Annotated in this window: 45 protein-coding genes (2 of these 45 cut by a window edge); 22 read left to right on the forward strand and 23 right to left on the reverse strand. The window is 35.2% G+C overall.

The features are described from left to right. A protein-coding gene (locus BWZ20_RS09995; RefSeq protein WP_076619586.1) for a YicC/YloC family endoribonuclease crosses the window boundary here: on the reverse strand, nucleotides 1–121 show its start. 737 nt of this gene lie to the left of the window's left edge; only the first 121 of its 858 coding nucleotides appear in the window; the start codon lies at nucleotides 119–121; its stop codon lies beyond the left edge, outside the window. 131 nt (nucleotides 122–252) lie between these two features. Here BWZ20_RS09995 and BWZ20_RS10000 point away from each other — a divergent pair, with 131 nt between their 5' ends. Next, complete coding sequence (locus BWZ20_RS10000) at nucleotides 253–732, forward strand: acyl-CoA thioesterase (RefSeq protein ID WP_076619587.1); 480 nt, start codon at nucleotides 253–255, stop codon at nucleotides 730–732. A 61-nt stretch (nucleotides 733–793) separates the two neighbouring features. Here the strand turns inward: BWZ20_RS10000 and BWZ20_RS10005 are convergent, their stop codons facing one another. From BWZ20_RS10005 to BWZ20_RS10020, 4 genes are all read right to left on the reverse strand, one after another. Continuing rightward, nucleotides 794–1,924, reverse strand: coding sequence for a hypothetical protein (locus BWZ20_RS10005; RefSeq protein ID WP_076619589.1), 1,131 nt, complete (start codon nucleotides 1,922–1,924; stop codon nucleotides 794–796). 1 nt (nucleotide 1,925) lies between these two features. Beyond that, nucleotides 1,926–2,819, reverse strand: coding sequence for a DMT family transporter (locus tag BWZ20_RS10010; RefSeq protein ID WP_076619591.1), 894 nt, complete (start codon nucleotides 2,817–2,819; stop codon nucleotides 1,926–1,928). Then, complete coding sequence (locus tag BWZ20_RS10015) at nucleotides 2,812–3,165, reverse strand: arsenate reductase family protein (RefSeq protein WP_076619592.1); 354 nt, start codon at nucleotides 3,163–3,165, stop codon at nucleotides 2,812–2,814. The genes BWZ20_RS10010 and BWZ20_RS10015 overlap by 8 nt, the downstream gene beginning before the upstream one ends. Nucleotides 3,166–3,232: 67 nt before the next feature. After that, on the reverse strand, nucleotides 3,233–3,961 hold the full coding sequence (locus BWZ20_RS10020) for a DUF3298 and DUF4163 domain-containing protein (RefSeq protein ID WP_076619594.1): 729 nt from the start codon (nucleotides 3,959–3,961) through the stop codon (nucleotides 3,233–3,235). Nucleotides 3,962–4,079: 118 nt separating this feature from the next. Between BWZ20_RS10020 and BWZ20_RS10025 the strand changes: the two genes are divergently transcribed. After that, entirely contained in the window at nucleotides 4,080–5,219 is a 1,140-nt protein-coding gene (locus BWZ20_RS10025; protein ID WP_076619596.1) for a cystathionine gamma-synthase, read from the forward strand. A gap of 10 nt (nucleotides 5,220–5,229) precedes the next feature. Here the strand turns inward: BWZ20_RS10025 and BWZ20_RS10030 are convergent, their stop codons facing one another. Next, a complete protein-coding gene (locus tag BWZ20_RS10030) occupies nucleotides 5,230–6,033 on the reverse strand; it encodes a THC0290_0291 family protein (protein WP_076619598.1) in 804 nt (267 codons plus the stop codon). 219 nt (nucleotides 6,034–6,252) lie between these two features. On the opposite strand from BWZ20_RS10030, the gene gdhA reads away from it, so the two are divergent. The 4 genes from gdhA (at nucleotide 6,253) to BWZ20_RS10050 (ending at nucleotide 13,274) form a co-directional block, all read left to right on the forward strand. Next, nucleotides 6,253–7,596: an NADP-specific glutamate dehydrogenase gene (gene gdhA, locus BWZ20_RS10035; protein WP_076619600.1), complete on the forward strand. Its 1,344-nt coding sequence runs from the start codon at nucleotides 6,253–6,255 to the stop codon at nucleotides 7,594–7,596. A gap of 118 nt (nucleotides 7,597–7,714) precedes the next feature. Next, nucleotides 7,715–10,093: a two-component regulator propeller domain-containing protein gene (locus BWZ20_RS10040; RefSeq protein WP_076619602.1), complete on the forward strand. Its 2,379-nt coding sequence runs from the start codon at nucleotides 7,715–7,717 to the stop codon at nucleotides 10,091–10,093. A 1-nt stretch (nucleotide 10,094) separates the two neighbouring features. Then, nucleotides 10,095–10,814, forward strand: coding sequence for a DNA repair protein RecO (gene recO, locus BWZ20_RS10045; RefSeq protein WP_076619604.1), 720 nt, complete (start codon nucleotides 10,095–10,097; stop codon nucleotides 10,812–10,814). Nucleotides 10,815–10,838: 24 nt separating this feature from the next. After that, nucleotides 10,839–13,274 carry a TonB-dependent receptor gene (locus BWZ20_RS10050; RefSeq protein WP_076619605.1) on the forward strand — a complete coding sequence of 812 codons (2,436 nt, stop codon included), beginning with the start codon at nucleotides 10,839–10,841 and terminating at the stop codon, nucleotides 13,272–13,274. 25 nt (nucleotides 13,275–13,299) lie between these two features. On the opposite strand, the gene BWZ20_RS10055 is transcribed toward BWZ20_RS10050, so the two are convergent. Next, the gene (locus tag BWZ20_RS10055; RefSeq protein ID WP_076619607.1) at nucleotides 13,300–18,093 is read right to left on the reverse strand and encodes a T9SS type A sorting domain-containing protein; all 4,794 of its coding nucleotides are present in this window, start codon (nucleotides 18,091–18,093) and stop codon (nucleotides 13,300–13,302) included. Nucleotides 18,094–18,198: 105 nt separating this feature from the next. Between BWZ20_RS10055 and BWZ20_RS10060 the strand changes: the two genes are divergently transcribed. After that, nucleotides 18,199–18,669 (forward strand): regulatory protein RecX, encoded by a 471-nt coding sequence (locus tag BWZ20_RS10060; protein ID WP_076619609.1) that lies wholly within the window; start codon nucleotides 18,199–18,201, stop codon nucleotides 18,667–18,669. A 194-nt stretch (nucleotides 18,670–18,863) separates the two neighbouring features. Here the strand turns inward: BWZ20_RS10060 and BWZ20_RS10065 are convergent, their stop codons facing one another. The 5 genes from BWZ20_RS10065 to BWZ20_RS10085 all read right to left on the reverse strand — a co-directional run bounded on the left by BWZ20_RS10065 (nucleotide 18,864) and on the right by BWZ20_RS10085 (nucleotide 24,643). Then, complete coding sequence (locus BWZ20_RS10065) at nucleotides 18,864–19,349, reverse strand: DUF6646 family protein (RefSeq protein ID WP_076619611.1); 486 nt, start codon at nucleotides 19,347–19,349, stop codon at nucleotides 18,864–18,866. A 56-nt stretch (nucleotides 19,350–19,405) separates the two neighbouring features. Further along, nucleotides 19,406–20,266, reverse strand: a complete 861-nt coding sequence (locus BWZ20_RS10070) for a cupin-like domain-containing protein (RefSeq protein WP_076619613.1) — start codon at nucleotides 20,264–20,266, stop codon at nucleotides 19,406–19,408. Nucleotides 20,267–20,400: 134 nt separating this feature from the next. Beyond that, nucleotides 20,401–21,825, reverse strand: a complete 1,425-nt coding sequence (locus BWZ20_RS10075; protein ID WP_076619615.1) for a flotillin family protein — start codon at nucleotides 21,823–21,825, stop codon at nucleotides 20,401–20,403. A 27-nt stretch (nucleotides 21,826–21,852) separates the two neighbouring features. Further along, nucleotides 21,853–22,491 (reverse strand): hypothetical protein, encoded by a 639-nt coding sequence (locus BWZ20_RS10080; protein WP_076619617.1) that lies wholly within the window; start codon nucleotides 22,489–22,491, stop codon nucleotides 21,853–21,855. 334 nt (nucleotides 22,492–22,825) lie between these two features. Then, nucleotides 22,826–24,643 (reverse strand): TonB-dependent receptor plug domain-containing protein, encoded by a 1,818-nt coding sequence (locus BWZ20_RS10085; RefSeq protein WP_076619619.1) that lies wholly within the window; start codon nucleotides 24,641–24,643, stop codon nucleotides 22,826–22,828. A 70-nt stretch (nucleotides 24,644–24,713) separates the two neighbouring features. Between BWZ20_RS10085 and BWZ20_RS10090 the strand changes: the two genes are divergently transcribed. Further along, on the forward strand, nucleotides 24,714–26,204 hold the full coding sequence (locus BWZ20_RS10090; protein WP_076619622.1) for a PLP-dependent aminotransferase family protein: 1,491 nt from the start codon (nucleotides 24,714–24,716) through the stop codon (nucleotides 26,202–26,204). A gap of 4 nt (nucleotides 26,205–26,208) precedes the next feature. Here the strand turns inward: BWZ20_RS10090 and BWZ20_RS10095 are convergent, their stop codons facing one another. Beyond that, a complete protein-coding gene (locus tag BWZ20_RS10095) occupies nucleotides 26,209–26,739 on the reverse strand; it encodes a hypothetical protein (protein WP_076619624.1) in 531 nt (176 codons plus the stop codon). 77 nt (nucleotides 26,740–26,816) lie between these two features. Then, entirely contained in the window at nucleotides 26,817–27,233 is a 417-nt protein-coding gene (locus BWZ20_RS10100) for a putative signal transducing protein (RefSeq protein ID WP_076619627.1), read from the reverse strand. Nucleotides 27,234–27,332: 99 nt separating this feature from the next. Here BWZ20_RS10100 and BWZ20_RS10105 point away from each other — a divergent pair, with 99 nt between their 5' ends. Further along, nucleotides 27,333–27,842, forward strand: coding sequence for a DUF2975 domain-containing protein (locus BWZ20_RS10105; RefSeq protein WP_076619630.1), 510 nt, complete (start codon nucleotides 27,333–27,335; stop codon nucleotides 27,840–27,842). A gap of 2 nt (nucleotides 27,843–27,844) precedes the next feature. Then, nucleotides 27,845–28,051 (forward strand): helix-turn-helix domain-containing protein, encoded by a 207-nt coding sequence (locus tag BWZ20_RS10110; RefSeq protein ID WP_076619633.1) that lies wholly within the window; start codon nucleotides 27,845–27,847, stop codon nucleotides 28,049–28,051. Here BWZ20_RS10110 and dinB read toward each other — a convergent pair whose 3' ends face one another. Both dinB and BWZ20_RS10120 read right to left on the reverse strand, forming a co-directional pair. Continuing rightward, entirely contained in the window at nucleotides 28,052–29,269 is a 1,218-nt protein-coding gene (gene dinB / locus BWZ20_RS10115) for a DNA polymerase IV (protein WP_076619635.1), read from the reverse strand. Nucleotides 29,270–29,395: 126 nt separating this feature from the next. Next, nucleotides 29,396–32,479, reverse strand: a complete 3,084-nt coding sequence (locus BWZ20_RS10120) for a DNA polymerase III subunit alpha (protein ID WP_076619638.1) — start codon at nucleotides 32,477–32,479, stop codon at nucleotides 29,396–29,398. 75 nt (nucleotides 32,480–32,554) lie between these two features. Between BWZ20_RS10120 and BWZ20_RS10125 the strand changes: the two genes are divergently transcribed. Together BWZ20_RS10125 and BWZ20_RS10130 are read left to right on the forward strand one after the other, a co-directional pair. Continuing rightward, on the forward strand, nucleotides 32,555–33,319 hold the full coding sequence (locus BWZ20_RS10125; protein WP_076619641.1) for an XRE family transcriptional regulator: 765 nt from the start codon (nucleotides 32,555–32,557) through the stop codon (nucleotides 33,317–33,319). 1 nt (nucleotide 33,320) lies between these two features. After that, nucleotides 33,321–34,295 carry a Gfo/Idh/MocA family protein gene (locus tag BWZ20_RS10130; protein ID WP_076619643.1) on the forward strand — a complete coding sequence of 325 codons (975 nt, stop codon included), beginning with the start codon at nucleotides 33,321–33,323 and terminating at the stop codon, nucleotides 34,293–34,295. Nucleotides 34,296–34,354: 59 nt separating this feature from the next. Here the strand turns inward: BWZ20_RS10130 and BWZ20_RS10135 are convergent, their stop codons facing one another. From BWZ20_RS10135 to BWZ20_RS10150, 4 genes are all read right to left on the reverse strand, one after another. After that, the gene (locus tag BWZ20_RS10135; RefSeq protein WP_076619645.1) at nucleotides 34,355–34,648 is read right to left on the reverse strand and encodes a F0F1 ATP synthase subunit epsilon; all 294 of its coding nucleotides are present in this window, start codon (nucleotides 34,646–34,648) and stop codon (nucleotides 34,355–34,357) included. Nucleotides 34,649–34,674: 26 nt separating this feature from the next. Then, a complete protein-coding gene (gene atpD / locus BWZ20_RS10140; RefSeq protein WP_076619647.1) occupies nucleotides 34,675–36,183 on the reverse strand; it encodes a F0F1 ATP synthase subunit beta in 1,509 nt (502 codons plus the stop codon). A 181-nt stretch (nucleotides 36,184–36,364) separates the two neighbouring features. Then, the gene (locus BWZ20_RS10145) at nucleotides 36,365–37,897 is read right to left on the reverse strand and encodes a G-D-S-L family lipolytic protein (protein ID WP_076621326.1); all 1,533 of its coding nucleotides are present in this window, start codon (nucleotides 37,895–37,897) and stop codon (nucleotides 36,365–36,367) included. A gap of 19 nt (nucleotides 37,898–37,916) precedes the next feature. Next, nucleotides 37,917–40,718, reverse strand: coding sequence for a TonB-dependent receptor (locus tag BWZ20_RS10150; RefSeq protein WP_076619650.1), 2,802 nt, complete (start codon nucleotides 40,716–40,718; stop codon nucleotides 37,917–37,919). A 330-nt stretch (nucleotides 40,719–41,048) separates the two neighbouring features. Here BWZ20_RS10150 and BWZ20_RS10155 point away from each other — a divergent pair, with 330 nt between their 5' ends. Together BWZ20_RS10155 and BWZ20_RS10160 are read left to right on the forward strand one after the other, a co-directional pair. Continuing rightward, nucleotides 41,049–42,353, forward strand: coding sequence for an arylsulfotransferase family protein (locus BWZ20_RS10155; RefSeq protein WP_083677206.1), 1,305 nt, complete (start codon nucleotides 41,049–41,051; stop codon nucleotides 42,351–42,353). Between the two features lie 154 nt (nucleotides 42,354–42,507). Next, entirely contained in the window at nucleotides 42,508–43,899 is a 1,392-nt protein-coding gene (locus BWZ20_RS10160) for a sulfotransferase domain-containing protein (RefSeq protein ID WP_232217097.1), read from the forward strand. A 35-nt stretch (nucleotides 43,900–43,934) separates the two neighbouring features. On the opposite strand, the gene glmS is transcribed toward BWZ20_RS10160, so the two are convergent. The 3 genes from glmS to BWZ20_RS10175 are packed head-to-tail and all read right to left on the reverse strand — an operon-like array spanning nucleotide 43,935 to nucleotide 48,357. After that, on the reverse strand, nucleotides 43,935–45,782 hold the full coding sequence (gene glmS / locus BWZ20_RS10165) for a glutamine--fructose-6-phosphate transaminase (isomerizing) (RefSeq protein ID WP_076619655.1): 1,848 nt from the start codon (nucleotides 45,780–45,782) through the stop codon (nucleotides 43,935–43,937). 11 nt (nucleotides 45,783–45,793) lie between these two features. Then, nucleotides 45,794–47,533: a DUF4270 domain-containing protein gene (locus BWZ20_RS10170; RefSeq protein ID WP_076619657.1), complete on the reverse strand. Its 1,740-nt coding sequence runs from the start codon at nucleotides 47,531–47,533 to the stop codon at nucleotides 45,794–45,796. An 8-nt stretch (nucleotides 47,534–47,541) separates the two neighbouring features. Continuing rightward, a complete protein-coding gene (locus BWZ20_RS10175; protein ID WP_076619659.1) occupies nucleotides 47,542–48,357 on the reverse strand; it encodes a glycogen/starch synthase in 816 nt (271 codons plus the stop codon). A 110-nt stretch (nucleotides 48,358–48,467) separates the two neighbouring features. Between BWZ20_RS10175 and panC the strand changes: the two genes are divergently transcribed. The 8 genes from panC to ileS form a co-directional block, all read left to right on the forward strand. After that, the gene (panC, locus tag BWZ20_RS10180) at nucleotides 48,468–49,319 is read left to right on the forward strand and encodes a pantoate--beta-alanine ligase (RefSeq protein WP_076619662.1); all 852 of its coding nucleotides are present in this window, start codon (nucleotides 48,468–48,470) and stop codon (nucleotides 49,317–49,319) included. Between the two features lie 13 nt (nucleotides 49,320–49,332). Further along, on the forward strand, nucleotides 49,333–49,683 hold the full coding sequence (gene panD, locus BWZ20_RS10185) for an aspartate 1-decarboxylase (protein ID WP_076619664.1): 351 nt from the start codon (nucleotides 49,333–49,335) through the stop codon (nucleotides 49,681–49,683). Nucleotides 49,684–49,689: 6 nt separating this feature from the next. After that, the gene (locus BWZ20_RS10190) at nucleotides 49,690–50,649 is read left to right on the forward strand and encodes a YbhN family protein (protein ID WP_076619667.1); all 960 of its coding nucleotides are present in this window, start codon (nucleotides 49,690–49,692) and stop codon (nucleotides 50,647–50,649) included. 43 nt (nucleotides 50,650–50,692) lie between these two features. Next, nucleotides 50,693–51,841: an alpha/beta hydrolase gene (locus tag BWZ20_RS10195; RefSeq protein WP_076619669.1), complete on the forward strand. Its 1,149-nt coding sequence runs from the start codon at nucleotides 50,693–50,695 to the stop codon at nucleotides 51,839–51,841. A 78-nt stretch (nucleotides 51,842–51,919) separates the two neighbouring features. Then, entirely contained in the window at nucleotides 51,920–53,098 is a 1,179-nt protein-coding gene (locus BWZ20_RS10200; protein WP_076619671.1) for an alpha/beta hydrolase, read from the forward strand. Beyond that, complete coding sequence (locus BWZ20_RS15300; RefSeq protein WP_157358383.1) at nucleotides 53,085–53,234, forward strand: hypothetical protein; 150 nt, start codon at nucleotides 53,085–53,087, stop codon at nucleotides 53,232–53,234. The genes BWZ20_RS10200 and BWZ20_RS15300 overlap by 14 nt, the downstream gene beginning before the upstream one ends. Before the next feature lie 60 nt (nucleotides 53,235–53,294). Beyond that, nucleotides 53,295–54,653 (forward strand): DNA repair protein RadA, encoded by a 1,359-nt coding sequence (gene radA, locus BWZ20_RS10205; RefSeq protein ID WP_076619673.1) that lies wholly within the window; start codon nucleotides 53,295–53,297, stop codon nucleotides 54,651–54,653. Between the two features lie 172 nt (nucleotides 54,654–54,825). Beyond that, on the forward strand, nucleotides 54,826–57,671 hold the 5' portion of the coding sequence (gene ileS, locus BWZ20_RS10210; protein ID WP_076619675.1) for an isoleucine--tRNA ligase. The gene runs 559 nt beyond the window's last position; 2,846 of the gene's 3,405 nt are visible here — the first part of the coding sequence; its start codon is at nucleotides 54,826–54,828; the stop codon falls past the right edge of the window.

Raw genomic sequence — 57,671 nt, forward strand, 5'->3', positions numbered from 1 at the left:
TGGATGGCATGCGTGCATTAACATCTAAATTCTTACTGTTTAGTGATTTTAGTTCTATAGATATTTTTTTGGTAGGGAGCTGTAACACTGATTTCCCATAACCCGTCATGGATTGTATCATTAAAAGATATGATTAAAGTTGGGCAAAGGTACAAAAATCAACCGTTTTGAAGTTATTTTAAATTTTTTAGAAACCCTTATGCGTGCATAATAAGGTTTGTTAACTTTGTTTAACGAAACCAAAGATTTACCATGTATAAAAAACAGTTTGAAATTCGTTGGAGCGATGTTGATGCTAATGGCCATTTGGCTAACTCTGCTTACACCAATTTTATGAGTCATGCTAGGATGTCTTTTTTTAGTGAACAAGGCTTTTCTATGCCAGAAATTATGAAGCACAATATTGGACCTGTAGTATTCTATGAGCATATGTACTATTTTAAAGAGTCTTTTATTGGTACGCCAATTACAGTTACTATTGAAGTGTCTGGTTTGAGTGAGGATGGTATGCTTTTTATGTTTGAACATAATTTTTATAACCATAAAGGAGAGCATTTGGCTTATTGTGAAATGCAAGGAGCTTGGATAGACCTAAAAGCTAGAAAACTGACTGCTTTGCCGGACGAATTATTAAAGTTGGCACATACATTCCCAAAGTCTGAAAACTATAAAGTGCTTACCAAAGAAGACACCAGGAAGCATGGTGTGAGACCGAAACCACTTGAGATTTAAAGTGAATAATAATTCTAAAGGGTTATAATTGATATTAAGAGATTTCTACTTTCGCAGATGTTTATTTAAAAGGTTGATGCTGTTTGAATGTTTTTATCTTAACATTCTTTACAAAAGGCTTAAGAATTATATTTGGCAATGCGTACTTATGCCTGCAATAACAGGTTAAAGTCTTTGGTTGTGCGCCAAGTGTGCTCTTAATTTCAGAAGCTGTTCTGCCAAGATTTATTTGAGAAGATTTAGTTTCTATTCCTAAGCGAACATAATCATTTAAAATTCTAGGATAGATAGCATATTTTTTATTGATTGAATAGTCTATGCCAATAAAATGTGCATCAAGATGGTCACCATTTTGCATTGCAGATAAAAAGCCTACAAGCTTTCCTTCTAGAAAATAACCCTTAACAATAAATGATTCTTTGTAAGTGTTTTTTAGTTGAGTATAGGTGTTTAGGTTTAGTACTTGAGCATTAAAATCTGCATTATCTATTGTGTTTTGATATAAAGTTTGTAGCTCATCTAAGTACATTTTGATGTCCTCTTCACTAAAGAGCTTAGATTCTAAAACGTCACTTTTTGCATCAGCTCTATTAGCTTTTACTCTATATTTAGACTTTAAAGCAGCCGTGTAATCTTCAAAAGATATCCACGCAGCATCGAGATAAATAATCATGTTTGGCTCCACGTGCATCGAAGCATAACCAAAAGTCTTTAAATGATCTGTAATGTAGAGTGATTCATCTTCAAAATCTTTAAGAAAAATTGTGCTGAGACGTTTGCCGCGATAGAGTTTTTTTACAGCTCTTGCAATGGCTTTAAACGTTTCTACCTTTGGTTCCCCTTCCTTTAAAAATGTACCGTATTCGCCACTTAAAAACACATTACCACAAAATAATACTTTGATGTGGTTATTGCAAAATAGGTTGTTGACTATATTTCTTAATTTAAGAGACATAGCAATGTTTTTGGTAATGGTTTCTATACCTATCGTTACAATTTGAGTGTTAGCAAAGGCTACAGCTTCTCCATCTTTTAAAATAAAAATATAATTAAACTCAATATCCGTGTTGGCAAGTTCAAATGCCTTTAAAAACTTTGGTGAATAATAAAGATTGTTAGTGCAGTTTAAGCCTTCCCAGTACGATTTAGGAATGGAATCAACGGTTTTAAATATTTCAGAATTAAGAGACAAACTACTTTTTTTGCTTTCGTTTTACAGATACCAGATAAACACCAGTAAAAATAAGAACCATAGCGCCAATTTTTATAGCATCTATAAAATCCGCACCTACGGCTAGGGCAAAAAGTGCTGCTATAACAGGCTGAAGGTAAATAAAAGTCCCTACAGTTGAAGCTTTTAACTGACTAAGTGCGTATGGGTTTAATAGATAAGTACCAAAGGTTGCCCCAACAACAACAAAGATTACAGAGAATGTAATATATGGTGTAAATGAATGCCATTGTACTTCTACTAATTCACTGTAACCGAAAGGAATTAGCATAATTAAACCAATTGAAAAAGACCATTTTATAAATGTGACAGGATGATATTTTTCGGTTAGTTTTTTTATTAGAATTACGTATATACTGTAAGAAATGGCATTAATTAGGATAAGAAAATTTCCCAAAGGCACATTATCGCCTACTCTACCAGATTTTCCATAAATGGTTAAAACAAGTGCACCACATAGCGCAATGACGATACCTATAATTTTTTTTGAGGTTATTTTTTCTTTTAGAAAGTAGGAAGAAAGTATAAGGATAATCACCGGAATAATAGTCATTATGGAAGAGGCATGTATAGGTGATGTGTATTCTAAACCTTTAAAAAAGAATAAGAGATTTACTACCATACCAAACATGGCAGCCACTACAAATTTGATATAATCTTTCTTCTCAATTTTTTCTTTAGGAAAAAAGAAACTTATTAACCAAAATAGAACAGTTGCACCTATTACTCTTAACAGTACAAACCCAAATGGTTTAATAAAGCTTTCATTCATTACGGTTTTAGCAATAGTGTAGTTAAGACCGTATAAAAGCTGTACTGTAAACAATGCAACTAACGCATACTTTCTACTATCCATGTATTGCTTTTTTTGCCGCTTCAACTACTTTTTTAGAGTTGCCTATGTAAATGGTATTGTTATAAATAATAACAGGTCGTTTTAGGAAGGTGTAATGTTCTAAAATATATTTTTTATAATCCTCTTCTGTAAGAGATTTGTTCTTTAAATCTAATTCTTTATAAAGTCTCGCACGCTTACTAAAAAGACTTTCGTAACTGTCAGTTAAGCTACGCATTTCCTCAATCTGTTTTTCTGTAATAGCTTCGGTCTTTATATCTTGAAATTGAAAATCTTCAGGTAGATTAAGTTCGTTAATTATTCTTTTGCAAGTATCACAAGTGCTTAGATGATAGATTTTTTTCATTGCGTTTTGAGCTTGTATTTATAGCGTTGCAAAGAACGGACTTTTAAAACGATTATTTATAGAATGCTTACTCAACTTTTAGATAAGATTCAACCGTATCAAACGGAATAACAAACTCCGTGTAACCTTGGTGGTAAGAAGCAACTTCATACACATTATATAAGAATACTAACCCATCGTCACTAAAGCCAATATTTTCAGGTAACTGAAATGGTTTTCCAAAAAAGTAATCTTCTATTTGATTATTTTTTTTATCGTCATCAATAGATTTTAAAAAATGATCCTTCGCCAGTGCCTTAAAATCGTCTGAAATATTTACAATGTCACTAAGTTTGTAAACCTCACCTGTATTAGCATTAAGATTTAAAAATCTAATTTTATCATTTCCGTGAGCACCACCTTTAAACTCATAGGTGTTAATGGATAAAGTTATGATTTCTTCTGACTGATAAACCTTTTCGGTTTCTATGTGTAGTTCCCAAGCAGGATGAGATGCTTCTGGAAATTGCTTTTTAAAAGTTATAAATTCGGCATCAAAATCTTCTAATACAGATTCTAGGCTTGTTTTTTTTGTAACATCACTTAGTGTAGAAATTATAGTTTCTTTTATTTTGAAGTTTATAATCTTACTTACTTCACTTTTACCAATAGCCTCATCAATAGAAACAGAAATATCGGCTTCGTAGTGATTTTCATATGAATTGTTTTCAAAACTTATAGGCTTAGTTTCATTATTACATGAAAAAAATAAAGTTAAGCATAGAAATAAAAGCGAAATGTGGTTTTTGTTAATCATTCATTAAAGGTGTTGTAGTGCTTAATTAAAAACGAATTATAGATTAAATTTGTTATGCCTTAAAGAATCTTGTTTCAGTAAAGTTACCACGATTAAGATAAACCATTTAGAAATCATAATGAAATTTAACACAAAAACAATACATGGCGGTCAAAAGCACGATGCAGCTTATGGATCTGTAATGCCACCAATCTACCAGACCACTACATATGCTCAAACATCACCAGGTAATCATAAAGGCTATGAGTATTCTCGAACGCACAACCCAACAAGACATGCTTTAGAAAAATCTTTTGCTAGTTTAGAAAATGGAAACTACGGTTTGGCTTTTGGCTCTGGTTTAGCGGCTATCGACGCCATTTTAAAATTGTTAAAACCAGGTGACGAAGTAATTTCTACAAATGATTTATATGGTGGAACATACAGGCTTTTTACTAAAGTGTACGAAAATTTTGGAATTAAATTTCACTTCGTTGGAATGCTAAATGTAAATAATCTCGAAGATTACATAACTTCAAAAACCAAGCTTGTATGGGTAGAGACTCCAACAAACCCAATGATGAATATCATTGACATAAAAGCTGTTTCAGAAATTTCTAAAAAGTACAATCTGCTGTTGGCTGTAGATAATACTTTTGCAACACCGTATTTACAACAACCATTGGAGTTGGGCGCAGATATTGTAATGCACTCAGCTACAAAATATTTGGGAGGTCATAGCGATGTAGTAATGGGAGCGCTGGTAGTTAAGGACAAAGATTTAGCTAATCAACTTTACTTTATCCAAAATGCGAGTGGTGCAATTTGTGGGCCACAAGATGCTTTTTTGGTTTTAAGAGGTATAAAAACGTTACACGTTAGAATGCAGCGTCATTGTGAAAACGCTAGTGCTATTGCTGCGTTTTTAAAGAGCCATCCTAAAATTGAAAACGTCTACTGGCCAGGTTTTAAAAACCATCCAAATCATAATATAGCAAAATCTCAAATGAAAGATTTTGGAGGCATGGTGTCTTTTACTACCATTGGGAATAATTACAAGGAAGCTGTTAAAATAGTTGAAAACCTCAAAATATTCACCCTTGCAGAATCTCTAGGTGGAGTGGAGTCTTTAGCAGGTCATCCAGCAAGTATGACACATGCTAGTATACCTAAGAGCGAGCGCGAAAAAACAGGAATTGTAGATTCATTAATTAGGCTTAGTGTTGGTATAGAAAATAAAGCAGATCTTTTAGCAGATATAGACCAAGCAATAGGTTAACTATGTTATCTTAATCGAGATAGTAAATATAGCCAAAATTTAGCCAGAGATTCCAATCGTTTGCTTTGTTAGACGGTAATTTATGGTTTAAGCCATCAATAAAATCATTAAAATAGTACTGCCACCTTAACTCTACAAACAGATCGGATAATATGGTTAATTTGTAACGCGTGCCTAAACTAGCAACTACAGACCAAGTAGATCCAGACTCGGCACTAATAAAAGGATCACCGCCAGAAGCAGCATCCCAAAAACTGTAGAAATTATCGTTATTTAAAATGTTTCCATCGCCATAAGTAGTTTCAACATCTGGGTTAAAAGAAACAAAATGAGCACCAAGCGCAACAAAAGGGGCAAAAGAATAAGCTCCTGCAGAGAAGGCTCTTATACTTCTAGGAAAGTATTCTAATTGCATCCCAATATCCCAGTTTTGAGCCTCACCAGTATGCGCTCTTAGCTGATCTGCTTCTGTACTGGTTCTGGCATCATCGACCCACTTCCCAAAATGATCTAATGACGTTTTATTCCAAGAAATTTCGCTTCTTAATTTAAAATGATCGTTAAAATAGGTGTCAGTACTATAGCAATTACAATCTGCTCTATATGCAAAATTGATGTAGTGCACAATACCCAAGGCAATACCCGTATTACCAGCGTTGGTTTCAAAGTCTCTTCTCACACCAAAGTCAGATTGAAACGCAACCGCTCCAACAAATGCACCTATTTCATGAGAAAAACCCAATTGGGCAGAAGAAGTTTGAACTGTACATATCAATCCAAACAACACTATTAATTTTTTAATATGTTTTGCCATATAACACTTATGATTAAGCGGTCGCCGAACAAATATATAAAAACTCGACAAACTACAAAATAAAACGGATAAAATGCAAATTTCTTTTAGGGAGAAGAATTTTATTACAAAGTTTAAATATTTAAAAAATAATTGAGAATATAAAAAAAATAACCCCTTATTTTTAGAGATAACGTATCTTTGCACCTTGTAAATCACAATTTCTTAACAATTTTTTATATGAAAGATAAAATTGAAGCTTTTTTAGATCTTGTAAAAGAACGAAATGGGCACGAACCTGAGTTCCTGCAAGCGGTTCAAGAAGTAGCTGAAACGGTTATTCCTTACATTGCCAAGCACGAAATTTATAATGGTAAAAACATTCTCTTAAGGATGGTAGAGCCAGAAAGATTAATTTCATTTAGAGTGAGTTGGGTAGATGATTCTGGCGAAATCCAAGTGAATAGAGGTTATAGAGTACAAATGAACTCCGCAATTGGACCGTACAAAGGAGGCTTACGTTTTCACCCAACTGTAAATGCCAGTATTCTTAAGTTTTTAGCATTTGAGCAAGTATTTAAAAATAGTTTAACCACACTGCCAATGGGTGGTGGTAAAGGTGGATCTGATTTTGACCCAAAAGGAAAATCAGACAACGAAATTATGCGTTTTTGCCACGCTTTTATGACTGAGCTATATAGACATATTGGTCATAACACTGATGTTCCAGCAGGCGATATAGGTGTAGGAGCTAGAGAGATTGGTTTTATGTTTGGTATGTATAAGAAATTAAACAATACATTTACAGGTGTTTTAACAGGTAAAGGACAATCTTGGGGCGGATCTCTAATTAGACCAGAAGCAACAGGCTATGGTAATGTTTACTTTGCCGAAAATATGCTTAAAACAAAAGGTGATTCTTTTAAAGGAAAAAAAGTAGTTATTTCAGGTTCTGGTAACGTGGCTCAGTTTGCAGCAGAAAAAGCTATTGAGTTAGGCGCTACGGTACTTACACTTTCTGACTCTGGCGGATATATTTACGATGAAGAAGGAATCAATACAGAGAAGTTAAAATTTGTAATGGACCTTAAGAACAACAAACGCGGAAGAATTAGTGAGTATGTTGAGAAGTATCCAAATGCAAAGTATTTTGCAGGGGAAAGACCATGGGCTGTTAAATGTGATATTGCTCTGCCTTGTGCAACTCAGAACGAGCTTAACGGAGAAGAGGCTAAAGCATTGATTGACAATGGTTGTATTTGTGTTTCTGAAGGTGCTAATATGCCATCAACACCAGAAGCTATTCATGAGTTTAACAATGCAAAAATTTTATTCGCACCAGGTAAAGCATCTAATGCAGGTGGTGTAGCTACTTCTGGTTTAGAAATGAGTCAGAACTCACTACGCTTGAGCTGGACAAGAGAAGAAGTTGATGCCAGATTAAAAGATATTATGGAAGACATACACGACTCTTGTGTTGAGTATGGTAAGAATGACGATGGTACTGTAGACTATGTAAGAGGAGCCAATATAGCTGGTTTTGTTAAGGTTGCAGATGCAATGTTGGCACAAGGAGTTATTTAATTTTAAAATTATAAACGTAAAAAGCTTCCATTACAATGGAAGCTTTTTTTTGTTACATATTATATGATTAGTGACATATTATCGTTACTATTAAATATATTTGAGCAAACAATTGGTAATGCATAAAACTGTTTTTAGATTTTTATTCTTTTTTGGTTTATCACTAAATATAAGCGCACAAGATTTTTCAACATTATGGCAAGCACACTTTTCTTACAACAATATCGTAGATGTTGTTAGTGGTAATAATAAGATATATGCAGCAGCTCAAAATGCTGTTTTTGAGCACAATACCTTAACAGAGGAAATAAATACAATTACTACTGTAGAGGGCTTGTCTGGCGAGCAGATCACAACAATTCTTTATAGTGCACAGTTTCAATCTTTAGTCATAGGATACGAAACAGGTCTTATAGAAATTTATTCTGAAACTGATGACTCTGTGCTAACTGTGGTGGATATTTTAGAAAAGGAGAATATTACACCAGCCAATAAATCTATTAATCATTTTTATGAGCACGAAGGTTTAGTTTATATATCTACAGACTTTGGTATATCTGTTTATGATTTAGCAAGACTAGAGTTTGGCGATACTTACTTTTTAGGAAATGGAGGTTCTCAGATTAGAGTAAATCAAGTGACCGTACTAAACGATGAAATCTTTGCAGCATGCTCTAATGCAAATGGTCTTAAAAAGGCAGTTTTAAGTAACCCAAATCTCATAGATTTTGCGCAATGGCAAACAATCATTGGAGGTGATTTTGTAAATATTAATACGGTTGGTAATAAGGCTTATGCTGTTAGGGCAAATCGAGCTTTTTTTGAAATAACAAATACAAATTTCACACAATTATTTGTGTTGCCTTTAACGCCTACAGATACAGAAGTTAGTGAAGGTAATTTAGTCGTTTCAAATATCAATACCATTCAAGTTTATGATGAAAATGCGCAGCTCATTGAAAGTTATATATCTAGTGAAGATTATGATACACGTTTTACTTCTTCGGTATTACTAGACAATGAGGTTTATATTGGCACGGAAGATTTTGGGGTATTACAAACATCCTTTTCTGATGGATTTACCTATACAGAAGTAAAACCTAATGGCCCCTTATTTAACGAAATTTTTAGACTTAATGCAGAGTCAGGTGTTGTTTGGGCTAGTTTTGGTGATTATTCGGAGTCTTTTGATCCATCACCAATTAAATCTAGAGGCTTAAGTTACTATAGAGACGACGTCTGGGAAAATATACCTGTAGACAGTGTTTTGGGAGCCAGAAACCTATCAGAAATATCTGTAAACTCCTTTAATCCAAACCAAGTTTTTGTCAGTTCCTTTCAAGATGGAATTTTAGAGATAAATGATTTTCGGCCTACCATATTGTACAATCAAGATAATAGTGGGCTAGAGTCTTTGGTAGTGCCAAACGCACCTCAAGTGGTAAGTATAAGAGTCTCAGCCTCTACGTTTGATAGAAATGGTGTTCTTTGGAGTATGACTGCCAGAGCTCCTAATCCCTTAAAGGCGTATGATCCGATCTCTGGGAGTTGGCAGGGCTATGATTTTTCATCAATAATAGAAAACAGCTTGTTAGATGAATTTGGTTTTTTTGATATTGTAATTGATAATAATGGCACAAAATGGATTGGTGGTTACTCTAATGGTCTGTACGCATACAACGAAAACTTAGGTAACCCTCTAAAAAACATAACTTCCGAAGATCAAAACCTTCCGTTTCCAAGAGTAACAGCCTTGGCAATTGATAACCGTAACCAGCTTTGGGTTGGCACATTTTCTGGCCTACGGGTGTTATTTAATACATCTGGTTTTTTTGATGAGCCAAATCCTACACTGAGTTCAATTATTATTTTAGAAGATGGCATTGCACAAGAGCTACTTGAATCCCAGACAATTTCAGATATAGAGGTAGATGGTTCTAATAATAAATGGATAGGTACTGTAGACTCAGGTATATTCTATTTTTCACCAGATGGACAAAATACCATTTACCATTTTACAAAAGATAACTCGCCTTTACCATCTAACCGAATTACAGATATTTCTATAGATTCTAATAATGGCATAGTATATATTGCCACAGCCAAAGGAACGCTCTCCTTTAGAGCAGGTGGTTCTAAGCCAGAAGATACACTAGAAAATGCCTTTGTGTATCCTAACCCAGTAAGGCCAGAATATGATGTACTAGGGTTTAATGATCTAAATGATATTAACAAGGGTGTTAAAATTAGCGGACTTACAGAAAATGTTAATATAAAGATTACCGATGTAGAAGGTAATCTTGTTGCAGAAGCACAGTCTAATATAAACTTAAGGTCTTCTAATGCTAATTATAATTTTGCCATAGATGGTGGTACAGCAATATGGAATGGTAAAAATCTAGCAAATTCAATTGTTAGAACAGGAGTTTACCTTATTATGATATCTGATTTAGACTCATTTGAAACTAAAGTTTTAAAAGTCCTTATAGTAAGATAATATGCTTACAAAAAACCAAGGTATTGTTCTTTCAAAATTAAAGTATAGAGATAATGATCTTATCGTTAAATGCTACACCAAAGAGCGTGGAGTTGTGAGCTATATTTTAAGGGGAGCTCTAAAAGCTAAAAAAGGAAGTAATAAGACTATTTATTACCAAGCATTGTCTCAATTACAGTTTGAAGAAAACTTTAAAACCAATAGGGTACTTCAGGGTATTAACGAAGTTAAGTTCAGCTATATATACCATAGTGTCCACTCTAATATTTATAAGAGTTCTATAGCGCTATTTCTTTCAGAAATTCTAACAAATGCACTTAAGGAAGAAGAACGAAACGAATCACTTTTTAATTTTCTTGAAATTGCATTACAATATTTAGATACTACAGAACAATTCTCAAATTTTCACTTATTATTTTTATTGAAATTGACACGTTACCTGGGCTTTCAACCTGAAAATAAAAATATAGAGTTTCCGTATTTTAATTTAGAATCTGGAATATTCGAATCTTTTAACCACAATATTTATTCTATTTCAGGTGAAAATTTAACACTCCTAAAATTGTTATTGGGCATAAATTTTGATGCGCTAGATAGTATTAAAATTAATGCAAAACAAAGGAGAGAGTTTTTAAACATGTTATTGCATTATTTTGAATTACATTTGGACGGGTTTAAGAAACCAAAATCATTACAAGTGCTAAATGAAGTATTTCATTAAGCCAATTTTGTCGAAAAGAATTTAATGAAGATGCATATAAAACTAAAATGTAATAACATTTTTTGTATCCTTTTGTGCCTATTTTTTAACAGCACTTTTGCCCAAACAATAACAGTTTTAGACGAGGGAACAAACCAACCAATTTCTGGGGTTTCACTTTATAACTTAAAGAAAACAAAATACGAAGTTACCGACTTTGACGGAAATGCCGTGTTAGATAAGTTTAATGATAGAGAAATCATCTATTTTCAGAATCTCTTGTATAATAAATTACAAATAAGAAAGGTTGAAATCTCAAAAAACAACTATATCGTTTATTTAAAACCAAAAGTAGAAGGACTTAAGCAAATTGTAATTTCGGTTTCAAAATTTGAGCAAAGCAAAAGAGACATTCCGCAATCTATTGTTGCTATTAATGCTAAAGAAATAGCGCTTGCTAATCCACAAACTAGTGCAGATTTGTTAGATAATACAGGAAACGTTTTTATCCAAAAAAGCCAAATGGGTGGAGGTAGCCCAATGATTCGTGGTTTTTCTACAAATAGATTACTCATATCTGTAGATGGTGTTCGTATGAATAACGCTATTTTTAGAGGCGGTAATTTGCAAAACGTTATTTCAATAGATCCTTTATCGGTGCAGAATACCGAAGTAACTCTTGGGGCAGGGTCTGTTGTTTATGGTAGTGATGCCGTTGGTGGTGTAATGAGTTTCTACACAAAAAATCCACAATTGTCCTACAGAGAAGAATCTATAATTAGTGGTAGTGCATTGATGCGTTACGCTAGCGCTAATAATGAAAATACTACGCACTTAGATTTTAATCTTGGATACAAAAAGTGGGGATTTTTAACCAATATTAGTTATACCGACTTTGATGACTTAAGAATGGGAAGTCATGGACCAGACGCCTATCTAAGACCAGAATATGTTATTAGACAAAACGGTGAAGATGTGATTGTTGCAAACACCAACCCAAAGCTACAAAAACCAACAGGCTATAATCAAGTAAACCTTATGCAAAAAGTAAGGTTTGAGCCGCAAGATAATCTTAAGTTTAATTTAGGTTTGTTCTTCACTACAACGTCAGATTATCCAAGATACGACAGGTTACTGAGACCAAGAGGAGAGACGCTTCGCTCAGCAGAATGGGAGTATGGCCCACAGCAATGGTTTATGGGTAACTTACAAATTACTAAAACGAGCAGCAGTTCTAATATTTACGACAAAATACAAACTACAGTAGCTTTTCAAAATTTTAAAGAAAGCAGAAAAGACAGAGATTTTCAATCTGTTATTCGCGAAGTAAGAGAAGAGCGCGTAGATGTATTGTCTTTTAATTTGGATTTAGAGAAAAAATTAAGTCCTAAAACAACAATGTCCTATGGATTAGAATATTTATTTAATCGTGTAGGGTCTGAAGGGTTTGAAGAAAATATTGAAGCAAACACGAAAGTTCCAAATGTTACTCGGTATCCAGATGGCGCAACATGGCAATCTTTAGCAGCTTATACAAGTTTAAAATATAAGCCCAATTCTAAGTTTGTATTTCAGTCGGGTTTAAGATATAATCAAATAATTGCAAATGCAGATTTTACAGCTAATAACAACTTTTTAAATCTTCCTTTTCGCGAAGCAAATATAAATACAGGTGCTTTAACTGGTACAGCTGGCATAACATGGTCTCCTAGCACAATGATTCAGTGGAAATTAAATGCATCTACAGCATTTAGAGCCCCAAATATTGATGATATCGGAAAAGTGTTTGATTCAGAACCAGGCGCTGTTGTAGTGCCCAATAACAATTTAAGACCAGAGTATGCTTACAGTGGTGAGTTAGGTTTAAGGTTAAATTTTGGAAATAAGGTTGTATTAGATATGGCGACCTATTATACCTTTTTAGACAATGCGCTTATTCGAAGAGATTTTGACATTAATGGTGAAACAGAAATTATATACGATGGAGAACTAAGCACAGTACAAGCTATACAGAATGCCTCTAGAGCATGGATCTATGGGTTTGAAGTTGGTGGTGAGATTAACTTTTCTAAAACATTAAAATTGCGTTCCCAGTATAATATAATAGGAGGAACCGAAGATGATAATGGTGTAGAAGTTCCGGTAAGGCACGTAGCTCCAAATTTTGGAAGAACACATCTTGTGTATAAAAAAGATAATTTGCTCTTTGATGCCTTTTTGGTCTATAATGGCGAGTTATCATTCTATCAGCTAGCACCCTCTGAATTATCTAAAGATTATCTATACGCCCAAGATGATAATGGTAATCCTTATGCACCATCATGGTACACTTTAAACTTTAGAACCCAGTACAAGTATAAAGATAAATTAACACTAACGGCAAGCTTAGAAAATATTACAGATCAACGCTATAGACCTTACTCTTCTGGTATTTCGGCAGCAGGTAGAAATTTAATTTTAGCACTTAGTTATGCTTTTTAACCATCTGCTTTTAATTCGGTTAATACTAACGTTGTTTAATTGCTTTTTTACTAATAACTTGGCCGTTGGATAAGGTAATTCTAGCTATATAGGCTGCTTTACTCAGTTTAGATAGGTTATAAACTTCAATAGAATTACTCCCAACCAAGTTGTAAATACGTCTTCCTAATATGTCTAAGATTTCTACATTCTCTATGGTGTACGATGCATTAACTTTAATCTGTACTTCACCATTATTGAGTTCAGTAATAATAAGATCATTAGAGGTTAGAGTATTATCATTTACAGATAATGCTTCAGGCGTAAATACAATTTCAAAGCGGTTGTTAAATTCACCTATTTCACTACTAAAATTATAAGGACTTGTACTTAAATTGTGTACTGTTCCTAAATCATAATCTCTTAAATAGATATCTTGGTCACCATTGCTAAACAAACCATCAACAGCATGTACTGCTATGGTGTAGTTACCTGTAGAAACTACATTAAAACCTAGAGGTACAACATCGGCATTTGAGAAAGGAAGCATCCTACCCTGAATTAAAAAATCATTTTCATTTAAAATTGAATAAAAACGTTGTTCGGTCTCATCACCAACCCATTTAGCATCATACATGCGATCTTCATCCATTGTAGCGTTTGGTACGTAGCCAATTACAATTCTTTCGCCGGTAGATTCATCGCTCAAACCAAAATCTAACCAAATTCTATGTTTTTCTGTTAATAGAGGATTGGATCTGTAAAAATTAGAATTGTCATAATCTCTTTGTCTCATTGAGTTGTCAAAAGACATAGCAATTGTAGATGAAGCAGTGCCATTTATAGTATTAACCATAAAACTTTGTCCGGCAGCAATATAGCCAGAAAATCCAGATGGCCCACTAGTAGTGGCTGTACCATTATAAGTAATATAGTCATCAGCATCATAATTGTAAACAAAGTCCTCGTAGAAGGGATCTGGTTCTATAGTACTAGGGTCAGAACCGTGTGTCCATATATTTATAAAACCTTCTAAATTAGCATTAGCTGCTAAAAATGCCATTGCAGAAATAGAAGATGGATATGGATTTCCAACTAAGTTCCAATCATCATTGTCACTTACTGCATCGGTTCCTCTAGATAAATTTAGATTAACATTACCATTATTGGGTACACCATTTTGAAAAATCTGAGTAGCAGGCACAGCCGAAGGTACTCTGGCAATATAACCAACACCCTCTTGCATAATTTGAGATGTTGCAGATACCCAGTTTCCTTGTCCAGTACCTGTATTTGGTGCTGTAGGATTCCATCTATAGATATGATTGTTATTTATCGGCAGATTATTAGTATTAAAATTGGTAATTGGCGACGACCAATACACATAATCGTAACTACTGTCTACATTATAGTTGCGGTTCATAGTAAGGTTGCCAACATTGGTAACATCATTTACCTGTATTAATGAAGCGCTATCTTGCAAAGTAAAGCTACCAGAATTTCTTACCACATTACCTACCTCAATAAATTGGTTAGTTTGAATATTTAAACTTCTACCACTATTGATGGTTAAGTCACCATTCAATATAAAAGTGCGGTCGGTCAGAGCAATATCAAAGTCGTTATCTAAAATAACGTTGTAAAATATTTCAGATTCAAAAGGGCCAGGAGGTAGAGGTGGTCCGCCGTAAGTAATAGTCTGTGGACTGCTACCTCTAAAAATTACAGTACCATTACCTTCGGCAAATGCAGTTTCATCAAGTTCATTAGTCCAGTTTCCGCTTAAGTAGAGTAACCCATCTGCTGTGGCATTATTACCATCATCCATATCTAAAGTGCCAGTACCCATGGCATCTATAGTAAGATTACCATTAACCTCTAAAATATTAGCACTATTACCAGAAATATCTACACGGCTTCCAGAAATCGTTAAGTTATTACATGTGGCAATATCGTTAAAATCATCTGAATAGTTTGCAGTAAAGTCTATTTGTGCAATATTCATTGCGGTATTATCTATTTGTACATTGGTGGTAGATTTTGGTACTGCCAACCCTTCCCAATTAGCACAATTAAACCAGTTAGTATCTACATCGCCTATCCATTGACCCGCAGGACTACTAGGGTTTAGTAAAAAGGTTTTACCTCCACTAGAAGCTGTATTATCTGTAGGGTCAAAATTGTAAGATGTTAAATTCCAATTACTAGCATTATCAGAAACGTTATTAACGATTTCTCTAATTGTAGCAGATCCATGCTCTTTATCATTTTCGTAATAGCCTCTAATAGATGAGATACTTTCAACATTAAAACAGCGAAGTTCTGGTGGTAGTCTAGATTCTCTGGTAGAGGTATTACCACTACAGGCACTTGTTAGAGGTACCCATGCAGTACCAATGGTTATACCATGCAATAAAGTTCCTGTAAATAAATAGTTAGCTTCATTAGCATCAATGGTTCCATCAGAGATAAAATCACCTTGCATAAGATACATCTGGTCATCACCAGAGGTTGAAATATTAGGATTAGATCCAGGATTAATTACATTGGCGCTAAAATCAATAGTTCTTGTTGTTGTGGTTGTGCCCTCTGTAACGGTTGCAAAAACAATAAACGCAGCAGATGTGGTAATTTCAAATCTAAGCACTGAGCCAGCTGGTATTACAGAACTACCTGTATAGATTATTTTAGCTTCAAAAGGAGCTTCGCTAGGATCGTCACTACCACCTCCCCATTTTTCGGTTCTAACATTGGCAGCCGCACCAGCTTCGTAACGTGCGTTTACGATTGAAAATTCAGTACCAGGAGTTATATCTACAAAAGTGGCAATTAAAAACTCATCATTTGCGCCACTACCATTTATTTGCCCATCAAAACCAACGAAGATAAGTTCTCCGGGATTAAATAAAGTAGATGTTGTCACAGTTAGCATTGCAGAGTTAGATATGGTTGATCCGCAAGCATTAGTTATGACGACACGGAATAAATTTCCATCGTCTGTAAGTTGAACATTCGTAACGGTTAAGAAGCTACTATCCGTGCCTACAGGACTCCACGAAGTACCACCATCTGTAGATACTTGCCATTGATAACTTGCAGCATTAGGACTAACTACAGTAAATGACGCAGAACCACCAACGGCAGCAGAAACATCACTTGGTTGCGAATTTATTACAGGTGCTGATGTTGTTACAGAAACTGAGTATGGACCAACTTCACCACTAGACCAGCAGCCTTCTACGGTGTTATATGCTCTTACGTAATAATTGCCAGAGGTAGTTACGGCTAAGTTACTTGCAGCATTATTAGTCTGGTCTTCGCCTAAGCTAGAGTTTTGCCAGTAATAGATAACGTCTGTAGGTGCGCTACCAGAAAAGCTAAGCGATGTGCTCGCTGCACAAACTGGTGTAGCACCAGAGATAGTTCCTATTGGGTCAGCAGGTGGTGTACATGCTGAGTAGCAAGTCCACTCTATGTCATCAACTATTACTTGACTTCCTGTAATATTTCTTATTTCTACAGTAACACCTCCTGCTATATTAATACCAGCAACAGAGAAGATATGTTCATTAAAATCATCGAAAGGTGTCGATGTTCCTTGAGAGATACCATTGACAAAGAGTTCAACTTGTCTATTTCCGCTACCAGTAAAACCTTTATAAAGTTTTACAGAAAAGTCTCCGATTCCATTAGGTACTAAACTTGATGAAACACTACTGTTATCAGAATTTCTTCTTAGCATGAGGGCATTCCCGTTAATTCCTGAACCGTTGGCATCACCATTTTCATCTCTAGATGCAACATAGGTCCAAGTCACACCATTGTCACCAGTAAAACTATTATCAGCATAACTAGCAGTAGCATTAGAGTTGTCAAATGTTTCAAAAGCACAATTTGTATTTGCGGAAGCCGAACAAGAAAACACCGCAGAACTAACTACCGTTTCTGTATAATTGCATGTTGTCTCTGCGCTAAATGTAGCTGTAATTTCAACATCACTTCCATTAGCCGCTAATTGCACATCTGTTATAGTTTGTGGTGAAGTACCTACTGCAATCGACGTTGTACCACCAACTATACCTGTACCAGTTAGATTTATTGTACCAGATGCTGGGGCATTACTGTAAGTAACTGTAACATCGGCAGTATAATAGTCATCAGAAGCGTTAGAAGTAGTGCCGTTATTATTACAAGAGCTTGAGTTGCTTATTGCAATATCGGTTATTGAGCATGTTGGAGAGCCTCCACAATCAGTAATTGTAAAGGTACTTGTAAAATCTTGTATTACAGTATTATTTCCTATCCAATTACTATTATCATGAATTGAAGCTCTTAAAGTTGCAATATCTCCTGTAAGAATACCATTGTACATGGCATTATCTATTTCATTTAGTGCAACTGCATTTGTTCCATTAGTCAATCCGGTCGGCAAGGCAGAAGTATTAGCATTAGTTGCATTGGCCTGCCATACACCAGCACCTTCAGAATTTATTGCGGTTATTATCGTTGAGCCTTGATAAACAATTAATTGGTCACCACTTCCTGATAAAGCTACATTGGACAAATCAATAGTTATTATATCACCACATGAATGTCCTCCGGCAGGAACGGTGTAATTGAAAATACCTTCTCCTCCTCTAAATGAACCTGTATTGAGCCAACCATTATCAGTAATGTCAATAGATTCACCAGCAGCAATATCATTAAAAACAAGAAGTTTGATTACTTCTGCACCATCAGCATTATATTGAACAAAGGCTAGGTCGCCAGTGTTAACTTGTCCATAACTAGACAAAAGAGCACAGAGAAAAATTATAAGTGATAAGTAGTTCTTTTTCATAGGGAGTAGGATTAACTATTAACCTACTGCAAAGCTAGTTTAAAAAAACCTAACTAACAGGTAGTTACGGGTTGTAATGTATTAACAAATTGTTATTTTCGCTAAATGAACCTAAAAAGCACATATACTGTAGACGAAGCGCAAAAAAAGCTTGAGAATTACTGCGCTTACCAAGAGCGCTGCCATAAAGAAGTAAGAGAAAAGTTAAAGGCTATGAAAATGATTCCCGAGGCTATTGATAAAATCATAGTACACCTTATTGACCACAATTTTTTAAGTGAAGAACGGTTTGCAAAAGCTTTTGTGCGTGGAAAATTTAGAATAAAAAAATGGGGAAAAAATAGATTGCTTAGAGAATTAAAACTAAAGGATATTTCAAAATACGCTATAGATGTAGCCTTAAAAGAAATTGATGAAGAAGATTATTATAAAACTTTGAATGAGCTCATAAAAAAACGTTTAGCACAAGTCAACGAAAAAAACATATATAAGAAAAAGAGGAAAGTTGCTGATTATTTGTTGTACAGAGGTTGGGAACCTTATTTAGTGTATCAAAAACTGAACGAATATTTATAAAAAAGCCTTTTCTTATGAAGAAAAGGCTTTTGAGTTTATAGTGTTAGGCTGACTTGTTCGGCTGACCGTAAGTCACTGAGCGAAGTCGAAGTGAGTTGAGGTCTATTTTAGCATCTTATTAGTACTTAGATCTTGGTTTTAAATTTTTAAGCAACACTTTTACAGGCTCGGTGAGACAGTTTGAGTGATAAAAATTATAAATTAAAACTTGCTCCAATATTAAATGTAAACTGATTGTAAAATAAATCCACCTCGTCGTCATATTTTGCTAGTGGGAAAGCAGCTTCAGTGTAAATACCAAAACCTTCAGAAAAGAAATAACGCGCACCAAGATGTCCGCCAAAATTCTTTAAGCTAAGACTAAGCCCAGGATATAAATCAAAATTTGGGTCAATGTTTATAACATTACCAAGGTTGGCATTAAATCTTGCTTTTAAGTCAAAACGATCACCAAAATCAGCAGCATCAGCTAATACATCATCAATACCCAAAGCATACGAAGAAGAAACACCTACAGAAATGTTATCTCCTAATCCATAATCGTAAGTAAGGTTTATACCTGTGGCTTCATCCTGAAAGTTAGCACCAACCTGAAATTTTTGATCTCCTTTACCCTCAAATGCCTGTGCGTTTCCAAAACTAAATAGTAACAATGCTGCTATTAATACAATATTTTTCATGTGATAAGTTTTTTAAAAATGTCCGCAAATATACAAATAGATTGTATGTCAGAAAATTAAACATAAGGCTTTGTATTGGTGATTGCCTTTTCATTTTTCCAGTCAATCCATTTTTGGCCTTTTATACGACGCATTAGGTTGTCATAATTTCGCATTAAAAAGATATTGTAAAGCGCTTTGCCTAAGTTTTTAGGATTGCGCGCAATAGCACGTAAACTCATAGAAAAACCAGGTGTAAGATAACGCATGTAATGCCAATAGCCTTCTGGCATGTATAATACCTCTCCATGGTTAAGGTTACAAACCCAACCTTTGGCATGCTTTAATGCTGGCCATTTCTCAAAATCTGGATTGGCAAAATCTATATCTTCTCTTGTAATTAAAGAATGTGGTACTTTATATAAGTATTTGTTCTGCTTTTGGTCGAATAAGATGCATTGTTTTTTACCTTCAAAATGAAAGTGAAAGATATTAGCCAAATCAATATCGTAATGCATAAAGGTGTACGAATCTCTACCTCCAAAAAATAACATTGGTAAGCCTTTCATTAATTTTAAACCAAAGTCTGGATAGTTAAAATCGTTTTGAAGTTGCGGCACTTCTTTCAAAATATTCCACAAGAAGATTCTAAATCTTGTAGGCTCACGTTTTAGTAGATCTACATAATCGCTCATTTTCATTTTAGCGTGTGCCTCGTTAAAACCGTCTTTATAATCTACAGGTCTGTCGTCGTAAAGCGGAACAATTTTGTCTCCTGCAACATCTTTCATGTAGTCTAGACTCCATTTTGAGTACGCTGGCCAATCTTCTATAAAACGCTCAATAACGACAGGTTTTTGTGGTTTGAAGTAATTTTTAATGAAATCTTCTTTCGTAATAGTCTTTACGCGAGGTATGTCTTTAAGGTCTAATTGCAACAGTTAAAACTTTTGAATTTCAAAGTTAAGAAAACGTTACCAATTGGTTTAAATTGTATAATAAAAAATAACTTCTATTAGATTACTAAATACTATAGTAAAAAAGCAGCCCACAATTTTGTGGGCCATCTTAGTTATTCTTTAGTGTCAATTTCAGCATCGTCTGCTTCAATATTGTTTTTATCTTTACCCTTTAAATATTCTGGCAGATCCATCCCAGCCATGTTAAACATTTCTTGTAACGGTGGTACAGCTTTGTACATACCAGAAATAAAGTTAGAGGTAGAGGATTTGCCATCTTTACTACCACCATTTTCCCAAACGGTAACTTTATCAATTTTAATATTTTTGATGGCTTCGGCCTGTGTTTTAACCAGTTCTGGTAATTTATCGGCTATCAATAACAAAACGGCATCTTTAGAGTTGTTGCCAGCTGCTTTTACGATTTCATCTAGACCAGCTGCCTGCTTGGTCAGTACTTCGTAAAGCCCTTTTGCTTCGGCTTGTGCTTTAAACAATATGGCATCTGCTTCACCTTTTGCACGTCTTCTTATACGTTCTGCTTCGGCTTCTGCGTCAATTTCTGCTTTCTTTTTAGCAATTTCAGTAGGTACGATAACGTCTGCCATTTGAGATGAGCGTTCGCGTTCTGCTCTGGCAGTTTCTGCTTCTTGCTCAGCAGCATAAGACTCTTGTAATGCTTTTGCCGCTTGTACTTTCTCCGAAGCAATTGCTACGCGCTCTGCTTCGGCTTCACGCTGACGTCGCAAAGAGTCGGAATTGGCAACGGATATTTTTGCAGTGTTTTCGCCCTCAACAGCTTTAGCATTGGCCGCGGCTACTTGTGTTTTTTCGTCTTGTACTGCATTAGCTTCACCAATGGCACCGTCTCTATTTTTCTCGGCAACTGACTTACGTGCGGCATTTATGGCATGTGCTGCAGCTTCTTTACCTAAAGCTTCAATGTAACCAGATTCGTCAACAATATCTGTAATATTTACGTTGATTAATTTAAGACCAACCTTTTTTAATTCTGACTCCACAGATTGCGATATATTGGTTAAGAATTTATCTCTATCTGAGTTAATTTCTTCAATATCCATAGAAGCTACAACCAAACGTAACTGACCAAAAATAATTTCTTTAGCCAATTCTTGAATATCTTGTAAACCTAAACCAAGCAAACGCTCTGCTGCATTTTGCATAACACCTGGTTCTGTAGAGACGCCTATGGTAAAGCGCGATGGTACATTAACACGGATATTTTGCTTAGATAGTGCGTTTACCAAGTTAACTTCGATAGAAATTGGTGTTAAATCTAGATATTCATAATCTTGAATTACTGGAATAATAAAGGCGGCACCACCATGGATACATTTTGCGGATTTTCCGCCGCCAACTTTACCGTAAACTACTAAGATGCGATCCGATGGACAACGTTTATAGCGTTTAATAAGTAAAATTAAGGTGAGCACTATAAAAAGTGCAACAAATATAAGTAGCATTGGTCCGCCAAAGCCCTCTAAATTTACATTGTCTTGCATGCTTAAATTAATCATAGGTTAATGTGTGTTTTGGTTAATAGTTTATTTGTTTTCTAAAAGGTTTTTTGCCCCTTGTTGCAAGGTCTCATGTTTAGGTGACGTTGGTTCAATGGGCTTGCGGGTTTGGTCTACAATTAAAATACCGTTAGATGTTACATCTACAACTTTAATAATAGTACCAGATTTTAATGATGTTTGCGAATCTGTAAGCGCATCGAGCTCTCTAAGTGTTCCTTGAATATTGACGCTTACTTTTCCCATGCTAGATCGACCTGCACCTATTGTTAGGTATACTTCGCCGATAGTGTCTAATGCATTTTTGTAGTTAAGCGTTCCGCTATCACTAAGTTTACTTATAAAGTAGAAAAGAGCAGTCATAATTAACATCATTAATAATCCGCAAAAAACAGAGATAATAATCGTTGCTGGTGTAGATAATCCGGCATCGATACAGGCAATTCCGCTCCAACCAAAAATGGTAAAAAAGCCTATTAGATTCTTAAACGTTATGAAGTGAAAACCTGCATCACCATCTAAATCTGTATCAATGTCTCCTATATCATCTGCATCTCCACCAGCAAATGCCATAATCATTACAACCATAAATATTAACGAGCTTACTATTGCAATAGACCAATACAGCTTTGAAAAAAAATCTAAATTTAAAAACCATTCTGTCATAATTATCAAGTTTTAATGCGTTATTAAATATACAACCATTGTAAGATTATTTGATCTTAATCTTGAAAGATTTTGATAAAGTTTAACCGTCAAGAAGACTGAATGAGTCCTAGCTTTTTGTTGTTGATTTAAGGATAAAAATGTATCCACTAAAAAAGAAGCGAGATGGTTAGTCTTAGCGAGTAATTAACCTGTTCTTTTTAGAGCTCTTAAAAGCTACATTTATTAACTGCTTTCAATTTATCAGTAGTTTTGCTGTTCTTTTTGTTACAATAGAAACAAAAAAACCCTGTCGGTTAGGACAGGATTTACAGTGAGATATGTTGTTTTCTATCTATTTAAACGTATATCGTAAACCAAATAACACGTTACTTGGTGGCATTGGTGTAAAGCCAGATTCAATATAGTCAGCATCAAAAATATTGCTTGCGGTTATTGTAAATTCTGCTTGGCTAAATCTAATGGCTACAGATGCGTCCCAGACATTATAGGTTTGTCCTGTTGTACGTTCGGCATACTTGTAAATTATGTTTTGACTTACGTTTTTAAATAACTGGGTGCTTAATCGCGTAATATATTGGTGCTTTAATGTATTAAGTGAATAGCGCGATAATTCTTCGTTTTGATCCGAAATATTATCATCTAAGTACGAGTATCCAAACGCTAAAGTTTGTTTGTAGTTGCTGATATTAAAGTTGTATGCAGCATCAAACTCTAAACCTTTGGTATTAACCTCTGTAATATTTTGTGCCGTAAACACATCTTCAGTTACAGACGTTCTTACATAATCGATAAGATTATCCGCATCTCTGTTAAATACAGCAATACTAGCTGTAAGTTTTTGTGAGACATATTTTAACCCAAGCTCTTGCGCAAACGCTTCTTCTGGCTCTAGATTTTCATTTCCGCTGGTTACAGGATCGTTGTAGTATAAATCAGTATAGGTAGGTACACGATAGGTATAACCAATGTTACCATAAACCTTAAAGTTATTAGTGATGTCGTACCCAACATCTAAACCAGGAAAAGCATGAAATTTAAAATCTGAAAAATACGTTAGTGCTACGCCAGGTGTAATATCCAATCTGTTATTAAACAAACTAAAACGATGCTCTAAAAATACATTGGTCATAAAGCGATTTCGGTTACCTAAGTTGTTACTTCTTAAATAGATTTTGGAGAGATCTACACCAAAACCGGTAATACCCAACTCTGAAGAATAAGAAGCGTTGGCTTCTGCACCAATTTTATCAGAAATATGAAAATTTCTAAAAAAGTTAGGATCGTCTCGTCGCAATAAAAACATATCTTGATTACGTCTCCAGTAAACTCTTGGCTGAATTTTTAATGTAGATGTTCTAAACGTGGTACCAAATGCAATTAAGCTATTCTGCGTTTCTTCGTACTCATTAAACGTAGGATTGGTTGTGTAGAAGTTTTCTGCACCAAACTTACGCTCAAGAAATGTAGCTGTCATTTCAATAGCTTGAGCATTTTTATTGAAGGTACTTTTTAGGTAATAATTGGCATTGTCATAATCCGTGTTAATTCGGTAACCTTCAGAAGTCACTCTACCAACATGAACAATATGCGATGAGTTTTCTAAATCTACTCCAGCAGTAACATTACCATTAAGCTGTCCAAAAGAACCAGTTTCAACGTTTACAGATGTTGAGTTTTTAAGGTTCTTCTTAGTTACAATATTTATAGCACCGTTAAAAGCATTCTGACCAAAAACTCTGGCTGCAGGACCTTTAATAATTTCTATACGCTCAATAACTTCTAATGGTAAAGCAGCGTTCATGGTGTGGTGACCTGTTTGTGCATCGTCCATTTTTATTCCATCTATCAGTAGAAGTGTTTGGTCAAAACCACCACCTCTTATGTAAAGATCGGCTTGGCTGCCACCTGTACCACGTCTTCTAATATCTACACCAGCCACTTGCTGCAATAAATCCGCAAGGTTTACAGTCGCACTTTTTTTAATAGCATCTGATGTGATAATGTTTATCGTTCTTGAATTTTCTTTAAAAGGTAAATCAATACGTGTACCAGTCAAAGTAACCGAATCTAGTTTTTGTGTGACTTCTTGCGCATTAAGCTGAAAAATAGCCATAATTAGTAATGCAAAAGGAGTAATCTTTTTTCTCATGTCTCGTTTTAAATTGAAAGTGCAAAAGTCGTAACTTTCCGGACGATTAAAATAGTCCACTTTTAAAAGAATGAATAGTCCGGTTGAAGCAATTTTAAAACAGCTAATTAGTTTCGATAAAACTATCGTGCAACCTGTCTATGTGCAAGTGTCTCAGCAAATTATAAATGTTATTCAACGTGGTTATTTGGTAAAAGGTACAAAATTACCAGGCACAAGAACATTAAGTCAACTTTTAAAGGTGCATAGAAACACAGCCGTTGCGATCTACGATGAATTGGCATCTCAAGGTTGGGTAGAAATCATTGCCAATAAAGGTACTTTTGTTTTATTGCCAGAACAAGCTACGGCAAAAATTAAAGCTGCTACACAGCAAGTACATCAGGCGTATCATTACCCTAAGAAAGCTGGTTTTCCGTTTCAGCAGTCGTTTCATTTGGCGACTAATCTTCAGCAAACACAGGCTAAATACATTATTAATGATGGTAAGCCAGATTTACGTTTGCATCCAACACATCAATTTTCGAGATGGTATAGCGCAGCTATGAAGCGTAAACCACTCATTCAAAAATGGAACAGAACCACAGCGTCTTCAACTTCAGTATTTAAAACGCAATTGTGTAATTATCTTAATGCCACACGAGGATTTCATATAAAACCCAACAACCTTCTGAATACACGAAGTTCTGAAATGAGTCTTTACATTGTATCGCAATTGTTGATAAAGCAAAACGACTTGGTTTTGGTTGGTCAGTTGAGTCATTATGCGTCTAACACTATTTTTCAAGAAGCAGGAGCTACGATTAGGACAATTCCTGTGGACGACGACGGTCTCGATGTAGATTATATAAGACAGCATTTTGTTAAAAATCGAATCCGATTTGTTTATGTAAGTGCACACAGGCATTACCCAACAACAAAAACCTTGAGTGTAGAACGACGTATTCAATTATTAGAGCTCGCTAAAGATTATGGTTTTGCAATAATTGAAGAAGATTACGATTATGATTTTCAGTACGATGGTTCTGCTATGCTGCCTATGGCTACGGCAGATGCAAAGGGTATGGTAATTTATTTGGGCAAAATAGGGCAATCGTTATTTCCGAGTTTTCAATCTGGATTTGTTGTAGCGCCAGAAAACCTTATTACCGAGGCTCGCAACTATCTCACAATTTTAGATGAGCAAGGTGATATTATACAAGAACAAATGTTATCGGAATTAATTGCTGAAGGTGAAATATACAGATTACTAAAGAAGAATATCGTAACCTACAAAAAACGAAGAGATGTTTTGTGTGACGCTCTAAAACAACAGTTTAAAGATGTTATTCAGTTTAAAAAACCTTCAGGAGGTTTAGCAATTTGGTTAAGATTTTTAAAACAGATTTCTCTGGTGCAATTAGCCAATGAAGCAGAAGCCTTAGATGTGTTTTTACCAAAAACAATTTTATATCAAGATAAAGATACCTGTGCTATTCGGTTTGGTTTTGGACATTTAGATGAAGATGAAATAGAAGATATAATTACTAGAATGAAACAGGCTTTCGATAAGGTGATTTAATTTTTTAGTCTGTATGGACTACTATTCCCTCATCTCTAAGTTTGTTTTTATCTACCCATTTAAAGTCTCCTTTTTCAGTAGCATCTAGTAAATCTATTAATAGTGCATCAGCAATATGCGAAGCTACATCAAAAGCATCTTCTTGGTTTTTAGTTTCATAAACAGTAATTTTCTTGTTATTGTCATAAAATAAATTTAAATGAATAACAGGAAATGTATTTGTTGTTTCTGCTGATAAAGCACGGACAGTTATATTTTCATTAGTAGCAAAAACAGAAATGTAATCAACTTTTGGTAACGGATTCCATTTACCAATTTTAATACCCAAAACAGAAATAGTTTTTCTGTATGTTTTAGATTCTAAATCAATTTCTGAGCCGTCTGTTCTAAGTAATACAAAGGCTAAAATAAATGTAAAAACACCATTAAACGTTCTTGTAGATACAAAACCATATATACTTAATACTACTAATAATATCCCTAAAATTACCCTGTAAACAGGAATCTTTTGCGTGTAGCTTATTATTGCTTTCATATAAAACAAATATAGTTTTTTGGTTTAGAATAAACTCAAGAAAAGATGTTCTTATGCATTGCCAAACACTGTGGTGTTTAGTGTTTAGAATGAAGTTTATTACCGCAGTTATCGCATTGGTATTCGTAGCGAGCACTAAAGGGAAGGGTGCCAAAAAGAATTCCGATAATAAAATAAAAAAAGGTTTTGAAGCTGTTAATTGTTGAGTATAGGCTTATGCTTTGACTATGGCAATCGGGACAGATCAGTGCATTGCCGTTATCATCCAAAGCGTAAGAAGAAATAGTCTTAAGGATATCTTTGGCTTTACTTTCGTCTTTTGCTAAAACATTAAGTTTTATACCGCCAATTGCGTTGCTTACTAAAGGATCGGTATCTATGGTAATGTTATCCTTTAAAAACACTCTAATACCCTCTGCCTCAAGACGACCTTTTATAATTTGGGCTTCAGAAGAATAGGTATATCGTGCAATTGTAACGAATGTATTATTCATAATGCAAATATAATATACTTAAAAGTAGATTATCAAAAAAATTATTGTTTTACAATAATTTTAATATATTTGTTATTGTAAAACAATAATTTTTTAATTATGAGGAGGTTAATTATTCTTAAGAGTTTGGTTGATTTTGTTTGGATATTAAGTTGTATTCCAGGAATAGCGCTACTGGCTTTTTTTAGTGTTTTTATGTTTATTAATCCAGAATCCTTACGATTTGTTTTTGATGTTAATGATGATGTTTTAACATCGACAGTAACTACCACTCAAATTTTAGGACTTATAATAATTGTGCTTATTGCAATTGGTATTTATTGTTTCTACTTATTTAGAAAGACCTTACGTTATTTTCAGAAAGTAAAACCTTTTCATAAAGACGTTATCTCTAATTTTTATAAAATAGGATACCTACTCTCAGCAATAGGATTAGTAGGTTTTATTACAGTATTTATAGCAAGATTAGTGTTTAGCAATGAGTTCAAAATAAGTTTGGGACTTAGCCCTTATATTTTACTTATTTGCCTTGGCTTATTTTTTATGGTGCTGAGTGAAGTGTTTAAAGTAGCAAAACACGCCAAGGAAGAAAACGACTTAACCATATAACCATGCCGATCGTAGTCAACTTAGATAAAGTTTTAAATGAACGAGGCATGAAGAGTTACGAATTGGCGGATATAATTGGTATCACCACGGCTAATTTGTCTATCCTTAAAACTGGTAAGGCCAAAGCAATTCGATTCTCTACTTTAGAGGCGATTTGTGAAGCTTTAGACTGTCAGCCCAGTGATATTTTAGAGTATGTAAGTAGTTAATTAGCGATGTCTATTGGCTAACAACGGAGGCGGTTCGCCAGTAAACGGATTCCAGCGGCTAATGGTTTTAGCTTCCATACCTGCAGCACTTATTACAGCCCTATCGCCATAACGCTCACGCATTTTATCTATGGCTCGTGCTAGATTAAGTTGTGTTTCATTATCCTCAAACAAATTGATTTGATGGCCACCTTCTACCAGATGACTAAAGCGTACACCTATTAAGCGTACGAGCAACCGACGATTGTAGAGTTTGTTGAACAGTTCTAAAACCACAGGAATGATGTTATGGTCCATAGCGCTATATGGAATTCGTTTTTGCTGGGTATAGGTCTGAAAATCGGAATACCGAATCTTAAAGGTAATACAGGCTGTTAATTTGTTACCACGTCTTAGCTGATAAGCTAAGTTTTCTGCCATGGCAATAACGAGACCTTTAAGCTTATGAATATTTGTGGTGTCTTGGCCAAAAGTGCGCTCAGTAGAGATGGATTTACGTTCGTGGTATTGTATTACAGGACTATTATCTATACCATTAGCCTTTTTCCAAATAGAAAGGCCGTTTTTGCCCAATACTTTATGCATTAATTCCATAGGCATATCTTGGACGGTTTTAATGCGTTTCACACCCAAATCACAAAGTGCTTTATAAGTCACATTACCTACCATTGGAATTTTCTTTACAGAAAGTGGTGCTAAAAATGGTTTTTCGGTACCTGCAAGAATTCTAATTTCGTTATTGGGCTTTGCTTCACCAGTTGCAATCTTTGAAACCGTTTTATTTAAAGACAGCCCAAAGGAAATAGGTAATCCTGTTTCTTTGATAATACGCTGGCGTAATTCTGAAGCTAACTTATGGCACCCAAAGAACTTGTCCATTCCAGTGAGATCTATATAAAATTCATCAATAGAGGTTTTTTCGTAAAGAGGCACGCTCTCTTTAATAATATCAGTAACATTTTGCGAAAACTTAGTGTAAATACCAGAATTTCCTCTAAGTATAATAGCCTCTGGACACAGTTGTTTTGCCATACGCATTGGCATGGCAGAATGGACACCAAATTTACGTGCTTCATAACTACAGGAAGCCACAACACCTCTATCGCTCGTGCCACCGATAAGCACAGGTTTACCATTAAGGCGACTATCTAATAAACGCTCACAAGACACAAAAAAAGTGTCTAAATCCATATGTACGATGCTACGGTTGTTGTTCATTTCTATATTTTACAATTAACGTCAGTTCGAGTGTTTTCCTGTCAGACTGAGCTTGTCGAAGTCAAAGGAAAAATTATCGAGAACTTTGTTATGGATAAAAACTTCTCGATACAATTTGCTCATGCCTCACAAATCACTCGAAGTGACATTGGTGGTATTATTTTTTGATATTCTATTTTGAAACCCAATCGGGTCATGTGTCTTTTTCAAATCCTTAAAACTTTTCTTCCTTTGAAATGTTGGGTTTGCTGATTTTACAGCATAGCGTGGATCTTCAATCACTGCAAGACGTTCAAATTTGGAAACTTCAATAGATACACAATCAAACTCTATCATCACCTTACCAGTAATTTCGTAAACACCTCTTCCTCTAAAAGGGTATTTGCTGGCAATTGGTGGAAAATGAACGGTGTCTATAAAATCACCATCTCTATCTAAAAAGGTCCCAAAATACATGCGTTTTCCATTAGACGTACTTGTGTTTTTAGTAGTCACCAAATAGCCTTCTATGGTAACGTATTTCCCTTCAAGTTGTTCTAAATGTTTAGCACGTAGTTTACTTTTTGAAGGCACTTCGAGTAGATAAAACGGGTTGCATAGTGGAAATCCTAACAGCTCAATTTCATCAAAGGCATTTTCTAATGCTGTGCTTGGTAATTCTGGTGTATTGTAGTTGATACGCTTTGTTTTAAATAAGGTCACTACATGGTCTTGTACTACCGTTTTGCTGATTTTTAAATGCGCTTCCCATAACAATTCACGTTTATTGATTCCTGTAAATCGAAATGCATTGATTTTTATTAAAATGGTAATCTGTTCTATAGAAATAGGGACACGTTCTATAAAATCATCAAGTGATGTAAAGGCACCATTTTGCTCGCGTTCTTTTAGAATTCGTGCTGTGGTTTTAGATTCAAAAGACTGTAAAAACATGAACCCCAAGTAAATAGTTTTGTCCCTTATAATTGCTTGATTGTATGAGTTGTTTGTACAAGGGGATTCAATAATACCATTGTGCATTCGCGCTTCATGAACGTAGAGTTCTGTACTGTAAAACCCGCCAAAATTATTGATAGTAGCTGTCATATATTCTAACGGATAGTAAGCTTTTAAAAAGAGGCTTTGATAGCTCTCTACAGCATAAGAAGCAGAATGTCCTTTAGCAAAGGCATAACCTGCAAAACTTTCAATCTGTCGCCATATTTCTGTTGTGAGCTCTAATGGTTTGCCATCGTTTTTGCAATTATCAAAAAACTGCTGTTTTACTTTCAGAAATTCTGCTCTTGATCTAAACTTACCAGACATACCACGACGTAGCATATCAGCTTCACCAAGGGTAAGTCCGCCAAAATAGTGTGCCACTTTTATCACATCTTCTTGATAGACCATAACACCATAAGTCTCTGGCATAATATCTAAGAGCACAGCAGGTGCGTCTTTTCTTTTTTCAGGATGGCGACAACGCAAAATGTATTGGCGCATCATGCCAGATTTTGAAACACCAGGTCTAATCACAGAGCTTGCGGCCACTAAACCAAGGTAGTCGTCTACTCTTAACTTTTTTAAAAGCATGCGCATAGCTGGTGATTCCACATAAAAACAACCAATAGCTTTAGCATTCTTAAGTAAATACTTTATGCGTTTGTCTTCTTTAAAACGTTTAATATCATGAATGTCTACTGGTGGTTGATGGCTGTAGTTTTGGTCTATAATATCTACGGTATCTTTAATTTTACCAAGACCACGCTGACTTAAAATATCAAACTTATACAAGCCAATATCTTCGGCAACAACCATATCAAATTGTGTGGTAGGAAATCCTTTTGGTGGCATAAACGTAGCTCCATAATAATGAATAGGCTGTTCTGAAATTAAAATACCACCTGCATGTATACCCAAATAATTAGGAAAACCTTCAATATAACGACTGTACTTAAGGACTAATACCGTTAATCGGTCGAGTTTTTTAACATCAAACTTTCCGCGAGTCAGCATATCCATTTCAGATTTTGGTAGCCCAAAAACTTTACCTAATTCTCTAACAGATGCTCTATATTTAAAGGTATTGTAGACTGTGATGAGTGCTGTATGCTTAAAGGTTTTGAAGATAAATTCAGTAATATCATCTCTGTCTTTCCAAGAGAAATCAATATCAAAATCAGGCGGATTTTGTCTAAAGAGATTAATGAAGCGCTCAAAATATAAGTCGAGCTCAATAGGATCTACATCTGTAATGCGCAACAGGTAAGCAATAATACTGTTGGCACCACTACCACGACCAACATAATAGTAGTCTTTACTGCGCGCATACTCTAAGATTTTCCAGTTGATTAAAAAGTAAGAGACAAAGCCTTTTTGCTTTATAATGTTGAGTTCCTTTTCTATGCGATCGTAGATTTTAGCATCAACATCGTTGCCATAGCGGTAAGGAATTCCTTCATAGGTCAGTTTTTCTAAAAGCGCATAATCCGTATCGGCATTTTCGGTTAAGAAGCGTTGATTCTTTGGGATAGGATTCTCAAAATCGAATGTAATAGAGCAGTGGTTTAGTAAGTCTTCTGTATTGTTAATGAGGCTTGGAAATTCTGAATAGCGCTCACACAACGCATCATATGGTAACATTTTATCGTCTTCATGACCTTCTTCAGACTTAGGAAGTTTACTCAGTAAAGTGTTATTATCAATAGCACGTAGTAGGCGATGCGTATTAAAGCCTTTTTTATCCTGAAAGGATACCGTTTTTAAAACAACCAATTTCTCTCGGTGCGCATTCCACTTAGAAAATTTTAACTGGTTGAGGTCTTTAGGTGTAATTCCTAAAAATTCGTTTTGCTTAAGTTCAAAATGCTTTCCTTTTTGGTAAGGATAGACGATAAAACAATCTTCTAAAACGTCATCAGGTCGCTCAGGAATTTTTAAGTCTTGATTATGAAGAAATTTTGATAGATATGCGTTTATATTTTGAAAGCCTTGGTTGTTTTTTGCGATGACAATAAACTGTTGCTCTGCCTTATTTCTAAAGTCTACACCAAGTACAGGTTTTACCTTGTATTTTTTTGATAACCGGACAATATCTAAGCACGCTGAGGTTGTATTAATATCGGTTAGCGCTAAGGTCTGAACACCATTTTCTGAAGCAATAGCAAGCAATTGCTCAGGTTTTATGGTGCCGTAACGCAGGCTGTAATATGTATGACAGTTTAAATACATGGGACCAACAAAATTAGCTACTATATGTAGTTAATATTGCTTATATTTGTAGTAAATGATGTTAAAATTATTTCGATGAAGCCAATACAAGCCAACATAAAACACCTTAGGTCTTTAAAGAAGCTATCTCAAGAGCGTTTTGCAGACGATTTAGGATGGACACGCTCAATGGTGGGATCCTATGAAGAAGGACGAAGTGAGCCACCAATTGAACGCTTAATAGATCTGTCAAATTATTTTAATATACCTATAGATATCCTCGTTCGTAAAGATTTACGAAAGGCCAAGGATACCTCTTTTATTGAGATAGGGAACAAGCGTGTCTTATTTCCTGTAACGGTTAATGAAGACAATGAAGATTTAATTGAAATCATTCCGGCAAAAGCTTCGGCAGGATATTTATCTGGTTATGATGATCCGGAATATATAGAACAACTTCAAAAAATAAAGTTACCGTTTTTACCTACAGGAACACACCGTGCTTTTCCCATAAAAGGGGACTCTATGTTACCCGTTAAAGATGGTGCTTTTGTTGTAGCAAAGTATGTAGAGGATATTAATGATATTAAAAATGGCAGAACCTATATTGTTTTAACAAAGGATGATGGTTTGGTTTATAAGCGTCTATATAGTACAGATGATGAGAATCTACTATTATTGAGCTCAGATAATAAGTCTTACAAACCTTATTTTGTATCAAAAGAAACGATCTTAGAACTTTGGGAATTCACCTGTTGTATTAATACGCAAGAGTACGATGAGAAGGAGTTGAAGTTAAGTAGTATTATGACTATGTTTCAAGAACTTAAGGTAGAATTAGAAGCTGTAAAGCAGTTGTAGAATGGTAAAAACAGTTAAATGGGGAATTATTGGCTGTGGCAATGTCACTGAAGTTAAAAGTGGACCAGCCTATAAAATGGCCGAAGGTTTTGAGCTTGTTGCCGTTATGCGACGTAATCTTGAGCTAGCCAAATATTATGCTGAACGACATAATGTACCACGCTACTATAATGATGCAGATGAATTGATAAATGATTCTGAAATAGACGCAGTTTATATCGCTACGCCACCAGATACGCATCATTATTATGCCATGAAGGTAGCGCAAGCCAATAAAATATGTTGTATTGAAAAACCAATGGCGCCGAGTTATGAGGAATGTCTTGAAATTACCAATACATTTAAGACTAAAGGGTTGCCCTTATTTGTTGCATATTACCGCAGGTCCTTACCACGATTTAATAAGGTGAAGTCACTACTAGAAGAGAAGGTAATAGGCGATGTGAGACATATTCATTGGTATTTGAGTCGTACACCAAGTGATTTGGATAAATCAGGTGACTATAATTGGCGTACTGATGCTAAGATTGCGCCAGCAGGTTATTTTGATGATTTAGCGAGTCATGGGTTGGATTTGTTTGTATATCTATTGGGAGATATAAAACAGGCAAAAGGCATAACGGGAAACCAACAAAGACTTTATACAGCTAGAGATATCATTTCTGCTTCTTGGGTGCACAAAAGCGGAGTTTTAGGAACTGGTATGTGGAGTTTTGGAACTTATACGCGCGAAGATTGTGTAAGAATTGTTGGTAGTAAAGGCGAAATATCGTTTTCGGTTTTCGGCGACAGTCCAATAGATGTTATTAAGCATGATAAAAAAGAACAGATTTTTATTGAAAACCCTAAGCATATTCAGCAGTATCATGTAAGAAATATGGCAAATCATCTGCATTCAGATTTTCAACATCCTTCTACGGGAAAAACAGCAACGCACGTTGCTTGGGTAATGGATTGTATTCTAGATAGGTTATAAAATAAAAGCGTTAAACTTAAGTTTAACGCTTTTTCTATAATACTAAAAGTACACTGCAATTAATCCGCTAAGATAATTAGTTTGTTATCTTTCATTTCTATGGTGCCAGAGTTAATCTTAACAGTTAGTACTTTGTTGTCATCTGCGTGAGGAATAACATCACCATGTAACTCATCAAAGGCTAAATGATTTTGGGTATGAGTTTTAATTCTAATAGTGCCTTCGCTTAGGATAGAAACTATGGGAGCGTGATTAGATAGCATTTCAAACTCACCATTTACGCCAGGTACTACTACAGAGTCAACCTCTGAACTAAACAAAGTGGCTTCTGGTGAAACAATCTCTAAGTGCATAATGTTAAGTTTCTAAGATTTTATAATTAGGCTTCAGCAAGCATTTTCTCACCAGCTTCAATAGCTTCTTCAATAGATCCCTTAAGGTTAAAGGCAGCTTCTGGTAAGTGGTCTAACTCACCATCCATAATCATATTAAACCCTTTAATAGTTTCTTTAATATCTACTAAAACACCTGGTATACCTGTAAATTGCTCTGCTACGTGGAAAGGTTGCGATAAGAAACGTTGTACGCGTCTTGCTCTACCAACCGCCAACTTATCTTCTTCAGATAATTCTTCCATACCAAGAATAGCAATAATATCTTGTAATTCTTTATAGCGTTGCAATAACTCTTTTACACGTTGCGCACAGTTATAGTGATCTGCACCTAATATCTCCTTGGTTAAGATACGAGAGGTAGAATCTAAAGGATCTACAGCAGGATAGATACCAAGCTCAGCAATCTTACGAGATAGTACTGTTGTTGCATCTAAGTGGGCAAACGTTGTAGCGGGAGCAGGATCTGTTAAATCATCTGCAGGAACATAAACCGCTTGTACAGATGTAATAGAACCTTTTTTAGTAGATGTAATACGCTCTTGCATCGCACCCATTTCAGTTGCTAATGTAGGCTGGTATCCTACTGCAGATGGCATACGACCAAGTAACGCAGATACCTCAGAACCAGCTTGTGTAAAACGGAAGATATTATCAACGAAGAAAAGTACATCTTTTCCTTGTCCATCACCAGCACCATCACGGAAATACTCAGCGATAGTTAATCCTGATAATGCCACACGAGCACGTGCTCCAGGAGGTTCGTTCATCTGGCCAAACACGAAAGTTGCTTTAGAATCTTTCATAGCAGTTTTATCAACCTTCTGAAGATCCCATCCACCTTCTTCCATAGAGTGCATAAAGTCATCACCATATTTTATAATACCAGATTCTAACATCTCTCTTAAAAGATCGTTCCCTTCACGAGTTCTTTCACCAACACCAGCAAATACTGATAAACCACCGTGACCTTTTGCAATATTGTTAATCAACTCCTGAATTAACACGGTCTTACCTACACCAGCACCACCAAATAATCCAATCTTACCACCTTTTGCATAAGGCTCAATAAGATCAATTACCTTGATACCAGTAAACAATACCTCTGTAGAAGTTGATAAATCTTCAAACTTAGGGGCTTGTCTATGAATAGGCAAACCTGCTTCACCAGCCTTAGGTAAGTCACCTAATCCATCTATAGCATCACCAATTACGTTAAAAAGACGTCCATAAACATCTTCGCCGATTGGCATTTGGATTGGTGCACCAGTTGCAACAACTTCAGTTCCTCTGCTTAAACCATCAGAAGAGTCCATTGCAATAGTACGTACTGTATCTTCACCGATGTGAGATTGTACTTCTAATACTAATTTTGAACCATCTGGGTTGTTTATTTCTAATGAATCATAAATTTTTGGAAGTTCTGCACCAGCAGCGAATTCTACATCGATAACTGGGCCTACAATTTGTGCAACTTTACCTGTAACTTTAGACATTGCTTATATGTTTTTGTTTTGCAATAATTTAAATCCGAAAAACGACATTTTTTATTTGTGCTGAATACATGCATTTTTCGCGCTGCAAAGATATAGTTTTATTTAAAAAAAATGTTCTTTTTTAAATAAAAAAAACACGCTCAATTAGAGCGTGTTTTATCATTCTAAATAAAAGCTGTTTTTATTGCAATGCTGGAGAATAATTTGTTGGGTAATTTCCTGCTTTTGCAAGGTTTCCGGAAGCTTCAAAATTAGAGCCGTATGTAGCGTCAATAGCTTGCAAGAAACTGTTAGCCATTAGTGCATAACCTCTTGCTGTTAAATGTACACCATCTAAACTCACTAAACCACCAAAAACTAAATCTGTATTCATGTTGTAATCGTCAAACATTATTCCTGTGGTTGCTGCCTGATCTAAAATTGAGTTTAAGTCTACTAACGCTAAATTATTAGTCGCAGCAACAGAAGAAATTGTAGCGTTATAAGCGGCAGTAGCATCTGCTATTTCTTGTTGCTCTTCTGGAGTTAGGACCCATTTATCAGCTAAAGGTATAGCAACACCATTTACTGTTTGTGGGTTTCCAGGTACTTCTTCAGTACCAATAAAGCTTGAAGCTGGCAGAACTATTAAGTCTTCTGCAGTTGCTTGTCTCATACTTACAAGTGCAGGATTTAGGCCAGTTAAGTCAATTAAGTTTTCATCCATAATTACTACAGCATTTCCTTCACCAGCAGAAAACGTGATGGTTCGTTTTGCTAATTCGGCATCAGCCATTTCTTGTGTTATTTGACCAAACTGCACTAAACCAGCTAGGGCTTGCGCTACGCCAGCATTATATGCACCATATGCACTGGCACTATTTAAAAAGCCTGCTGTTGCGGCGTCTAATGGTACGGGATTATGAGGAACGGTTGTGAAATGAGACAAACTTGTAATGTTTGGTAAATTTCCAATAACCCCTTTGGCACCGGTAGAAGTTAAACCAGCTACTAACGCACTCAAAGATGCGTTAAAAGTTGCTGTATCTGTTATTGGGTTTGTACCGTCACCTCCACTAAGAGCATAGCCTAAAACATCATTTCCTCCTACTTCAGATAATGAGAAAAATGTCGGGTTTTGAGCCATTGCTAATTCTAAAATAGTTGCATTTGGTGCATTCCCTGTAACACGAACAGCATAAGGATTTGCTGCGGCTGGAAAGTTAGCCAAATTACCATAACCTGGCGCAACTAAATGAAAACTCTTAGCACCAGGAATACCTAAATTATTGAAAGGTCCTGTAGGATTATTTAATGCAATATCAGTTGAAACTGTCACTGGACCAACAACTGCTTCAAGGGGAACAGGTCCGGCACCGCCAAAAACTAGTCTAGGGTCTGTAATTCTCATTCCGCCAACAGCTAAACCACCAAAATTATCATTCATCATTGGTTGGTTGAATGTGCCTCCTCCTACATTTTCAAATTTACTAGCCATAATGTTAGGGAAAGAATTTTCCTGACTAGCCATAAAGAGCGCATTGTCTGTAAAACCAGCTGTAAATGAAGCACCAATAGCGACATAGTTTGAAAAATCTACCGATCCAGCAGTTAATTCTGGCAATGGACCATTATCATTATTATTTCTATCTCTAAGGTCTTCTACAAGTTCATTTTCACAAGCTACCATTCCTAAGGTAAGTAGTGATAGTGCTATATATTTTACTTTTTTCATCATAATTTCTTTTCCGTTATTATAAATTGTTAATTGTCCAAGACACATAGTATTGAGAGCCTATGAAACCAGTACCAAATGCTGTAAAGTATTCGTCTTGTAATAAATTAGTCGCACCAACTTTAAAGGTAGACTTTAAGCTAGGTACTCTAAAATTAATTTGAGCATCTAAGACGTTAAATGCAGGAACATCTCCGTCGCCAAAGGATGCTTCCCAGAAGTAATTGTCACTCCATCTCCAAGCAACATTAAAACCAAAGTTTTTAAATAATTCCGTTTTACCAAAGGATGCTTTTACCTTATGCTCTGGTGTATTAAAGTTAGTTCTAAAATCTGGGTTTTGCTGTACGTCAAAGTCTAACTTAGCATAAGTATAGTTTGCACTTAAGTCAAAATCACCAAATACTTTGGCAGAGACCTGAATCGCTGCACCATAAGAGTTTACAGTTTCATCAGAGTTGGTATAAGTTTGGTATGCTTGAAAATCTCCGTTGGCTATAGCGGCTACAGCTAAAGGTGTACCATCGGGTAAGGTTTGTGTTAGTTCTACATCACCATAAAATGGTGCGATTACAGTTTCGTTTGCTAAGAAGTCTTGGTATTGGTTATAATATGCAGAAGCGTCAATAATAATGCCATCTAATTTACCGCGATATCCAACTTCAACAGAACTTACTTGTTCTGGTTGTACCAAATTAGAATTCGCTATTTGTAAGTCTGCAGGATTGGTAGAAGCTGCAAAGTTTTGAACAGAATTTGCGAAGAATGAGTTATTATAAGCGCCAGTACCATCAAAAGCGATACTTGTTTGACCCGTAATTGCAGTACCAGTAGCACTTAAGTCGTAATTTCTAACGTCTCTTGCTGGGTTGTCTGAGGCACCACCAATTAAGATAGCTCGTCCTACGTCTAAGCCAATGTATAGGTCTTGTGTTGTTGGATTTCTAAATCCTGTTTGGAACGAAGCTCTTATGTTGTGATCTTGGTTAATTGTAAAGCCGGCTGATAACCTTGGTGAGAAAAAGCCATCAAATAGTTCGGATTTATCGTATCTAAGAGAACCTGTTAGTTTAAGTTCTAAACTTTCAGATAATTCTAGAGATCGCTGTAATTGTGTATACACACCTACTTCAGAATAGTTAATAGGGCCGTCATTATCTGTGTAAATTGTTCCAGATGAGTTTAAACGGTATCTTCTGTATGATCCACCAACTTGAATTTCAGCAAAGTCTACTAAATCACCGAAATTATAATTGGCATCTGCATGGTAAATTCTTGAGTTATCTTGAAACTTAGAACCTGTAGTTAGGTCTGGGTCGTTAATACTTCTGTTAAAAGCAGCCTGAAATTCTGGAGTTCCGGGTAAAAATCTGCCTGTGTCAGCTTGCGCTCTAGCGGCTGCATGTGCCTCTGCATCTGTTGCACCACCTAAAGTTGCTCCAATGTAGGTTCCTACGTATTCACCAAACCATGTGTCGTCTGCTTTCCATGCCCTGTTAATGTTAATACCTGTAAATACCATATCATAAGAATCACCGGCTTTGTCTTCTGTTACATAACCTCTTATAAAGAAGTTGTCATTTCTAATTTCGAGTTTATGTTGTTGTAAGAAGAAGTTTTTAATATTGTAACGGTTGGCTCCTTGATAAATCGTATTACCAGAACCAACTTTACCTACATATTGAATTTCAAAATCATCTTCCCATGGGCGGAAATAAAGGCCCCAATCAGCTTTAATACTTTCAGCGTTGTAATTAGTTAGATCTCTTTCGTTATACCCTGTTCTACTAACGTTAACAGAAGGAACAAGTGCAGAAGAGCCTGATGGAGCTAATCCTAAGCCTTCTAAAGTTTGGGCTACATCATTAATATCTGTACTAACTTCGTCACCATAAATGTTTATACCGTCATAATCAATATTTGCTCTAGTTAGGCCTCTGTTAAATCGGTCAGATTCATTTGTTGCAAACCAATCGGTACCCTTTAGATAACCAAAATTAACTTTAGCAGCAAATTTCTCACTAAACTTATATGCCATTCTTACACCTAGATCTGTGTAATCATTATCTCCAGCAGCTTCTTGTGATGTTATACCTCTTTTGATGTAGCCACTAATACCTTGGTGATCAAAAGGGTTTTTACTTCGCATAAACAAAATACCGTTAAAAGCATTAGCACCATATAGTGCCGATGCAGCACCAGGCAGTAATTCAACACTTTGAACATCTGTTTCTGTCATCCCTAACAAGTTACCAAGCGGAAAGTTAAGTGCTGGTGCTGAGTTGTCCATCCCATCTACCAGTTGCATAAAACGTGTATTGGCAAAAGTTGCAAAACCTCTGGTGTTTATGGATTTAAATGTTAAGCTATTAGTGTTAATGTCTACACCTTTAAGATTTTCTAAACCATCATAAAAATCTACGGAGGCTGTATTTTTAATTTCCTTTAACCCAAAACGTTCAACTGTAACAGGTGATTCAAAAATACGTTCTGGAGTACGAGAAGCAGAAATTACAACTTCGTCTAAAGAATTTCCTTCTTTTAGGATAACATCTACGGTTTGTGTGTTGCTTGTTATCTCTATGGTTTGGGCTTCAAAACCAGTATAGCTTACACGAATGGAAAATGGTGGATTTTGATCTACAGATAGGGTGTAGTTACCATCAAAATCCGATACGGTACCTGTTGTTGTATTCACTACCACAATATTTGCACCGGGTAAGGGTAACCCAGTTTCATCAGTAATTTTACCCTTTATTGTGGTTTGAGCAAAAGATACCACGCAAAAAAGTAATGCAAAAAGCTTTAAGATTGTCTTCATTTTAGAGAATTAGTTAATTTATTTGATGCCAATTTAAATAAATATATGAAAATTAGGTAAGAAATTCTCAAAAAATTATGCGCGCATAGCACTTATTGTGAATTTAAACCCTTTAAAATTGTAACATCTACAATTTTAGTGGTATTTGTACGAATTTTATACGTGATATTTGTTTTGTAATTGCCACTGATATATTATGCAATTAATTGATTTTAAGTATCAGTTGGCTAAAACAACGTATAAAACTGCTTTATGTGGATTATTTTAAGCCACGAGTTGATTAAGTATTATTATTGGTAAATATTATAAACTAACCTAAAATGAATTAAAATGAAGACAATAAGAAAATTGGCTTTAATTATTATTGGAATTTTTGTTTTAATGCTATGGAGTGGTATTGTAAGAAACGCAGCGCTTGGCCAAAATGCTGCTGGACCTTTAACAGCCCCAATTAAGGCTTTTTCTGAGATACCATCTAACATGAAAATGGCATATAATCACTATTTCCGAGCACCAGAGTACTATCTAAAAACTAAAGAAAAGGATTTAAAAGATATTAATAATTTAAGCTACAACTTATACGGTTCTTATGCTTACAGAAATGGCAACCAGTTTAACATTGAATTAAAAAACTTTAAAACCAACAATATTCTAAAACAGTGGGAACTACCTGTTAAGGTTTTGTCTAAATATTACGAAGTTGGACAAAATGATAGATTGTACCCAACAAGATTAATGCCTAATAGAGATTTAATTGCTTCTTGCAACGAAAAACCTGGCCTTTTAAGATTAGACTCTACTTCTAAGGTGAAATGGTTTAATAAGGATTTTATTTTTCATCATGCAATGAATTTAGATCATAAAGGCAACATTTGGATACCAGGTGTAGAACATGAAGACGGATTAATTGTTCCTAAGGTGGTATCTGTAGATGGAAAAAAAACCGAATATAGAGATGATCTTATTTTAAATGTAGATGCTAAAACTGGCAAAACGTTATATAGTAAATCTCTTACAGATATTTTTATTGAAAATGATTTAGATAAGCTAATGAATAAAGCTACGCACGTTACTGATCCGTTTCATTTAAACGATGTACAACCAGTAGTAATTGACAGTTCGAGTTATTTTAACAAAGGCGATTTGTTTTTGAGTTTTAGACATTTGTCAACAATTATACATTACAGACCAGAAACAGGTAAAGTAATAACAGTTATTGATGGACCTTTTACCTTTCAGCACGACGTTGATGTTATTTCAGAAAATACAATAGCAATATTTAACAATAATTCGCCAGCTTGGGATGTTCACTTCAATAAAAATGAATTTAAACCAAGTAATGGAACTATTCAACGAAAAATAACACACTCCAATGTTCTTATTTATAACTTTGAGACAAATACCTATAAGGCACTTTATGAAGATCAATTCATTGATAATGAAATTTTTACAGGTGCTGAAGGATTGTATGAAATACTGCCCAATGGCGATATGTTTGTTGAAGAACAAGGGGCTGGAATCTTATGGGTATTAAATGAAAACGGTGTTGTCTTAAAGACGGTAATAAAAAGCGATATAGAAGGATACCATTACCTTTCAAATTGGACAACCATATATACTGATATTAACTTTTAAAATCTACTATTATGCTTAATTATATTGGACCTGGATTAGGACTTGGAACATTGCTAATCATTATTTTTATTGCCCTACTAGTTATTTTTTCGTTTGGTGTAGTGCTATGGATTCCTATCAAACGATTCTTTCGCAATTTATTTAAGAAAGGATAATGTTGTATTTTATCGTCGCAGGTATTTCAGGCTTTGCCCTGGCTGCATCTATAATAGCTCTTAAAAAAATATTTTTTGAGCTGATAGAGTCGTCGGTGTCGCTAACCAACGAAGTACTTTCAAAGGAGGATGAAGTTATTAAGCAGAAAAAGCTAATCGGTGCGCTGAAGAAAATTCTTCTTTCGCTATTAAAAACTACCGTGGCATTTGTAATAATTGCATGTGCAACTCTGCTTCCGCTCTATTTATATAGTTTACTAAATAAAGTAAATTTTGAAAGTCTAGATTTTAGCTCATTATGGTTTATATTAAGTCTTTCTATAGGAAGCATACTTCCATTTATCTTATTTAAGAAGAAAAAGAATGAGGACAATTATTCAGAGGCTTCTAAGCTTTTTCATAGACTAATTCTTAATAATTATAATTTGTCAAAACTTCTTTTCTCATTCGATAAAAAATTTAAAAAAGGTGAGAAGATTATAGAGAGTTCAAATTTTGTAATCGTCTCTGGTTTGGCACGTGCCGGAACCACAAGTTTAACAGATCAATTATATAAGGCCGGAAAATTCAGTTCTTTAGATTATTCTAATATGCCTCTGCTTTTAGCGCCTAATTTGTGGAAAAAACTGTACAATCCTAAAAATGCTGAGCTTAAGGAAAGAAAGCATGGCGATAGAATGATGTTTGGATTAAATACTATTGAAGCATTAGAAGAGTATTTTTTTAAGGTATTTCTAAATGATAGTTTTATAGACGATTCTATGCTAGTCAAACACGAAATTAATAAAGAAGTTTACGATAAGTACTTAGCATATCAGTCCTTGATTAGAAGCGATAACGCCCACCTATATTTATCAAAGAATAACAATCTTATTTTAAGGTATCCATCCTTGAGAGCACTAAACAAAGATTTTAAAGCTATATTTTTATTCCGTAATCCTATTGAACATGCATATTCTTTATTAAATCAACATTTGAGATTTTCAGATTTTCAGCACGATGATGATTTCATTGAGACATACATGAATTGGCTAGGGCATCATGAGTTTGGTTACAATCAAAAAGTGTTTAGTTTTGACAATAAACCTCTGCAAATAGAATATGATAAAAGTACATTAGACTATTGGTTATCAGTTTGGTTAAACTATTATTCATATCTTCTAAGTTTAGATAATGCATCCTTTATTTTAATAGATTATCAAGATTATCTATCTCATCCAAAAGAGGTATTGGTATATCTACAGAATGAATTGAAAATGGAGTTTGATTTATCAAATGTAAAGCCATTTAATAATAACAAGGTTATTGATACCTCAGACTGTAATAAAGAGCTTCTTAATATTACCGAAAGCGTCTACGGTGAATTAAAAGAAAAAAAGGTGTCCTTTTAAAAAGACACCTTTTTTTCTTTTAATCGTTTTTAAATCTACTCTACAGTAACAGATTTTGCCAAGTTACGAGGTTGATCTACATTTTTCCCCAACATTACCGCAATATGATAGGATAATAACTGCAATGGAATTGTTGTTAAAAGAGGTGTGAGAGACTCTATAGTCTCAGGGACTTCTATAACATGGTCTGCTAGTTCTTTTACACTTTTATCGCCTTTGGTAACTATGCCTATAATTTTACCTTTTCTAGATTTTATCTCTTGAATGTTGCTTACAACCTTCTCATAGTGTCCTTTTTTTGTTGCAATAACAACAACTGGCATTTGCTCATCAATTAACGCAATAGGGCCATGTTTCATTTCTGCAGCCGGATAACCTTCTGCATGGATATAAGAAATTTCTTTGAGTTTTAAAGCACCTTCTAAAGCTACAGGAAAGTTATAACCGCGTCCTAGATATAAAAAGTTTTTGGCATCCTTATATATTTCTGCTATAGATTGAACATAGCCGTCAGACTCAAGAGCCTCCTTAACCTTGCTAGGTATGGTTTCTAGTTCAATCAAATGATGTCTAAATTCTGAACTTGATATGGTTCCTTTTGCTCTCGCCAAACGCAATGCAATAAGTGTTAGCACTGTTATCTGAGTGGTAAATGCCTTTGTGGAAGCTACCCCAATCTCTGGCCCAGCATGTGTATAGGCACCAGCATCGGTTTCTCTGGCAATAGACGAACCTACAACATTACACACACCAAATACAAAAGCTCCTTTTGATTTTGCGAGTTTAATTGCTGCAAGCGTATCTGCAGTTTCACCAGATTGCGAAATGGCAATAACAATATCTTTTTCTGTTATTACAGGATTTCTATATCTAAATTCTGAAGCGTATTCCACTTCAACTGGTATCCGAGCTAAATCTTCAAAAATATATTCTGAAACTAGCCCAGCATGCCAAGATGTGCCGCAAGCAACAACAATTATTCTGTCTGCAGCGAGAAATTTTTTCATGTTATCCTCTACGCCAGCAAGTTTAATTACTGCTTCGTTGCTAAGAAGCCTTCCTCTAAAGGTGTCTAAAATAGCTTCGGGTTGTTCGTATATTTCTTTAAGCATAAAGTGATCGTAACCACCTTTTTCAATTTGCTCAAGGTTTAGCTGAAGTTCTTGAACGTAAGGGTCTACAAGTGAGTCACCTTTTATTTTTCGTACCTTTATATCTTTCCCTCTTCTTATAATTGCCATTTGCTCGTCTTCTAGATAAACAGCATTTTTGGTAAATTCAATAAATGGAGAAGCATCACTAGCGATAAAAAACTCGTCTTCGCCAATGCCTATAGCCAGTGGGCTACCAAGTTTAGCAACTACGATTTCGTTTGGTTTATTTTTATCAAAAACAGCAATTGCATATGCACCTACTACCTGATTTAATGCAATTTGAACAGCTTTACCAAGTTTTATATTTTCATTTTTCTTTACGTCTTCAATAAGGTTGACTAAAACCTCAGTATCGGTATCCGATTTAAATGTATAACCACGTTTAATGAGCTCTTTTTTTAGTGCATCATAATTTTCTATGATCCCGTTATGAATGATAACTAAATCTCCTGAGTTTGAATAATGAGGATGAGAATTTACATCATTAGGAACACCATGCGTAGCCCAGCGAGTGTGGCCAATACCGAGAGTGCCGTTTGTTGAAATTTCGTGCTCTAACCTTTCTTTAAGATCCGAAACTTTACCCTTGGTTTTAGAGAGTTTTATATCGGTACCATCGTATAATGCTATACCAGCACTATCATAGCCTCTGTATTCTAATCTTTGAAGCCCCTTAATTATTATTGGATAAGCCTCTCTGTGGCCAATATAACCAACTATTCCACACATAGGTAATTTATTTAGTCGTTTGGTTCTGTATAAAATATTTCGAGATAAACCTTTTTGCTTGGATCATTTGTGTTATTACCATGTAGCAGAGTACCCTTTGGCGATAAAACCGAACTTATAGGTACTGATAAATCTGGATTTTCCGTTGTTAGAGTTTGGTTTTGAATAAACTGCTCTTCTAAATTTACATTTAAGGAGACAGATAAACCTAGTTCAACATTGGTAGAATCATTAAATAATAAATTATTTATGTGTTCTGTAATTCTAAATTTATATTTCACACCTTTTTGGTTAGGATCGTCATCTACACGCTGCAAGGCACCAAGATGATTTATCTTTGATATCGAAGGTAAGCTATTGTTTGAGAATTCATTAGAAAAATCTCTTAAAGGGCCTTTATTTTCGATATCATACACATAAAGTCGGTGCGGTTCGTTATCAGGATTGTAACTGCCAGTTTGTCCAAAAAAATCTTCATCAACATAAAAAACCAAATTTGCTTCGTTTACAATACGCTTAATACTTTTAAAATTGCCGTCCTCATCTGTATCTACGAAGAAGTTTTTCCAATTATCAAAAGTTAAATCATCTCCATCATTTAGATCGTCACCATTAAAAAGTTTGATTTTGGCAATTGCTCCCTCACCACCTTTAAGGTACAACCTACTATCGCCATTTATTGGGTCACCATCGGGAATAGTGACGTTATAACTTGGGTCTAAAAAATTAATTCTGTTACCACCAAATCTCATAGCAAAAGATGCTTGTTCTGTTGCATCTTCGTCATCTATAGTAGATTCAGATATTCTTTTATAGTAAATTGTAATGCTGGCTGCTGTAGTACTAGTACTTAGAATGTAGTAGGCACCATCATTGTTAACAGTTTCTGCTTTAAAATAAAGCCCTCTAAAGTATTCTAAAAAGTTATTTTGATTGCTGAGGACTGTTGGGTTTATGGTTTGTTGATTTAAAATGGACTCTTCCCAGAATTGAGGGTCTAGTTTTAATCTAATACCAGGTATTTGTCTTAAGGTTGTTGTTTCCTCATTTTCCCCCTCGCCTTCGGTAGATGTAAGAATGAAGCCTTCATTACTAAAAGTAACATCACCATTCGCATCTAAAGTGACATGCTTATTGGTTTCAGGATCAGGGTTTGGTAATATAGGAACTAATTCGCTTTCTAAGTTAGCATCACTAATAAGCTCATTCTCAGAAGCTGATTTGTTAGAAAAGTACGGTTGACTTTCGTTAAAATCTGAATTAGGATCCACATTTCTTATAAAATAGTTGCTTCTATAAATACTTAACTTAATGGGTTGAGACCCGAAAACGGAATCAGTTTCATAGGTAATATTTCCATCTTCGTCAACGTCTGATATTGCAGAAAAAAAAGGTAAATTTAACACAACCGAGTCTACTTCTGTGACTTCCCCAAAATCTGGCGAGTATGAAGAAAGCGTTAATTGGGCTACAAAGCTAGATTCTACTCTGCCATAAGAATCATCATAGACTCCTAGCGTGCTTAGCCCAGGACCATTGTTAGATTGTACAGGACCTAGGGCTTGAGAGTAGGTTATTACATCAGAAAATTCAGGATTTGTTTCACTAAGCTTTTTAATGTTAAAGTTGGTTGCTACGTCACTGTTTAGCACATCAGACTCTAAATTGTTAAAGTCACTATCGCAAGCTATAAAACTTGAAATAATTAAAACGAGTGCAAAAATATTAAGGGCAAATTTAGTGTTATTCATAGATGTAATTAACTGTCTTTTAGTACAGTTTCTTTATAAAATTCTTTGTAGGGATCTGCAAACTCTTCAATAGAGTAAAAATCTAATACGGGTTTTTCTAACGCGCTCAAATAGCTATCTAACTCTTTAGGTAATACCTCTGAGCCTCTTATTACAGCGTCAGAGTTATCAATAGCCACTTTCATAAGATTAATATAATCAGGTTTTTGTAAAGGTTTTATGACATCTCCGTCCAAGCCATCAAACTTTATCTTTTCTATCATACCTTTATCTAACGTACCTTCAAAGTTTTGATTGTATACTGAGGTTACTATTTTACTTTCTGTAAATAAGGGTTCGGTTTTATAGAATTCTTTAAGATAAAGTGGTAGTAATGATGCTAACCATCCATTTACATGAATAATGTCTGGTGCCCAGTTTAATTTTTTAACGGTTTCTATAACACCTTTAGCAAAGAAAATAGCACGCTCATCGTTGTCTGGAAACAGCTTGCCATCTTCATCGGTTAAAGTGGCTTTTCTTTTAAAATACTCTTCATTATCTATAAAGTATACCTGAATACGCTCTTTTGGAATAGAGGCTACTTTAATAATCAGCGGCATATCTAAATCGTTGATCACAAGATTAATACCAGATAAGCGAATAACTTCGTGCAGCTGATGTCTTCTTTCGTTAATATTACCAAAGCGTGGCATAAATATTCGTATTTGCCCTCCTTGTTTGTTTACCATCCTTGGAGCTTCAAAGGACATTGAAGAAATCTCGGTTTCTGGTAAATATGGAACTACTTCCGAGGACACATACAATATTCGTTTATCTTTCATAAATCTTCTGCTTTTGTAAATTAAGAGTAAAAAACATGCAAAATTACAAAAATTTGTGCAGATTGCCAGTAAAATATTATGTTTGCACGCGTTAATTTTTTGTTACAACAGTGAAAATTTTTCATAATAAATCTGAATTATCTTACTTAACGGATAAACTAAAGTCTAAAGACTCGAGAATTGGTTTTGTGCCAACGATGGGTGCGCTTCATAAAGGGCATTTGTCTTTAGTTGAAATAGGGTTAAGAGAAAACAACGTTGTTGTAGTTAGTATTTTTGTTAACCCTACACAGTTTGATAACAAAGAAGATTTAAAAAAATATCCTAGAACACTAGAGGCTGATGTCGCATTGCTAGAAACTATTAGCGCTGATAAAATTATAGTGTACGCGCCTTCAGTTGAAGATATTTATGGCGATAACGTACAATCGCAATCGTTTAAATTTGATGGTCTTGAGAGGGAAATGGAAGGTGCCTTTAGAGAGGGTCATTTTGATGGAGTGGGTACCATAGTGAAACGCTTATTTGAAATCATAAAACCCGATAGCGCTTACTTTGGTAAAAAAGACTTTCAACAATTGCAAATCATAAAGAAACTGGTTGCATTGTACCGCATTCCTGTTGAGGTTATAGGATGCTCAATTTATAGAGAGGATGATGGTTTGGCAATGAGTTCTAGGAACGCAAGATTAACAGAAAAGCAAAGAGAGGTGGCGCCGTTTATCTATAAAACACTAAAATCTGCCAAAACCAAGTTTGGCACAAAAAGTGCTAAAAAAGTAACGGAATGGGTAGAAGAGCAGTTTAGTAAACAACCGCTCTTAGAGTTAGAATACTTTAGTATTGCAGACACAAAAACCTTAAAACCAGTAAAACGAAAATCAACAAAAAAAACATATAGAGCATTTATTGCTGTGTATGCTGGTGATATAAGACTAATAGATAATATCGCCTTAAATTAATTATCTTTGCCAAATGCAAATACAAGTCGTAAAATCTAAGATACATCGCGTTAAATGTACAGGAGCAGACCTTAACTACATTGGTAGTATAACTATTGACGAAGATTTAATGGATGCTGCTAATATTATACAAGGTGAAAAAGTTCAGATTGTAAATAATAATAATGGTGAGCGTCTCGAAACCTACTGTATCCCTGGGCCAAGAAACAGCGGTGAAATAACATTAAATGGTGCAGCTGCCCGAAAAGTGGCAGTTGGCGATGTTTTAATTTTAATCACTTATGCTTTTATGGATATTGAAAAAGCTAAAGTATTTAAGCCTTCATTAGTATTTCCAGACGAAGCAACCAACCTTCTAAAATAATGTTGTTTGAGTAAATCTAAGTCTATTCTAAAGATTATAATACCCTTACTCTTAGGTGTAGCTTTAGTATGGTATTCGCTCTCACAAATTTCAATTCCAAAGTTAGTTCAATATTTTAAGGATGCTGATTATTTTTGGATAATTTTAGGTGTCATTTTTGGTGTTTTAAGTCACCTGTCTAGAGCATATCGTTGGTTGTTTATGGCAGAGCCTTTGGGCTATACACCCAAGTTGGCTAATAGCTTTATGTCAGTGTACTCAGCTTATCTCATCAATTTTACTATACCGAGAGCGGGTGAAGTGGCAAGGGCTTCAATTTTAGCTAATTATGAGAAAATTCCGTTTGAAAAAGGTTTTGGTACCATAGTGGCAGAGCGCGTAGCAGATACAATTATGCTTTTGTTAATTATAGGGTTGGCCTTTATATTAGAGTTTGAATTTATATTCAATTTTTTTGCAAGCAAATTCAATCCAACAACTCTAATAATAGGTATTTTAATACTCATTGCTATGGCATCGTTGCTGTATACTGTAGTAGTTAAGAGTAGCCTAAAGATTGCCGTAAAGATTAAAACATTTATTAACGGTTTGGTTGAAGGTGCATTGAGTATTTTTAAAATGAAAAAAAAGTGGGCCTTCATTTTGCATACAATATTTATTTGGGTAATGTATTTGTCCATGTTCTACATTACCACATTTGCATTGCCAGAATTAGAAAATATAGCATTAGCAGCAGTTTTAATAGGATTTATCTTAGCAAGTTTTAGCATTGCTGCAACCAATGGTGGTATAGGCTCATTTCCAGAAGCTGTAGTAATAGCTTTTGCTCTATTCAATATTGACGAAGACCCAAGTAGGGCTTTTGGTTGGATAATGTGGTCTACCCAAACTTTAGTAATTATAATTCTTGGTGGTATTTCTTTAATCTATTTGCCAATCTATAATAGAAAGCCAGAAAGTATTTAGAAATATTTTTTACCTTGCTTTAACTTTAAAGCTAACCATCAATATGAAGACATTCTTCACCTATCTGTTTTTTTTATGTTTTTTAATAAACAGTAGAGCTCAAGCTATTTATAAGACCATTGATTCTTACAAATTAGATGGTACGAGAGAATTAAAGATTCAGTTACCAAGAAATTACGATCCCGAAGCGGAGCGTGCATATCCCTTAGTTATAGTTCTTGATGGCGATTACTTATTTGAGCCTGTTGCGGGTAATATAGACTATCAGGCCTATTGGGAAGATATTCCAGATTGTATCGTAGTTGGAATTAAACAAGATACAACGCGCGAAATGGATTTTTCTTACGATAATACAACGTACTTTCCCTCAGAAGGAGGTGCGGACTTTTATGAATTTTTAAGTGGTGAGCTATTATCTTTTGTAGAAGAAAGCTATAAAGTCTCAAATTTCAAAGTTATTATTGGGCACGATTTGGGTGCAAACTTCATTAATTATTATTTATTTAAGGATAACCCACTATTTAGAGCTTATGTAAGTTTAAGCCCAGATTTGGCACCAGAAATGAGCTATAGATTGCAAGAACGATTATCTATTTTAGAACAAGAAACCTTTTATTATATGGCAACTGCAGATGCCGATATTAAAGCCTTAAAGAATGCTATTGTTGAGTGCGATGCCAAATTAAAATCTATTCAAAATGATAAGTTGCATTACAAGTTCGATAATTTTGAAGACGCCAATCACTATTCTCTTGTTGGTCGAGGTATCCCAAAAGCTTTAAATGAGATATTTACTTTATATAAGCCAATTAGCGCTAAAGAGTATAAGGAAAAAATCCTTACTTACAGCGGTTCTCCGTATGACTATCTTATCAAAAAGTATGAAAACATAGAGTATTTTTATGGTTTTGAAAAGAAAATAACCGAAAACGATATTAGAGCTATTGCTGCAGCATGTAAAAATCGCGACGACTTAGAGTCTTTAGAAAAGTTAGCCAAACTGGTAAATAAGGAGTTCCCAAAATCCATGTTAGGAGCTTATTACATGGGAATGTACTACGAAAAGGAAGGAAATTTAAGAAAAGCACTACTTCGCTACAAAGCAGGCTTAATGTTAGAACCATCACAGTATATAGATAAGGAAATGATGTTAGAAAAAATGTATGAAGTTCAGGATGCGATAGATAACTAGATGTATTTCATCGAAAAAAATTTACAACTTAACGATATTTTAGTATGTTTGAAATTCCAAGTCAAACCTACTTAATAAATGAGAAACGCTACTCTACTACTTTTGGCATATTTACTTTGTATGCCAATATTTGCGCAAACTAGCTATCACGAAATTAACTCATCAAAATTAAATGCGGTTCGTAAGCTAAAGATTAAGCTCCCCAAAGATTACAATCCTTCTTCAGAAATTAAATACCCATTAATAATTGTATTCGATGGCGACTATTTATTTGAACCCATTGCAGGTCAAGTAGATTTTCAGACGTATTTTGACGATATGCCAAGTGCCATTATTGTTGGAGTGGTACAAGGTAACGAGAGACGTTACGATGGCTATTGCGATGAGGTTACCGGTTTGCCAAAAGAGTCTGGTTTACGTTTTCACGATTTTATAGCAGAAGAACTTATACCATATTTAGATAACAGGTACAATACCAGTAAATTTAGAGTAGCTGTTGGGCACGACCTTATGGGTAATTTTATTAATTCGTACCTATTTAAAGAAGATCCGCTATTTAACGCTTATGTCTGTATTAGCCCAGACTTATCTGGTACGGTTAGAGATTATTTAGGCAAACGCCTAGAGTTTTTTAAAGACGATATTTTTTACTACATGGCTACATCAGATAAAGACCTGCCTTACATTAGAAATGCCGTATTAAATGCTAATGCGCAAATAGCTCAAGTTAATAATCAATATCTAACATATTATTTTGACGATTTTGAAAATGACAATCACTATACACTTGTAAATAGTGCTATAGCACGATCATTCGATAAGATTTTTGAATTATACAAACCATTGCGAGAAAAAGAACTAGAAGAAAAAGTATTACCATACGAAGGAACATTAGATAAATACCTCGTCGATAGATACGATAGAATCGAAGAACTATTTGGAATAAAAAAACCAATTACCGAAGAAGAATTTGAAAAGGTTGTTAAGGTAGCCGAACTACGAAACGATCTTGAGTCTCTTGAGAAAATTGGAAGATTGGCTAAAAAACTAAATCCTGAGTCCTTATTGGGCACCTATTATTTGGCACAACACTCAGAAAAAATTGGAAAAAATAAAAAAGCCAAGAAGTTATATGAATCTGCTTTAACTTTAAATGATGTTAGCCACATAGATAGAGATTTCATATTCTCTAAAATTGATGAGCTTACAGTTGTAGACACTGATGAACAAGAAGAAGATGACAATGAAGAAAACTAGGAAAAGCCCATCTACAGACTATTTTTTTGAAGCACTCTACAAAAAGTCTAAGCAATTTTTGTTTTCAAACCTACCTTCTAAGATTGCCACGCTAAAAATCTTAGCAATCGTTACTTGGTTTAAAGACATCAACTAAAAAAATTCTATTTTTACCATATTTGTAATTAAAAGATTTCCGCTTTTGCGGAACATAAATATGGCTAAAGTAAAAACAACGTTTTTTTGTCAGAATTGTGGCAGTCAATATTCCAAATGGCAAGGACAATGTACTTCTTGCAAAGCTTGGAATACCATTGCAGAAGAGGTTATTCAAAAACCTGAAAAAAGCGATTGGAAAACACCAGCCTCATCTACCAAGCGCGTTTCTAAACCTTTGCTAATAAATGAGATAGACACCTCTCAAGAAGCGCGATTAGATATGCAAGATGCTGAGTTTAATAGGGTTTTAGGTGGTGGCATGGTTAACGGTTCTTTAACCCTTTTGGGCGGTGAGCCTGGTATTGGTAAAAGTACTTTATTGCTTCAAATTGCGTTAAAACTCAAGTACAAAACACTTTATGTTTCGGGTGAGGAAAGCCAGAAACAAATAAAAATGCGTGCTGAGCGTATTAATCCAAACAGTAGCAATTGCTACATTCTTACCGAAACCAAAACGCAAAATATCTTTAAGCAAATTGAGGCTTTAGAGCCTGATATTGTGGTTATCGACTCCATACAAACACTGCATAGCGATTATATAGAATCGTCTGCTGGTAGCATTTCGCAGATTAAGGAATGTACAACCGAACTTATTAAATTTGCAAAAGAAACAGCCACACCAGTGTTACTAATTGGCCATATTACGAAAGACGGCCATATTGCAGGCCCTAAAATTTTGGAGCACATGGTAGATACGGTTTTACAATTTGAAGGAGATCGCAACCATGTTTTTAGAATTTTAAGAGCCAATAAAAACCGATTCGGGTCCACCAACGAACTTGGTATTTACGAAATGCAAGGCTCTGGTTTACGGGAAGTGACCAATCCCTCCGAAATTTTAATTTCAGAAAAAGATGGTGAATTATCAGGTAATGCTGTTGCGGCTACTTTAGAGGGTTTAAGACCATTGATGATTGAAGTGCAAGCCTTGGTAAGCACAGCAGTTTACGGCACACCACAGCGCTCTGCAACTGGATTTAATGCTAAGCGCCTCAATATGTTGTTGGCTGTTTTAGAAAAACGCGCTGGTTTTCGTTTGGGTGCCAAAGACGTCTTTTTAAATATTACGGGTGGCATTACAGTTGATGATCCTGCGATAGACTTGGCCGTGGTTGCTGCCATATTATCTTCTAACCAGGATGTCGCCTTGCAAAGTGATTATTGTTTTGCCGCAGAAGTTGGCCTTTCTGGTGAAATTAGGCCTGTACAACGCGTAGAGCAACGCATCTTAGAGGCTGAAAAACTTGGGTTTTCAACCATTTTTGTGTCCAAGTACAATAAAATTGCTTTAAAACAAACGTCCATCAAAATTCAACTGATTTCTAAAATAGAGGATTTGGTTGGGTTTTTGGTATAAATTTCTGCAAAAGCAGGAATATCCGTCGTTTGACCAACTCAAAACTCATCCACTTTTATGTTTTCAATTTTAGTCTTTATAACAAAATACACAAATAATCATATACCAGATAAAAGGTTTAAATTTTAACCCAAAAATCCTTAATTTCGCACCTCGAAAAGAAAACAGAGAAATGAGTACAAAGTTCCCTGAATATAAAGGACTTAACTTGCCAAAAGTGGCTGAAGAAATCGGCAACTATTGGGAAGCCAATAATATCTTCGAAAAAAGTGTAACCACCAGAGAAGGCCAACCACCTTATGTCTTTTTTGAAGGGCCACCTTCTGCAAACGGTTTACCAGGTGTACACCACGTTTTAGCGCGTGCTATTAAAGACATCTTTCCGCGTTACAAAACCATGAAAGGTTTCCAGGTAAAGCGTAAAGCAGGTTGGGATACACACGGTTTACCAGTTGAGTTAGGTGTTGAAAAAGAATTAGGCATTACCAAAGAAGATATTGGTACAAAAATTACGGTTGAAGACTACAATGAAGCGTGTAAAAAAGCCGTAATGCGCTACACAGATATTTGGAACGACCTTACCAAAAAAATGGGTTATTGGGTAGATATGGACGATCCATACGTTACTTACAAATCCAAATATATGGAAAGCGTTTGGTGGTTACTAAAGCAGATTTATGATAAGAATTTGTTGTACAAAGGCTACACTATTCAACCCTATTCGCCAAAAGCAGGTACAGGTTTAAGTTCGCACGAGCTTAACCAACCAGGAACGTATCAAGACGTTACAGATACAACGGTTATTGCACAGTTTAAAGCCATAGGCGAAACATTACCAGATTTCCTTAAAGATGAAGGCGATATTCATTTCTTAGCTTGGACGACCACACCTTGGACCTTACCAAGTAACACAGCTTTAACTGTTGGGCCTAAGATTGATTATGTTTTAGTTGAAACGTATAACCAATACACATTCAAACCAATGAATGTTGTGTTGGCAAAAAGTCTTGTTGGTAAACAGTTCGATGGAAAATACAAGCAAGTAGAAACAAAGCCAGAACTTATTCAGTTCAAGGAAGGCAATAAAAAGATTCCTTTCTATGTTCTTAAAGAATTCAAAGGAAAAGATTTAGTTGGTATTAAGTACGAGCAATTGCTAGATTATGCGTTGCCGAACGATAATCCTGAAAATGCTTTTAGAGTCATCTCGGGAGATTTCGTTACCACCGAAGATGGTACAGGTATCGTGCACACAGCACCAACCTTTGGTGCAGATGATGCTTTGGTCGCAAAACAAGCAACACCAGAAATACCACCAATGTTGGTAAAAGATGAGAACGGCAATTTAGTGCCACTTGTAGATTTACAAGGGCGTTTTAGACCAGAAATGGGCGAGTTTGCAGGCAAGTACGTAAAAAACGAATATTACAATGATGGTGAAGCACCAGAGAAATCTGTAGATGTAGAACTTGCCATTAAATTAAAAATAGAAAATAAAGCCTTTAAGGTTGAAAAATATAAGCACAGCTATCCAAATTGCTGGCGAACAGATAAACCAATTCTCTACTATCCCTTAGACTCTTGGTTTATTAAAGTAACCGACGTAAAAGGTAGAATGCACGAACTGAATACAACCATAAACTGGAAGCCTAAATCTACAGGCGAAGGGCGTTTTGGTAATTGGTTGGCCAATGCTAACGATTGGAACTTGTCGCGCTCACGTTTTTGGGGCATTCCATTGCCAATTTGGAGAACAGAAGATGGAAAAGAGCAACTATGCATTGGCTCTGTTGAAGAATTAAAAGCCGAAATGAAGAAAGCCGTGGAGGCTGAGGTTCTCGAAGCCGACATTTTTGCAGACTTCGAAGTCGGTAATATGTCTGAAGAAAACTATGAAAAAATAGACCTACACAAAAACGTCGTAGATAAAATTGTGCTAGTATCACCTTCAGGGCAACCAATGAAACGCGAAAGTGATTTAATAGATGTTTGGTTCGATTCGGGTTCTATGCCTTATGCACAATGGCACTATCCATTTGAAAACAAAGATTTAATTGATAAAAATGAGGCTTTCCCAGCAGATTTTATTGCAGAAGGTGTCGATCAAACACGTGGTTGGTTTTACACGCTACATGCTATTGGGACCATGGTTTTTGATTCTGTAGCTTACAAAAATGTAGTGTCTAACGGACTGGTCTTAGACAAAAACGGACAAAAAATGTCTAAGCGTTTAGGTAACGCTGTAGATCCGTTTGAAACCTTATCGCAATATGGTGCCGATGCCACACGTTGGTACATGATAATGAATGCCAATCCATGGGATAATCTTAAGTTTGATAGCGATGGCATTACAGAAGTTAACCGTAAATTCTTCGGAACGCTTTATAACACATATTCTTTCTTCAGTTTATACACCAACTTAGATGGTTTTAAATATGAAGAAGCAGATACGCCTCTTAATGAAAGACCAGAATTAGACCGTTGGATTCTTTCAGAATTAAATACCTTAATTAAAAAGGTAGATGCGTATTATGCCGATTACGAGCCTACAAAGGCAGCTAGGGCAATTTCAGACTTTACCCAAGATTACCTAAGTAACTGGTATGTGCGTTTGAGCAGAAGACGTTTCTGGAAAGGCGATTACCAAGCCGATAAAATTTCGGCCTACCAAACGCTTTACACTTGTATGGAAACTATAGCTAAGCTTGGTGCGCCAATTGCACCATTCTTTATGGATCGTTTGTATTTAGATTTGAATGCGGTAACCCAAAAAGAAACGTTTGAAAGTGTGCATTTAGCCGAATTCCCAAAGGTTGATGAAGGTGCAATTGATAAGGTGCTAGAGCGCAAAATGGAAAATGCGCAAACCATTTCGTCATTGGTATTATCGTTAAGAGCCAAAGAAAAGATTAAGGTGCGTCAACCACTTCAAAAAATAATGATTCCTGTGGACAATGCGCAACAAAAGGAAGAAATAGAAGCGGTTTCTGATTTAATTAAGCACGAAGTAAACATCAA

It is taken from the genome of Winogradskyella sp. J14-2, assembly GCF_001971725.1.
GTDB lineage: Bacteria > Bacteroidota > Bacteroidia > Flavobacteriales > Flavobacteriaceae > Winogradskyella.

Bases quoted from the DNA above. Each gene is read 5' to 3' on its own strand.
- BWZ20_RS10015 (WP_076619592.1), bottom strand. From the start codon at position 3,165: ATGAAAAAAATCTATCATCTAAGCACTTGTGATACTTGCAAAAGAATA.
- BWZ20_RS10120 (WP_076619638.1), bottom strand. From the start codon at position 32,479: ATGTATTTAAACTGTCATACATATTACAGCCTGCGTTACGGCACCATA.
- panD (WP_076619664.1), top strand. From the start codon at position 49,333: ATGCAAATACAAGTCGTAAAATCTAAGATACATCGCGTTAAATGTACA.
- gdhA (WP_076619600.1), top strand. From the start codon at position 6,253: ATGAAAGATAAAATTGAAGCTTTTTTAGATCTTGTAAAAGAACGAAAT.
- BWZ20_RS15300 (WP_157358383.1), top strand. From the start codon at position 53,085: ATGAAGAAAACTAGGAAAAGCCCATCTACAGACTATTTTTTTGAAGCA.
- BWZ20_RS10110 (WP_076619633.1), top strand. From the start codon at position 27,845: ATGCCGATCGTAGTCAACTTAGATAAAGTTTTAAATGAACGAGGCATG.
- recO (WP_076619604.1), top strand. From the start codon at position 10,095: ATGCTTACAAAAAACCAAGGTATTGTTCTTTCAAAATTAAAGTATAGA.
- BWZ20_RS10125 (WP_076619641.1), top strand. From the start codon at position 32,555: ATGAAGCCAATACAAGCCAACATAAAACACCTTAGGTCTTTAAAGAAG.
- BWZ20_RS10020 (WP_076619594.1), bottom strand. From the start codon at position 3,961: ATGATTAACAAAAACCACATTTCGCTTTTATTTCTATGCTTAACTTTA.
- BWZ20_RS10090 (WP_076619622.1), top strand. From the start codon at position 24,714: ATGAATAGTCCGGTTGAAGCAATTTTAAAACAGCTAATTAGTTTCGAT.
- BWZ20_RS10100 (WP_076619627.1), bottom strand. From the start codon at position 27,233: ATGAATAATACATTCGTTACAATTGCACGATATACCTATTCTTCTGAA.
- BWZ20_RS10145 (WP_076621326.1), bottom strand. From the start codon at position 37,897: ATGAAAAAAGTAAAATATATAGCACTATCACTACTTACCTTAGGAATG.
- BWZ20_RS10085 (WP_076619619.1), bottom strand. From the start codon at position 24,643: ATGAGAAAAAAGATTACTCCTTTTGCATTACTAATTATGGCTATTTTT.
- BWZ20_RS10075 (WP_076619615.1), bottom strand. From the start codon at position 21,825: ATGATTAATTTAAGCATGCAAGACAATGTAAATTTAGAGGGCTTTGGC.
- BWZ20_RS10095 (WP_076619624.1), bottom strand. From the start codon at position 26,739: ATGAAAGCAATAATAAGCTACACGCAAAAGATTCCTGTTTACAGGGTA.
- BWZ20_RS10160 (WP_232217097.1), top strand. From the start codon at position 42,508: ATGTTGTATTTTATCGTCGCAGGTATTTCAGGCTTTGCCCTGGCTGCA.
- BWZ20_RS10000 (WP_076619587.1), top strand. From the start codon at position 253: ATGTATAAAAAACAGTTTGAAATTCGTTGGAGCGATGTTGATGCTAAT.
- BWZ20_RS10055 (WP_076619607.1), bottom strand. From the start codon at position 18,093: ATGAAAAAGAACTACTTATCACTTATAATTTTTCTCTGTGCTCTTTTG.
- BWZ20_RS10030 (WP_076619598.1), bottom strand. From the start codon at position 6,033: ATGGCAAAACATATTAAAAAATTAATAGTGTTGTTTGGATTGATATGT.
- BWZ20_RS10010 (WP_076619591.1), bottom strand. From the start codon at position 2,819: ATGGATAGTAGAAAGTATGCGTTAGTTGCATTGTTTACAGTACAGCTT.
- BWZ20_RS10150 (WP_076619650.1), bottom strand. From the start codon at position 40,718: ATGAAGACAATCTTAAAGCTTTTTGCATTACTTTTTTGCGTGGTATCT.
- radA (WP_076619673.1), top strand. From the start codon at position 53,295: ATGGCTAAAGTAAAAACAACGTTTTTTTGTCAGAATTGTGGCAGTCAA.
- BWZ20_RS10200 (WP_076619671.1), top strand. From the start codon at position 51,920: ATGAGAAACGCTACTCTACTACTTTTGGCATATTTACTTTGTATGCCA.
- BWZ20_RS10050 (WP_076619605.1), top strand. From the start codon at position 10,839: ATGAAGATGCATATAAAACTAAAATGTAATAACATTTTTTGTATCCTT.
- atpD (WP_076619647.1), bottom strand. From the start codon at position 36,183: ATGTCTAAAGTTACAGGTAAAGTTGCACAAATTGTAGGCCCAGTTATC.
- BWZ20_RS10175 (WP_076619659.1), bottom strand. From the start codon at position 48,357: ATGAAAGATAAACGAATATTGTATGTGTCCTCGGAAGTAGTTCCATAT.
- BWZ20_RS10080 (WP_076619617.1), bottom strand. From the start codon at position 22,491: ATGACAGAATGGTTTTTAAATTTAGATTTTTTTTCAAAGCTGTATTGG.
- BWZ20_RS10135 (WP_076619645.1), bottom strand. From the start codon at position 34,648: ATGCACTTAGAGATTGTTTCACCAGAAGCCACTTTGTTTAGTTCAGAG.
- BWZ20_RS10040 (WP_076619602.1), top strand. From the start codon at position 7,715: ATGCATAAAACTGTTTTTAGATTTTTATTCTTTTTTGGTTTATCACTA.
- glmS (WP_076619655.1), bottom strand. From the start codon at position 45,782: ATGTGTGGAATAGTTGGTTATATTGGCCACAGAGAGGCTTATCCAATA.
- BWZ20_RS10130 (WP_076619643.1), top strand. From the start codon at position 33,321: ATGGTAAAAACAGTTAAATGGGGAATTATTGGCTGTGGCAATGTCACT.
- BWZ20_RS10155 (WP_083677206.1), top strand. From the start codon at position 41,049: ATGAAGACAATAAGAAAATTGGCTTTAATTATTATTGGAATTTTTGTT.
- BWZ20_RS10195 (WP_076619669.1), top strand. From the start codon at position 50,693: ATGAAGACATTCTTCACCTATCTGTTTTTTTTATGTTTTTTAATAAAC.
- BWZ20_RS10105 (WP_076619630.1), top strand. From the start codon at position 27,333: ATGAGGAGGTTAATTATTCTTAAGAGTTTGGTTGATTTTGTTTGGATA.
- BWZ20_RS10170 (WP_076619657.1), bottom strand. From the start codon at position 47,533: ATGAATAACACTAAATTTGCCCTTAATATTTTTGCACTCGTTTTAATT.
- BWZ20_RS10025 (WP_076619596.1), top strand. From the start codon at position 4,080: ATGAAATTTAACACAAAAACAATACATGGCGGTCAAAAGCACGATGCA.
- BWZ20_RS10065 (WP_076619611.1), bottom strand. From the start codon at position 19,349: ATGAAAAATATTGTATTAATAGCAGCATTGTTACTATTTAGTTTTGGA.
- BWZ20_RS10060 (WP_076619609.1), top strand. From the start codon at position 18,199: ATGAACCTAAAAAGCACATATACTGTAGACGAAGCGCAAAAAAAGCTT.
- dinB (WP_076619635.1), bottom strand. From the start codon at position 29,269: ATGAACAACAACCGTAGCATCGTACATATGGATTTAGACACTTTTTTT.